This is a genomic window from Paraburkholderia sp. SECH2 (genome assembly GCF_030464795.1).
GTDB lineage: Bacteria > Pseudomonadota > Gammaproteobacteria > Burkholderiales > Burkholderiaceae > Paraburkholderia > Paraburkholderia aspalathi.
In genome coordinates, this window is sequence record NZ_JALPRH010000004.1 from 1 (window position 1) to 56884 (window position 56884).

General features: G+C 62.2%; 56 protein-coding genes (1 of these 56 cut by a window edge). 27 read left to right on the forward strand and 29 right to left on the reverse strand.

The window, feature by feature from the left end; all coding sequences use genetic code 11:
• Window positions 1–136: 136 nt before the first annotated feature.
• Entirely contained in the window at window positions 137–964 is an 828-nt protein-coding gene (locus tag M0D66_RS09300; protein ID WP_093632602.1) for an ABC transporter permease, read from the reverse strand.
• Between the two features lie 65 nt (window positions 965–1029).
• Window positions 1030–1944, reverse strand: coding sequence for a nodulation factor ABC transporter ATP-binding protein NodI (gene nodI / locus M0D66_RS09305; RefSeq protein WP_093632603.1), 915 nt, complete (start codon window positions 1942–1944; stop codon window positions 1030–1032).
• Window positions 1945–2218: 274 nt separating this feature from the next.
• Here nodI and M0D66_RS09310 point away from each other — a divergent pair, with 274 nt between their 5' ends.
• On the forward strand, window positions 2219–2686 hold the full coding sequence (locus M0D66_RS09310) for a universal stress protein (RefSeq protein WP_054034575.1): 468 nt from the start codon (window positions 2219–2221) through the stop codon (window positions 2684–2686).
• A gap of 150 nt (window positions 2687–2836) precedes the next feature.
• On the opposite strand, the gene M0D66_RS09315 is transcribed toward M0D66_RS09310, so the two are convergent.
• The 3 genes from M0D66_RS09315 to lexA all read right to left on the reverse strand — a co-directional run bounded on the left by M0D66_RS09315 (window position 2837) and on the right by lexA (window position 4702).
• Window positions 2837–3478 carry a DUF2939 domain-containing protein gene (locus M0D66_RS09315; protein ID WP_211701659.1) on the reverse strand — a complete coding sequence of 214 codons (642 nt, stop codon included), beginning with the start codon at window positions 3476–3478 and terminating at the stop codon, window positions 2837–2839.
• Window positions 3479–3641: 163 nt separating this feature from the next.
• Window positions 3642–3992 carry a hypothetical protein gene (locus M0D66_RS09320; RefSeq protein WP_093632605.1) on the reverse strand — a complete coding sequence of 117 codons (351 nt, stop codon included), beginning with the start codon at window positions 3990–3992 and terminating at the stop codon, window positions 3642–3644.
• Between the two features lie 59 nt (window positions 3993–4051).
• Window positions 4052–4702, reverse strand: a complete 651-nt coding sequence (gene lexA / locus M0D66_RS09325; protein WP_054034573.1) for a transcriptional repressor LexA — start codon at window positions 4700–4702, stop codon at window positions 4052–4054.
• A gap of 315 nt (window positions 4703–5017) precedes the next feature.
• Here lexA and M0D66_RS09330 point away from each other — a divergent pair, with 315 nt between their 5' ends.
• The 6 genes from M0D66_RS09330 (at window position 5018) to M0D66_RS09355 (ending at window position 11504) form a co-directional block, all read left to right on the forward strand.
• Window positions 5018–6067, forward strand: coding sequence for a sulfate ABC transporter substrate-binding protein (locus M0D66_RS09330; protein WP_093632606.1), 1050 nt, complete (start codon window positions 5018–5020; stop codon window positions 6065–6067).
• A 152-nt stretch (window positions 6068–6219) separates the two neighbouring features.
• Window positions 6220–7122: a sulfate ABC transporter permease subunit CysT gene (gene cysT / locus M0D66_RS09335; protein WP_093632607.1), complete on the forward strand. Its 903-nt coding sequence runs from the start codon at window positions 6220–6222 to the stop codon at window positions 7120–7122.
• Window positions 7119–8144 (forward strand): sulfate ABC transporter permease subunit CysW, encoded by a 1026-nt coding sequence (gene cysW, locus M0D66_RS09340; protein ID WP_211701658.1) that lies wholly within the window; start codon window positions 7119–7121, stop codon window positions 8142–8144. Before cysT ends, cysW begins: the two co-directional genes overlap by 4 nt.
• Complete coding sequence (locus M0D66_RS09345) at window positions 8144–9202, forward strand: sulfate/molybdate ABC transporter ATP-binding protein (RefSeq protein ID WP_054034571.1); 1059 nt, start codon at window positions 8144–8146, stop codon at window positions 9200–9202. The genes cysW and M0D66_RS09345 overlap by 1 nt, the downstream gene beginning before the upstream one ends.
• A gap of 107 nt (window positions 9203–9309) precedes the next feature.
• Entirely contained in the window at window positions 9310–10236 is a 927-nt protein-coding gene (locus M0D66_RS09350) for a CysB family HTH-type transcriptional regulator (RefSeq protein WP_093632609.1), read from the forward strand.
• Between the two features lie 224 nt (window positions 10237–10460).
• Window positions 10461–11504 carry an asparaginase gene (locus tag M0D66_RS09355; protein ID WP_266210639.1) on the forward strand — a complete coding sequence of 348 codons (1044 nt, stop codon included), beginning with the start codon at window positions 10461–10463 and terminating at the stop codon, window positions 11502–11504.
• Between the two features lie 159 nt (window positions 11505–11663).
• Here M0D66_RS09355 and M0D66_RS09360 read toward each other — a convergent pair whose 3' ends face one another.
• The 4 genes from M0D66_RS09360 to gcl all read right to left on the reverse strand — a co-directional run bounded on the left by M0D66_RS09360 (window position 11664) and on the right by gcl (window position 16276).
• Window positions 11664–12065 carry a DUF3597 domain-containing protein gene (locus M0D66_RS09360; RefSeq protein ID WP_054034570.1) on the reverse strand — a complete coding sequence of 134 codons (402 nt, stop codon included), beginning with the start codon at window positions 12063–12065 and terminating at the stop codon, window positions 11664–11666.
• A gap of 550 nt (window positions 12066–12615) precedes the next feature.
• Window positions 12616–13524 (reverse strand): 2-hydroxy-3-oxopropionate reductase, encoded by a 909-nt coding sequence (locus tag M0D66_RS09365; protein WP_054034569.1) that lies wholly within the window; start codon window positions 13522–13524, stop codon window positions 12616–12618.
• Between the two features lie 56 nt (window positions 13525–13580).
• Window positions 13581–14390 carry a hydroxypyruvate isomerase gene (hyi, locus tag M0D66_RS09370; RefSeq protein WP_200651762.1) on the reverse strand — a complete coding sequence of 270 codons (810 nt, stop codon included), beginning with the start codon at window positions 14388–14390 and terminating at the stop codon, window positions 13581–13583.
• A gap of 110 nt (window positions 14391–14500) precedes the next feature.
• Complete coding sequence (gcl, locus tag M0D66_RS09375) at window positions 14501–16276, reverse strand: glyoxylate carboligase (protein WP_093632613.1); 1776 nt, start codon at window positions 16274–16276, stop codon at window positions 14501–14503.
• A gap of 220 nt (window positions 16277–16496) precedes the next feature.
• Here gcl and M0D66_RS09380 point away from each other — a divergent pair, with 220 nt between their 5' ends.
• The 10 genes from M0D66_RS09380 (at window position 16497) to M0D66_RS09425 (ending at window position 24201) form a co-directional block, all read left to right on the forward strand.
• Entirely contained in the window at window positions 16497–17411 is a 915-nt protein-coding gene (locus M0D66_RS09380) for a LysR family transcriptional regulator (RefSeq protein ID WP_093632614.1), read from the forward strand.
• A gap of 118 nt (window positions 17412–17529) precedes the next feature.
• Entirely contained in the window at window positions 17530–18267 is a 738-nt protein-coding gene (locus M0D66_RS09385) for an RNA polymerase sigma factor (protein ID WP_266210640.1), read from the forward strand.
• Window positions 18257–19186 (forward strand): anti-sigma factor, encoded by a 930-nt coding sequence (locus M0D66_RS09390; protein WP_200619906.1) that lies wholly within the window; start codon window positions 18257–18259, stop codon window positions 19184–19186. The genes M0D66_RS09385 and M0D66_RS09390 overlap by 11 nt, the downstream gene beginning before the upstream one ends.
• Before the next feature lie 245 nt (window positions 19187–19431).
• Window positions 19432–19806 (forward strand): 30S ribosomal protein S6, encoded by a 375-nt coding sequence (gene rpsF / locus M0D66_RS09395; protein WP_006048823.1) that lies wholly within the window; start codon window positions 19432–19434, stop codon window positions 19804–19806.
• Between the two features lie 51 nt (window positions 19807–19857).
• Entirely contained in the window at window positions 19858–20157 is a 300-nt protein-coding gene (gene priB, locus M0D66_RS09400; protein ID WP_028196682.1) for a primosomal replication protein N, read from the forward strand.
• A gap of 2 nt (window positions 20158–20159) precedes the next feature.
• Complete coding sequence (gene rpsR / locus M0D66_RS09405) at window positions 20160–20435, forward strand: 30S ribosomal protein S18 (RefSeq protein ID WP_007182109.1); 276 nt, start codon at window positions 20160–20162, stop codon at window positions 20433–20435.
• A 27-nt stretch (window positions 20436–20462) separates the two neighbouring features.
• Window positions 20463–20915, forward strand: coding sequence for a 50S ribosomal protein L9 (rplI, locus tag M0D66_RS09410; protein WP_054034563.1), 453 nt, complete (start codon window positions 20463–20465; stop codon window positions 20913–20915).
• A gap of 135 nt (window positions 20916–21050) precedes the next feature.
• Complete coding sequence (locus tag M0D66_RS09415) at window positions 21051–22436, forward strand: replicative DNA helicase (protein ID WP_063495982.1); 1386 nt, start codon at window positions 21051–21053, stop codon at window positions 22434–22436.
• A gap of 128 nt (window positions 22437–22564) precedes the next feature.
• Window positions 22565–23191 carry a DUF47 domain-containing protein gene (locus M0D66_RS09420; RefSeq protein ID WP_012432805.1) on the forward strand — a complete coding sequence of 209 codons (627 nt, stop codon included), beginning with the start codon at window positions 22565–22567 and terminating at the stop codon, window positions 23189–23191.
• The gene (locus tag M0D66_RS09425; RefSeq protein ID WP_200619907.1) at window positions 23191–24201 is read left to right on the forward strand and encodes an inorganic phosphate transporter; all 1011 of its coding nucleotides are present in this window, start codon (window positions 23191–23193) and stop codon (window positions 24199–24201) included. Before M0D66_RS09420 ends, M0D66_RS09425 begins: the two co-directional genes overlap by 1 nt.
• Window positions 24202–24319: 118 nt before the next feature.
• Here the strand turns inward: M0D66_RS09425 and M0D66_RS09430 are convergent, their stop codons facing one another.
• The 12 genes from M0D66_RS09430 to M0D66_RS09485 all read right to left on the reverse strand — a co-directional run bounded on the left by M0D66_RS09430 (window position 24320) and on the right by M0D66_RS09485 (window position 37683).
• The gene (locus tag M0D66_RS09430) at window positions 24320–25126 is read right to left on the reverse strand and encodes an SDR family oxidoreductase (protein ID WP_200651759.1); all 807 of its coding nucleotides are present in this window, start codon (window positions 25124–25126) and stop codon (window positions 24320–24322) included.
• A 170-nt stretch (window positions 25127–25296) separates the two neighbouring features.
• Window positions 25297–26544, reverse strand: a complete 1248-nt coding sequence (locus tag M0D66_RS09435) for an NlpC/P60 family protein (RefSeq protein ID WP_266210641.1) — start codon at window positions 26542–26544, stop codon at window positions 25297–25299.
• A gap of 205 nt (window positions 26545–26749) precedes the next feature.
• A complete protein-coding gene (locus M0D66_RS09440) occupies window positions 26750–28624 on the reverse strand; it encodes a PhoH family protein (protein WP_093632620.1) in 1875 nt (624 codons plus the stop codon).
• Window positions 28625–28971: 347 nt separating this feature from the next.
• A complete protein-coding gene (locus M0D66_RS09445) occupies window positions 28972–29433 on the reverse strand; it encodes a peroxiredoxin (protein WP_266210642.1) in 462 nt (153 codons plus the stop codon).
• A gap of 153 nt (window positions 29434–29586) precedes the next feature.
• Complete coding sequence (locus tag M0D66_RS09450; protein ID WP_211701651.1) at window positions 29587–30480, reverse strand: polysaccharide deacetylase family protein; 894 nt, start codon at window positions 30478–30480, stop codon at window positions 29587–29589.
• A 10-nt stretch (window positions 30481–30490) separates the two neighbouring features.
• On the reverse strand, window positions 30491–31537 hold the full coding sequence (locus tag M0D66_RS09455; protein WP_093632622.1) for a bifunctional UDP-4-keto-pentose/UDP-xylose synthase: 1047 nt from the start codon (window positions 31535–31537) through the stop codon (window positions 30491–30493).
• Window positions 31534–32481: a formyltransferase gene (locus M0D66_RS09460; protein WP_266210643.1), complete on the reverse strand. Its 948-nt coding sequence runs from the start codon at window positions 32479–32481 to the stop codon at window positions 31534–31536. The genes M0D66_RS09455 and M0D66_RS09460 overlap by 4 nt, the downstream gene beginning before the upstream one ends.
• Window positions 32478–33521 (reverse strand): glycosyltransferase, encoded by a 1044-nt coding sequence (locus M0D66_RS09465; RefSeq protein ID WP_093632624.1) that lies wholly within the window; start codon window positions 33519–33521, stop codon window positions 32478–32480. Before M0D66_RS09465 ends, M0D66_RS09460 begins: the two co-directional genes overlap by 4 nt.
• A gap of 6 nt (window positions 33522–33527) precedes the next feature.
• Window positions 33528–34679: a DegT/DnrJ/EryC1/StrS aminotransferase family protein gene (locus M0D66_RS09470; protein WP_093632625.1), complete on the reverse strand. Its 1152-nt coding sequence runs from the start codon at window positions 34677–34679 to the stop codon at window positions 33528–33530.
• Between the two features lie 257 nt (window positions 34680–34936).
• Window positions 34937–35308, reverse strand: coding sequence for a multidrug efflux SMR transporter (locus M0D66_RS09475; RefSeq protein WP_266210644.1), 372 nt, complete (start codon window positions 35306–35308; stop codon window positions 34937–34939).
• A 25-nt stretch (window positions 35309–35333) separates the two neighbouring features.
• Window positions 35334–37097 (reverse strand): glycosyltransferase family 39 protein, encoded by a 1764-nt coding sequence (locus M0D66_RS09480; protein ID WP_266210645.1) that lies wholly within the window; start codon window positions 37095–37097, stop codon window positions 35334–35336.
• A 211-nt stretch (window positions 37098–37308) separates the two neighbouring features.
• A complete protein-coding gene (locus M0D66_RS09485; protein ID WP_093632627.1) occupies window positions 37309–37683 on the reverse strand; it encodes an Mth938-like domain-containing protein in 375 nt (124 codons plus the stop codon).
• A 422-nt stretch (window positions 37684–38105) separates the two neighbouring features.
• Here M0D66_RS09485 and M0D66_RS09490 point away from each other — a divergent pair, with 422 nt between their 5' ends.
• From M0D66_RS09490 to moaE, 6 genes are all read left to right on the forward strand, one after another.
• The gene (locus M0D66_RS09490) at window positions 38106–39353 is read left to right on the forward strand and encodes a pyridoxal phosphate-dependent aminotransferase (protein ID WP_093632628.1); all 1248 of its coding nucleotides are present in this window, start codon (window positions 38106–38108) and stop codon (window positions 39351–39353) included.
• A gap of 76 nt (window positions 39354–39429) precedes the next feature.
• On the forward strand, window positions 39430–40761 hold the full coding sequence (locus M0D66_RS09495) for a homoserine dehydrogenase (RefSeq protein ID WP_093632629.1): 1332 nt from the start codon (window positions 39430–39432) through the stop codon (window positions 40759–40761).
• Window positions 40762–40768: 7 nt separating this feature from the next.
• Entirely contained in the window at window positions 40769–42220 is a 1452-nt protein-coding gene (thrC, locus tag M0D66_RS09500; protein ID WP_200564503.1) for a threonine synthase, read from the forward strand.
• Window positions 42221–42698: 478 nt separating this feature from the next.
• Window positions 42699–43937 carry a gephyrin-like molybdotransferase Glp gene (glp, locus tag M0D66_RS09505; protein WP_266210767.1) on the forward strand — a complete coding sequence of 413 codons (1239 nt, stop codon included), beginning with the start codon at window positions 42699–42701 and terminating at the stop codon, window positions 43935–43937.
• A gap of 26 nt (window positions 43938–43963) precedes the next feature.
• Entirely contained in the window at window positions 43964–44221 is a 258-nt protein-coding gene (moaD, locus tag M0D66_RS09510) for a molybdopterin converting factor subunit 1 (protein ID WP_266210646.1), read from the forward strand.
• Window positions 44222–44292: 71 nt separating this feature from the next.
• A complete protein-coding gene (gene moaE / locus M0D66_RS09515) occupies window positions 44293–44769 on the forward strand; it encodes a molybdopterin synthase catalytic subunit MoaE (protein ID WP_200619914.1) in 477 nt (158 codons plus the stop codon).
• 12 nt (window positions 44770–44781) lie between these two features.
• Here moaE and M0D66_RS09520 read toward each other — a convergent pair whose 3' ends face one another.
• Window positions 44782–45339, reverse strand: a complete 558-nt coding sequence (locus tag M0D66_RS09520; RefSeq protein ID WP_200651753.1) for a group III truncated hemoglobin — start codon at window positions 45337–45339, stop codon at window positions 44782–44784.
• 304 nt (window positions 45340–45643) lie between these two features.
• On the opposite strand from M0D66_RS09520, the gene M0D66_RS09525 reads away from it, so the two are divergent.
• Both M0D66_RS09525 and clpB read left to right on the forward strand, forming a co-directional pair.
• The gene (locus M0D66_RS09525) at window positions 45644–46141 is read left to right on the forward strand and encodes an Rrf2 family transcriptional regulator (protein WP_093632635.1); all 498 of its coding nucleotides are present in this window, start codon (window positions 45644–45646) and stop codon (window positions 46139–46141) included.
• A 119-nt stretch (window positions 46142–46260) separates the two neighbouring features.
• Window positions 46261–48858 carry an ATP-dependent chaperone ClpB gene (gene clpB, locus M0D66_RS09530; protein WP_093632636.1) on the forward strand — a complete coding sequence of 866 codons (2598 nt, stop codon included), beginning with the start codon at window positions 46261–46263 and terminating at the stop codon, window positions 48856–48858.
• Between the two features lie 144 nt (window positions 48859–49002).
• Here the strand turns inward: clpB and M0D66_RS09535 are convergent, their stop codons facing one another.
• On the reverse strand, window positions 49003–49431 hold the full coding sequence (locus tag M0D66_RS09535) for a YidB family protein (protein WP_054039452.1): 429 nt from the start codon (window positions 49429–49431) through the stop codon (window positions 49003–49005).
• Between the two features lie 176 nt (window positions 49432–49607).
• Window positions 49608–50195: a helix-hairpin-helix domain-containing protein gene (locus tag M0D66_RS09540; protein ID WP_200619915.1), complete on the reverse strand. Its 588-nt coding sequence runs from the start codon at window positions 50193–50195 to the stop codon at window positions 49608–49610.
• Window positions 50196–50498: 303 nt separating this feature from the next.
• Between M0D66_RS09540 and M0D66_RS09545 the strand changes: the two genes are divergently transcribed.
• Window positions 50499–50993: a MerR family transcriptional regulator gene (locus M0D66_RS09545; RefSeq protein WP_093632638.1), complete on the forward strand. Its 495-nt coding sequence runs from the start codon at window positions 50499–50501 to the stop codon at window positions 50991–50993.
• Window positions 50945–51355 carry a carboxymuconolactone decarboxylase family protein gene (locus M0D66_RS09550; protein ID WP_093632639.1) on the forward strand — a complete coding sequence of 137 codons (411 nt, stop codon included), beginning with the start codon at window positions 50945–50947 and terminating at the stop codon, window positions 51353–51355. Before M0D66_RS09545 ends, M0D66_RS09550 begins: the two co-directional genes overlap by 49 nt.
• Window positions 51356–51596: 241 nt before the next feature.
• On the opposite strand, the gene M0D66_RS09555 is transcribed toward M0D66_RS09550, so the two are convergent.
• The 5 genes from M0D66_RS09555 to M0D66_RS09575 form a co-directional block, all read right to left on the reverse strand.
• Entirely contained in the window at window positions 51597–52976 is a 1380-nt protein-coding gene (locus tag M0D66_RS09555; protein WP_256456453.1) for an MATE family efflux transporter, read from the reverse strand.
• Window positions 52977–52978: 2 nt separating this feature from the next.
• On the reverse strand, window positions 52979–54736 hold the full coding sequence (locus tag M0D66_RS09560) for a glycosyltransferase family 39 protein (protein ID WP_200651752.1): 1758 nt from the start codon (window positions 54734–54736) through the stop codon (window positions 52979–52981).
• A 317-nt stretch (window positions 54737–55053) separates the two neighbouring features.
• On the reverse strand, window positions 55054–55320 hold the full coding sequence (locus M0D66_RS09565; RefSeq protein ID WP_054039460.1) for a type B 50S ribosomal protein L31: 267 nt from the start codon (window positions 55318–55320) through the stop codon (window positions 55054–55056).
• 260 nt (window positions 55321–55580) lie between these two features.
• Complete coding sequence (locus M0D66_RS09570) at window positions 55581–56414, reverse strand: M90 family metallopeptidase (RefSeq protein WP_200651751.1); 834 nt, start codon at window positions 56412–56414, stop codon at window positions 55581–55583.
• Window positions 56415–56429: 15 nt separating this feature from the next.
• A protein-coding gene (locus M0D66_RS09575) for an MFS transporter (RefSeq protein WP_211701644.1) crosses the window boundary here: on the reverse strand, window positions 56430–56884 show its 3' portion. The gene runs 1102 nt beyond the window's last position; the window shows 455 of its 1557 coding nt (coding positions 1103–1557); its start codon lies off the right edge, out of view — the gene reads right to left on this strand; the stop codon is at window positions 56430–56432.

The following is a 56884-nucleotide window of genomic DNA, read 5'->3' on the forward strand; positions in this document are numbered from 1 at the left end:
GGCGGCAAAGAAAGTAAGTGCCGCCCCGCACAGGGGCAACGCTAATAGACCACTACCAAATCAAGGAAAGGCACAACAGCCAGAACACAGACAAAAAGCGCCGCGCAGGCAAAAACCCGGCCGCAGGCCCCAAACCTTACTTCATCATCCTCCGCCGAAACAAAACCGCCGAAACAACAAACCCCCCCACCGCATAAACCACCAGCACGGCAACATGCAAAACCACACCATCAAAAGGCCGCTCCAGCATAGCCGGCCGAATCAGATCAACAGCATGCGCCAACGGCAAAAGCCCAGTCACTACCCGCGCCGCAGCAGGCAACTGTGAAACAGGAAAAAACACCCCAGACAACAGCAACATCGGCGTCAACACCAACGTCTGATAAAACATAAAAAAGTCATACGAGGGAGCCAGCGCCGTCACCACCATCGCCACACTCGCGAACGCGAGCCCCGTGAGCACAATCACCGGCAACGCCAGCAACATCGACGGAAAACTCGCGTAGCCGAGACCCCCCGCGACCAGCATGATCGCCGCGCCCGATAGCATCGACTTGCTGCCCGCCCACATCACTTCGCCAAGCACAATGTCGCCGAGCGTGAGCGGCGTATGCATGATCGCCTCCCACGTGCGCTGCACGTGCATGCGCGAAAAGCCCGAATACATCGACTCGAAACTCGCCGACATCATCACGCTCGATGCCACCGTGCCGGCAGCAAGAAACGCGATGTACGAGACGCCGTCGACATGCCCGACCATCAGCCCAAGCCCGAAACCCAGGCCGAACAGATAGATCATCGGATCGGCAAGATTGCCGAACATCGAAGCAATCGCGAGCTTGCGCCAGACCAGATAGTTGCGGCGCCACACCGCAATCCAGTTGACGGCGTTGGCCGGGAAAGCGGCGAAGGTCTCCTGCTTCGGCGGTGTCTCGCCGTGTGGTTCGTAAGTGCGTGCGTCCATTGCGTGTCTCTTGCCGTGTCGTTATAGCTGTAGAGGATTGCGAGCTGAGCCGATGTCGAGTCGCGTCAGTCCTGCATCTCGCGCCCAGTCAGACGCAGGAACACATCTTCCAGATTCGCCGGGCGATGCAGGTAGCGCAGATCGGCGCGTTGCTTGAGGCGGGCATGCACGGGTTGCGCGTCGTTCACATAGCAGAAGAGCGTCTCGCCACTGATCTCGGTGCGCTCGACAAGCGGCGCCAGTTCGTCGCGCAACGCAACCGGATCGGGTCCGAAGATTTCGATCACATCACAGCCGATCTCCGAAGCGATCAATGCACGCGGCGCGCCTTCGGCGATCTTGCGGCCTTCCTCGATCACGCACAGGCGGTGGCACAGTCGTTCGGCTTCTTCCATGAAGTGCGTGGTCAACAGAATGGTCTTGCCGCGTGCGAGCAGCGAGCGCAGCCGTTCCCAGATCAGGTGGCGCGCTTGCGGATCGAGGCCGGTGGTCGGTTCGTCCATGATCAGCACGTCGGGGTCGTTGACGAGCGCGCGAGCCAGCGTCAAGCGCCGCTTCATGCCGCCAGACAGTTCGCTCACACGTGCATCCGCCTTGCTCTCGAGACGCGCGAATTCGAGCAGCGACGGCACCATCGCGCGGCATTGCGCGGCGCTTAGACCGAAGTAGCGGCCGAACACCAGCAGGTTTTCGCGGACCGTGAAATCGGGATCGAGATTGTCGAACTGCGGCACGACGCCGACACGCGCCCGGGCCACGCGCGCGCGGCCGGGAATCGGCTCGCCGCACAGGCGGATCGTGCCGGCATCCGGTGCAGCGATGCCGAGCAGCATGCGCAACGTGGTGGTCTTGCCCGCGCCATTCGGGCCGAGCAGACCGAAACATTCGCCGGCGTTGACATGAAACGACAGTCCGTCGACGACCGTCTTATCGCCGTAGCTTTTTTTAACCTGATGGAATTCAATGGCGGCTGCAGACATGGATCGATCGAGGCTCCGGGAAAAGACGCAAATGGCCGGCAAGGCCGCTCATTCTATGGCATCGGCAGCGAGGAATTGATCGCCACCGGATGCGCCGGTGGCGTTTCTTGCGCTGCGGCAAAAGCTCAGGAGTGACCCAAACCCAGCCCAAACCCGCCACAAATCCAGCACGCACCTATTTAGGGCGCACTTAGCGTTTTCCATCCCTTGCAACCTGAATTGCGGCGCACCATGATTCATTCAGACCGCGTTCCTCGCGGATGGGAGAAAAATCATGGCGAGCTACCAGAAAATCCTGCTGTGCTACGACGGCTCGCGCGAAGGCCGCAAAGCGTTACGTTGCGGCGCCGACCTGGCGTTGGATCTGAAGGCGGAAACGCACTTACTATCAGTGGTCGACATGCGCTCGAGCATTGCGCAAAGCGCGGGCCTGCTGACCGATGTGGCATGCGGCAGCTTCGAAAAAACAGCACGCGACATCCTGCAGGAAGGGGTGGACTGGCTCACCGAGCGCGGTGTGACCGCGCAAGGGCATTTTGCGTTTGGCCATCCGATCGACGAGATCGCCAATCTCGCTAACGAATTGCATGTCGACCTCGTGGTGGTCGGCCACCGTTGCCGCACCGGCCTGTCACGATGGTGGATGGGCGCGGGCAATACTCCGCTGCTCGACCGGGTCTCTTGCAGCATTCTGGTGGCGTGCTCTTCCGCGCAGGAGCAGCAGCAAGCAGCGGCGGCCTGACACAAGGCGGGGCAAAGCACGTGAACCGGGCTGAATGAGTTGAATGATCTTAGTGAGCCACGTGACCGAACAGTCGCCGCGTTCGCGGCGATCGCTTCGGCCAAACCGCGATTCGCTCATACGCTCAAATCGATAGCGACCGCTGGGTGATCACTCGTTCAGATTGACCGCAGCCAGCTTCCATGTGAACAAACCTTCGCGCCGCAAGATCGCCGAGTAACGCGCGTCACCAGCACCATGCTGATAGCTGACGACGAACTCATTAAGGCCGCGGTAGCCCGCCGTGGTTTGCGGCGGTTGGGGTGGCGTGGCGCTGTTTCCGTTATTGCCCGCAGCAGGGGGCGCCGGTTCGGGCGCCGCCGCCGGTGCGGCCGGCGGATTTCCGGCGCCAGCCGGAACAGGAGGGCGCTCACCCGGGTTGCCGCGCGGCGGCATCCCATTCAGCAATGCCGCGACGCCGTCGGGTGTTGCATAAGCGTCGACCAGCGGGCCGATCAAGGCCACGCCGATCATCGCGCCAATCGCCGCGAGCGGATTGCCGTTGCCTTGGCCGTCGAGCCGGCGCGTCAACAGGCCGGTGACCTGCTGCTTCAGGCTCTCGCGCAACGCGGGAAAATCGACGTATTCATTGACGGTTTGTGCATCACGCGCATCCGCCGCGCGTTTGAGTGTATTCAGCGCCATGTAAGGCGACGCGTAACAGAACCCCAACGCGGCAATCACCACAATCACAATCAAGGTGACGATCAGTGGCCGGGCGGCGCTGCGTTTCGTGCGTGTTGAAACTGCCATCGAGTGGGACTCTCCATCAGGTGTGATCTAACGTGGACCGCGGCCACGCAAAAACGATCCCAGGCGATGCGATATCCGAGAGGGCGCGGCTAGATGAACGACCTTACGCCGGGTGTCGCGCGTCGTACAGCCGCAATGGAATGCGGTGCGCGCGCAATGCAGCTTATGACTCGAACACCGCGCCGTGCACGTTGGCTTCATCTGCGATGCAACGATCGATCATGCGGCACACGGCGTCTACCGTGCCGACCATGATCAGCCGCGACGGTCCGTGATACACGCGCACCGGCGCACGACGCGCGGGTTCAGCCGTATTCAGCCCCGAATTCAACGACACGCGAGCAAAAGCCGGCAACGAGGACGGCAAGCCCGGTACGCCGACGGGCGCGTCGAACAGCGATAGCGATGGAGAACTGGCCGGGGACGCCTCGATCAGCGAACACGGCACCAGCTTGCGCAGATGACGCAAACGACCGAACTGGCGAAAAGGCAGCAGGCGGGCAAGGCGTTCCATGAGTCTCTCCAGGCGATTCAACGTTGGGGCAGCTTTGGGTTTGGCGTACAAGTGGGCAGTTAGAACTCGCCCGGGCGGATCAGCCCGACGGCGATGCCCTCGAGCGCAAATTCCGCGCTGCCGGTTTCAACGAAGATGTTGTCGTAATCGGGGTTCTCGGCAATCAGCTCGATACCGTTCGGGCGGCGCTTCAAGCGCTTGACCGTCACGTCGTCGCCAAGCCGCGCGATGATGATCTGGCCGTCTTTGGCTTCGCTTTTCTTCTGCACCGCGAGCAGGTCGCCGTCGAAGATGCCTGCGTCGCGCATGGACAGCCCACGCACCTTCAGCAGGTAGTCCGGCTTGCTCGAGAACAGCGCCGGGTCGCACGCGTAGTGCTGCGAGATATGTTCCTGCGCGAGGATCGGGCTACCCGCTGCAACGCGGCCGATCAGCGGCAACGACAGTTGCATGATGCTGGCGTGCGGCAGCGTGAACTGGTACGGCGAATCTTCGGATCCGCCCAGCAGGCGAATGCCGCGCGATGCGCCGGCTGCCAGTTCGATCACGCCCTTGCGGGCGAGGGCGCGCAGATGCTCTTCTGCCGAATTGGCCGAGCTGAAACCCAGCTCGGCGGCGATCTCCGCGCGGGTGGGCGGAAAGCCGGTGCGTTCGATGGCCCGGCGGATCAGATCGAAAACCTGCTGCTGTCGTGCGGTGAGTTTGGTCATGGCGCCACTGTATGTATGAACAGGTGCCTGTATTTTTATACAGTATTCCGCGCAATTCAAGCTTTACTTTAAGTTCGTGGCTTGGGGTGGCGTTCCAGCGTCGTAAATAGACGCTCCAACACCCGTTTTCGTGCCGCAACGCCTTATCCGGCCGTCATTACCACTTTTGCGTATTAAAGAATGAAGAAACATTATTTTTAATGATGAAAGCTCTTCGATAGACTGCCCTTCGAGTTGGCGCTCATGTGCACGTGACCGCGACGCAAAACAACACCACACGCTGTTTCAGCGGACTACAACGCGGAGAAAGTTGGCATGAACCATCAGGGCACGGGGCTGGCAGGCAAGACCAGAAAACTTATCGCGGCGCTCGCATTCGGCGCAGTCGGTACGATCGCCGCGGTTGGCGTCACGGCGCCGGCACATGCAGCCGACACGACGCTGCTGAACGTGTCGTACGACCCGACACGTGAGTTGTACCAGGACGTCAACCAGGCATTCGGCAAGGAATGGAAGGCGAAAACGGGCGAGACGGTCACCTTCAAGCAGTCGCACGGCGGCTCGGGTGCGCAAGCACGCTCGGTGCTGGACGGTTTGCAGGCGGACGTCGTGACCCTGGCGCTTGCCTATGACATCGACGCGCTGGCCAACAAGGGTCTGCTCGACAAGGGCTGGCAAAAGCGTTTGCCGGACAACGCCTCGCCGTACACGTCGACGATCGTGTTTCTGGTGCGCAAGGGCAACCCGAAGCACATCAAGGATTGGGATGATCTGATCAAACCGGGTGTGTCGATCGTCACGCCGAATCCGAAGACCTCGGGAGGCGCGCGTTGGAACTACCTGGCCGCGTGGGCCTATGCTGAACATCAGCCGGGCGGCAACGACCAGAAGGCGAAGGAATTCGTCGGCAAGCTCTATAAGAATGCCGGCGTGCTGGATTCGGGCGCGCGTGGCGCGACCACCAGCTTCGTGCAACGCGGTATCGGCGACGTGCTGATTGCGTGGGAAAACGAGGCGTTCCTCTCGCTGAAGGAATTCGGTCCGGAGAAGTTTGAAATCGTCGTGCCGTCGGTGAGCATTCTGGCCGAGCCGCCGGTTGCGGTGGTGGACAAGGTGGTCGACAAGCACGGCACACGCAAGGTGGCGGAAGCGTATCTGAACTTCCTGTACAGCGAGGAAGGTCAGGAAATCGCCGCGAAGAACTTCTACCGTCCGCGTTCGAACAAGGTGCCGGCCGAGCTGACGTCGAAGTTTCCGAAGCTGAAGTTGTACACGGTGGACGATTCGTTCGGCGGCTGGGCGAACGCGCAGAAGACGCACTTTGCCGACGGCGGTGTGTTCGATTCGATCTACTCGCCGCAGTAACGGGTAGTCAACCGGACGAGATGCGCAGTTAGACGCCGCAGTTGAACGCGTAGTCACACTTCGCCAGAAAGCGCGCCCGCGAGGCGCGCTTTTTGGCCAGCCAGTCGGCCGAAAAAAGAGCCGCCGGCCTCAACCCTGAAAGAGTACTGAGCATGACGACGTTGACCTTCCGAAAACCGAGCGCGTTGCCCGGTTTTGGCCTGACACTCGGCATCACGGTGGCTTATCTGAGCCTCGTGGTGCTGATTCCGCTTGCGGCGACCTTTCTCAAGACCGCGACGCTCGACTGGCCTCAGTTCGTGCGCGCGGTCAGCTCGCCGCGCGTGCTCGCGTCGTATCGCCTGACGTTTTTCTCGGCCCTTGGCGGCGCGCTGATCAACGCGGTGTTCGGCTTTCTGGTCGCGTGGGTGCTGGTGCGTTATACCTTCCCGTTCAAGCGTATCGTCGACGCGGTGGTCGATCTGCCGTTCGCTTTGCCGACTTCCGTGGCCGGTATTTCGCTTGCGGCGGTGTATGCGGGCAACGGTTGGATCGGACAGTTTCTCGAACCGCTCGGTATCAAGATCGCTTTCACGCCGGCCGGTGTGCTGATCGCGCTGACCTTTATCGGTTTGCCGTTCGTCGTGCGGACCGTGCAGCCGGTGCTCGAAGAGTTCGAGCGCGAACAGGAAGAGGCGGCTGCGTGCCTTGGCGCGTCGCGTTGGCTGACGTTTCGGCGCGTGGTGTTGCCTGCGGTGTTTCCGGCTTTGCTCACGGGTTTCGCGCTGGCGTTCGCGCGGGCGCTCGGCGAATACGGCTCGGTGATTTTCATTGCCGGTAACGTGCCGATGAAATCGGAAATCACCTCGCTGCTGATCATTACCAAACTCGAACAATACGATTACGCTGGCGCCACCGCGATTGCGGTCGTGATGCTGGTGGTGTCGTTCCTGATGCTGTTGTTGATCAATACGCTGCAGTGGTATCTGCAGCGCCGGACAGGGCGTGGTGGCGCAGGCCCGGCGCCTGCCGCCGCGAGTGTGGCGGCGATCGGTGTCGGCGGAGGTGTGCAATGAGCCGCAACTCTCTGAATGGCGCGGATGCCGCGACTGTCGCCGTGGCGCCGCGCGCGCCGCTCAATATCGCGCGCCGGCCCGATCCGGTTACCGAACCACCCGTTGTGCGCTGGATTCTGACCGGCATCGCGTTGCTGTTTCTCGCGCTGTTCCTCGTCGTGCCGCTCGTCGCCGTGTTCTATCAGGCCTTGAGCAAGGGCATTGGCTTCTATCTGGAATCGCTGGTCGATCCGGATGCGTTGTCGGCCATCAAGCTCACCGTGATCACCGCTGCGATCGCCGTGCCGCTGAATCTCGTGTTCGGCCTCGCGGCGTCATGGTGTATCGCCAAGTTCGAGTTCCGTGGCAAGGCCTTGCTGACCACGTTGATCGATCTGCCGTTCTCGGTCTCGCCGGTGATCTCCGGTTTGATCTACGTGCTGATGTTCGGCGCGCAAGGCTGGTTCGGCCCGTGGCTGCAGGACCACAACGTGCAGATCATTTTCGCCGTGCCGGGCATCGTGCTGGCGACGATCTTCGTCACGTTCCCGTTCGTCGCGCGTGAATTGATTCCGCTGATGCAGGCGCAAGGCAACGACGAAGAAGAAGCCGCTCACGTGCTCGGCGCGTCGGGCTGGCAGATCTTCCGGCGCGTTACGCTGCCGAACGTCAAATGGGGCCTGCTGTACGGCGTGATCCTGTGTAACGCGCGGGCGATGGGCGAGTTCGGCGCGGTGTCGGTGGTGTCCGGCCACATTCGCGGCCAGACCGACACGATGCCGCTGCACGTCGAAATTCTCTATAACGAATACAACTTCTCGGCTGCCTTCGCCGTGGCGTCGGTGCTGGCCTTGCTCGCACTCGTCACGCTCGGCCTGAAGCTGCTCGCCGAGCGCCATATGTCGGCGGAACTGTCGGCCGCGCGCGATGTGCCGGCGTATGCAGGGCCGGTCACGCCGCCGTCCGCTTCACAGTCTGCTTCACAGTCCGTCAATGCAACGCATGCATCGCATCAACACGCGCTCAAGCAAGGAGAGCTGTAATGGGTATCACCGTTCGTAACCTGCAAAAGCGCTTCGGCGATTTCGTCGCGCTCGACAACGTTTCGCTCGACTTTCCCCCGGGCGAACTGGTTGCGCTGCTCGGGCCTTCGGGTTGTGGCAAGACCACCTTGCTGCGTGTGATCGCGGGCCTCGAATACGCGGATGCCGGCCAGGTCGTGCTGCAAGGCCAGGACGTGGCGACGGTCGGTGCGCGTGAGCGTGAAGTCGGCTTCGTGTTCCAGCATTACGCGCTGTTCCGTCATATGACGGTGTTCGAGAACGTGGCTTTCGGCTTGCGCGTGAAGCCGCGCAAGGAACGGCCTTCGGAAGCGGTGATTCGCGAGAAGGTGCATGAACTGCTGAAGCTCGTGCAACTCGACTGGCTCGCGCAACGCTACCCGTCGGAACTGTCGGGTGGCCAGCGCCAGCGGATTGCGTTGGCGCGTGCGCTGGCTGTCGAACCGAAAGTGCTGCTGCTTGACGAACCGTTCGGCGCGCTGGACGCGAAGGTGCGCAAGGAGTTGCGCAGCTGGCTGCGTCGTTTGCATGATGATCTGCATATCTCGACGATCTTTGTCACGCACGATCAGGAAGAAGCGCTTGAAGTGGCCGACCGTATTGTCGTGTTGAATCGCGGGCACGTGGAGCAGGTGGGCAGTCCGCAGGACGTGTACGACCATCCGCAAACCTCATTCGTCTACGAGTTTCTCGGCGCGGCGAACCGGCTGCATGGCAACGTGGATGCAAGCGGCTTCGTGGTCGACGGCGCGGCGTTGCCGGTTGCGATCACGGCCGGTTTCAGCGGGCCAGCGTTCGCGTATGTACGCCCGCATGATCTGCAGTTGTATCCGCAAGCGTCCGGCCATCGCGAAGGCATTGTGGTCGACGTGCGGCGCGTGGTCACGCTCGGCGGCTCGGTGCGTGTCGAACTGGCGGGCCGCGAAGGTAACGTGCTCGAGGCTGAACTCGATCGCGAATCGTGGCGCGATCTGCAACTGTCGATCGGCGACGGCGTGACGGCAGTGCCCCGCGCCTTGCGCGTATTTCCGGCGCAATAGGCGGCGCCACGAGCATCAATACAGGCAGCAACACCGGCAGCGCAACAACACTCGGCGTTTCAATCAAACTCTAATAACTCAACTCTGGCTCAACCGGAGACATACAGATGAACTTTCAGCAATTGCGCTTTGTGCGCGAGGCCGTGCGTCAGAACATGAATCTGACTGAGGTGGCGAACGTGTTGTACACGTCGCAGTCGGGTGTGTCGAAACAGATCAAGGATCTGGAAGACGAACTCGGCGTCGATATTTTCATCCGTCGCGGCAAGCGTCTGACGGGCCTCACCGAGCCGGGCAAAGCGGTGCATCAGCTGATCGAGCGGATGTTGCTCGATGCGGAGAATCTGCGCCGCGTCGCGCGTCAATATGCCGATCAGGACAGCGGCCACCTCGTCGTGGCGACGACTCACACGCAGGCGCGTTACGCGCTGCCGAAGGTGATTCGGCAATTCACTGAGGTGTTCCCGAAGGTGCATCTGGCGCTGCGCCAGGGCAGCCCGCAGCAGATTGCGCAGATGATCATCAACGGCGAAGCGGACATCGGTATTTCGACGGAAGCGCTCGACCGCTTCCCCGATATCGTCACGTTCCCGTGCTATTCGTGGCATCACGTCGTGGTCGTGCCGAAGGGGCATCCGCTGGTGGGCCGCGAAAATCTGACGCTCGACGAGATTGCCGAATTCCCGATCGTCACGTACGACCAGGACTTCACGGGCCGCTCGCACATCGACCAGGCGTTCGCGAAAGCGGGTGCGTTGCCTGACGTCGTGTTGACCGCCATCGATGCCGACGTGATCAAGACGTACGTCGAACTCGGCATGGGCATCGGCGTGGTTGCCGCGATGGCCTACGATCCGAAGCGCGACACGGAACTGGTCGCGCTGGATACGCAGCATCTGTTCGAGGCCAGCACGACGCGGGTCGGCCTGCGCAAGGGCGCGTTCCTGCGCGCGTACGCGTACCGGCTGATCGAAATGTTCGCGCCGCAGTTGAATGAAGCGGAAATCGCCGCACAGTTGCGCGAAGCGGTTTGAGGGATGCGCCGGATCGTCACGGTTCGGCGCAGGGCATGCAAGACGCCGCGTGAATTCATTGCGGCGCCAAAAGTGTGATCTTCAAGCGGGCTGCGGCCGGCCTTGATGTAAACGCCGCGAAAACGCGTGGCGCACGGAGCGCCGGCCTCATCCAGCTCCGAAACGAACGGGTATCCGTTTTTTCACGCATGGCGGCGCGCGGCGCATCGCTTACAATCGCCGCCATGAATACTTTGACTTCTTCCTCCGCCACGCCTTCAGACGAAGGCGCTACGCTGCTGCTGCCGCGCATCGCCGTGCTGGCGACCGGCGGCACGATCGCCGGTGCGGCCGCGGACGCCACCAACACATCAGGCTACCAGGCCGGTGTGGTCGGCGTCGAGCAATTGCTGGCCGTGGTGCCGGCCTTGTCCACGGTGGCGCGCATCGCGCCCGAGCAGATTGCCAGCGTCGACAGTAAAGACATGGAAATGTCACTGTGGACCACGCTCGCACAACGTATCAACACGCTGCTCGCCGACGATGACGTCGACGGCGTGGTGGTCACACATGGCACCGATACACTCGAAGAAACCGCCTATCTGCTTCATCTGACGATCAAGTCGGACAAGCCGGTCGTGCTGACCGCCGCCATGCGCCCGGCGTCGGCGCTGTCCGCCGATGGTCCGCTGAATCTGCTGAACGCCGTGACGGTTGCGGCGCACGCGGGTTCGCGCGGGCAGGGCGTGCTGGTGGCGTTCAACAACAAGATTCACAGCGCACGCGACGTGGTCAAGACGAGCACGTATGCAGTCGATGCCTTCCAGTCTCCGGATATCGGCGCGCTCGGCTGGGTGCAGGACGGTCGCGTCGAATTCCAGCGCAGCGTGGTGCGTCCGCATACGCTCGCAACCGAATTCGTGATCGGCGCGAAGTGGCCGCATGTGGAGATCGTCGTGAGCTACGCGGGCGTTTCGCGCATTGCCGTGGATGCGTTGGTCGCCGCTGGTGTGCGCGGTATCGTCGTGGCAGGCACGGGTAACGGCTCGATTCACGCTTCGGTGCAGCAGGCGCTGGCCGATGCCGCTTCGCAAGGCGTCGTGGTGGTGCGAGCGTCGCGCGTGGGTTCGGGGCATGTGATGCGCAACGGCGCGGCCGCCGACGACGCGCTCGGTTTCGTTAGCGCAGGTTCGCTGAATCCGTACAAGGCGCGCGTGCTGCTGATGCTGGCATTGGCCGCGGGCGGCACAGGGCCGGTGGCGTTGCAGAAGACTTTCGATACGTACTGATTGATTTAACGCGGGCGGCCCGGTTCGAAGTCAGAACCGTGTCCCGCACATGAAGCTTGAATGACAACGCGGCGCCCAGGTCATTGACCGGAGCGCCGCGTTGTCGTTTCAGCTTAACGTTGATCGCTATCGCCGGAAACAGGCGACGCGGGCAAGCATTTAGGACGCCAGATCCGGAGGCAACTTCCCGCCGTTCGCCGCCAGCGCTTGCATCACCTGTTTGTGCAGCCAGATGTTCATGCTCGCCGAATCGTTCGTGTCGCCGCTGTACTTCAGTTCCTGGGCGAGTTGCTTACGATGCTCGAGGCTGCTGTCGACGCCGAGCGCTTTCAGCGTGTCGACGATCGACGTGCGCCAGTTCAACGTTTGCCCGCTCTCACTCACGAACTGGTCCATGACGACCGCGACGTCGACGTCAGTCAGCGGCGGCGGTGCCGGCGCAGCGTCTGGTGCGGCAGCTTGTGCCGCTGCCGGATCCGGTGTCGGCTCAACCGCAGGCGCAGGCTGGTCGGGCTTCGCTTTGCCGAAGAGCTTGTTTACGATGTCACCAAAAATGCTCATGCTGAATCCTTTGCAGAGGGGTTACCGGCGCAAGCACATTCCGCTCACGGGTTGAACTCTGGTTGCGAATCGGGCGAATGAAACGGAGCACATGTGCCGCGATGATCGGCAAGCCGCACGTGAACGCTGATACGCGCGCAACCAGACTCAACGAGTGTAGGAGAAAAGCGGGGAGGGATGTGTCAAAAAAGGTCGTGCCGCGGGCGCGGAGTTGCAAGCAAATGCAAGCGGACTTGCGAGCACACGTGCGAGGAGACCTGCATTGAGAGGTACTGGCAGGCGGCATGCATGATGCAGCCGCTGCGAGAGATTGGCGGAAAACGCATAAATTTGAAATCCGACAGCCGGACACCCGACGACGACGTCTGACCGACCAAGGCTTCCCCGGCGCCGCCGGGTGCCGCTGCGGACCCCACTTGCCGCTCTCAGCCCAGAGCGGCACGATTTGCCCGTTCCGCCATGCATGCCGCACGACGAACCGGGCGCCCCACCTGCGGTTGCCACGTCGGTCACGTTGAAATCGCAACCGTCACGGCAACCTTGTTGTTGCTTAAGCTGCCTTGGCTTCGCTACCCGGCGCTTGCGCGACTTCGTAGTTCGCCATGATTTCGAGCGCGCGCACCATGGCCGAGTGATCCCATGCCTTGCCGCCATTCGCCGCGCATACGCTGAACAGTTGCTGCGCGCTCGCCGTATGCGGCAGGGCGATACCCAGCTTGCGTGCGCCGTCGAGTGCGAGGTTCAGATCCTTCTGGTGCAATTCGATGCGGAAGCCCGGGTCGAACTTACGCTTGGTCATACGCTCGCCATGCACTTCGAGAATGCGCGACGAAGCGAAGCCGCCCATCAATGCCTTGCGCACACGTTCCGGATCGGCACCCGAGCGCGACGCGAACAGCAGGGCTTCAGCCACCGCTTCGATGTTCAGTGCGACGATGATCTGGTTCGCGACCTTGCACGTTTGGCCCGCGCCGTTGTCGCCGATCAGCGAGATGTTCTTGCCCATCAGTTCGAACAGCGGCTTGGCGAGAGCAAAGGCTTTTTCCGGACCGCCGACCATGATCGTCAGCGATGCTTCACGCGCGCCGACTTCGCCGCCCGAGACCGGCGCATCCAGGTAGTCGACGCCCAGCGCGTTGATCTTCTTCGCAAAGGCTTGCGTGTCGAGCGGCGAGATCGAGCTCATGTCGATCACCAGCTTGCCCTGCGTGAGGCCCGCGGCGACGCCGTCGTCCGCGAACAGCACGTTAGCGACGTCAGGCGTGTCCGGCACCATGATGATGACGATGTCGGCAGCTTGGGCGACAGCGGTCGAATTGGCGACCACGGTGGTCGTCTTGCTCAGATCTTCCGGCACCGGATAAGCGCCATTCACGAACAGCGAATGACCGCCCTTGATGAGGTTGCGCGCCATGTGCGCGCCCATGATGCCGAGGCCGATGAAACCGATCTTTGCCATGTGTCTAAATCTCCAGTGTTGTTTGGGGTGATGTGCCTAGCCGATCGATGAGTCGATCAGGCAGCGGCGTGGGCTGCGCCGCGGGTTTGCCCGGCCACGCTCTGTACCCAGCCGAGGCCGGCGGCGGTGGTCGTGCGCGGCTTGTATTCGCAACCGACGTAGCCTGCGTAGCCGAGCGAGTCGAGCAGGTCGAACAGGAACGGGTAGTTGATTTCGCCGGTGCCCGGTTCGTTGCGGCCCGGGTTGTCGGCGAGCTGGATGTGCGCGATCTGCGGCAGATTCTTCTTGATCGTTGCCGCGAGTTCGCCTTCCATCCGTTGCATGTGATAGATGTCGTATTGCAGGAACAGATTGTCCGAGCCCACCGCGCGAATCACGTCGAGGCCTTCGCCCGAACGGTTCAACGCGAAGCCAGGGATGTCGTACGAATTGCACGGCTCGACCAGCAGCTTGATGCCGGCTTTTTTCAGTTCGCCCGCGGCGAAGCGCAGATTGTCGACGATCGTCGAGCGCGCCTTGTCTGCATCGACGCCCGCAGTCGGAATACCGACGAGGCAATTCAGTTGCGGCACCTTCAGGGCGCTCGCATATTCGATCGCGCGGCCGACACCTTCCTGAAACTCGCCCACACGATCCGGCAGGCATGCGATGCCGCGTTCACCCGCTTCCCAGTTGCCCGCGGGCAGGTTGTGCAACACGAGTTTCAAACGGTTCTGCTGCAGACGCTCGCTCAATTCGGCGATCTGATACGGATACGGAAACAGGAATTCGACGGCGTTGAAGCCCGCGTCCGACGCTGCCGCAAAGCGGTCGAGGAACGGGACTTCGTTGAACAGCATGGTGAGATTCGCTGCAAATTTCGGCATGGTGCTTTTTGTCTCGCTGGTCGGTCAGTGGAATAACTTCATGAGGCGATTCAGTGGCGTTGAACGGCTACGCCGCTGAATCGCGCTCATCTACTGCAAAGTCGGAAAGCTCAGTCGAGCATGCTGATTGCCGTCGGCGCGTCTTCGCGCTTCTCGGCCAGTTCTTCGAACTCGTTGATCGCGTCGATTTCGGTGCCCATCGAAATGTTGGTCACACGTTCGAGGATCACTTCGACGATCACCGGCACGTTGAACTCGGAGAGCATCGATTGCGCTTTCAGCAGGGCCGGCTTGAGTTCTTCCGGTTTGAACACGCGGATCGCCTTGCAACCCAGGCCTTCGGCAACCGCGACGTGGTCCACGCCGTAGCCGTTCGTTTCCGGCGAGTTGATGTTCTCGAAGCCGAGCTGCACGCAGAAGTCCATATCGAATGCGCGCTGCGCCTGGCGAATCAAGCCGAGGTACGAGTTGTTCACCACCACATGCACATACGGCAGCTTGAATTGCGCGCCGGCTGCCAGCTCTTCGATCATGAACTGGAAGTCGTAGTCGCCCGAGAGTGCGACGATCGGACGTTGCGGGTCTGCTGCACGCACGCCGAGCGCTGCCGGGATCGTCCAGCCGAGCGGGCCTGCCTGGCCGCAGTTGATCCAGTTGCGCGCCTTGTAGACGTGCAGGAATTGCGCGCCGGCGATCTGCGACAAACCGATCGTGCTCACGTAGCAGGTATCGCGGCCGAACACCTGGTTCATTTCTTCGTACACGCGCTGCGGCTTCATCGGCACGTTGTCGAAGTGCGTCTTGCGATGCATCGTCCGCTTGCGTTGCTGGCAATCGGCAACCCATGCGCTGCGGTCCTTCAGCTTGCCGGCAGCCTTCCATTCCTTCGCCACTTCAACGAACAGTTCGAGCGCGAACTTCGCGTCCGACACAATGCCGAGGTCCGGGCCGAACACGCGGCCGATCTGCGTCGGCTCGATGTCCACGTGCACGAACTTACGGCCCTTGGTGTAAACCTCGACGCTGCCCGTGTGACGGTTCGCCCAGCGGTTGCCGATGCCGAGCACGAAGTCGGAGGCGAGCATCGTCGCGTTGCCGTAGCGGTGCGAGGTTTGCAAGCCGACCATGCCGGCCATCAGCGGATGGTCGTCGGGAATCGCGCCCCACGACATCAGCGTCGGGATCACCGGCACGCCGACGGTTTCGGCGAATTCAACCAGCAGGTCTTCAGCGGCTGCGTTCAGCACGCCGCCACCCGAAACGATCAACGGCTTTTCAGCGTCATTCAAAAGCTTCAACGCGGCTTCGATCTGTTTGCGGGTCGCTTTCGGCTTGTAGACCGGCAGCGGCTCGTACGTGTCGATGTCGAATTCGATTTCGGCGAGCTGCACGTCGATCGGCAGGTCGACCAGCACCGGACCCGGACGGCCCGAGCGCATCAGATGGAAAGCCTGCTGGAACACGCGCGGCACCAGCGCCGGTTCGCGCACGGTGACGGCCCACTTGGTGACGGGCTTGGCGATCGATTCGATATCGACGGCCTGGAAGTCTTCCTTGTACAGACGCGCACGCGGCGCCTGGCCCGTGATAGCCAGAATAGGAATCGAGTCGGCCTGAGCGGAGTACAAACCGGTGATCATGTCGGTGCCGGCGGGGCCCGAGGTGCCGATACACACACCGATGTTGCCCGGCTGGGCGCGCGTATAGCCTTCGGCCATGTGCGACGCACCTTCGACGTGACGCGCCAGCACATGGCTGATGCTGCCTGCTTTGCGCATGGCCGAGTAGAACGGGTTGATTGCTGCGCCCGGAACGCCGAATGCGGTGTTGATGCCTTCTTTTTCGAGCACCAGCACGGCTGCGTCGACGGCTCTCATCTTGGCCATGAATGTCTCCTGAATGTCTGGGGTGGGCGAATAGGTTGGCTGACGAATTCGCTGACGGATATGCAAACCAAAGGTGTTGATCGAACTGTAGGCTTCACCTAAAGGTTTGATAAGATCAGTCCGGGTCGCTTATTTCGAAACAAAAAGTATGGAATGGGCCTGGTGGTAGGAGAGGGGCATAAGGCGGTTGCAACCCGCTTGCGTGGGACCGGAGACAAAAATGGACCGCTTCAAACAAATCGAAACTTTCGTGCGCGTCGCCGATGCGGGCAGCCTCGCGGCCGCGGCGCTGGAGGAGGGGGTGTCGCCGGTGATTCTCGGGCGCCGCATCGACGCGCTTGAAAAGCGCCTCGGCGTGAAACTGATGTACCGCTCAACGCGGCGCCTCGTGGTCAGCGAAGAAGGCGCGGCGTTTCTCGAGCGCTGCCGTGGCCTGCTCACCGAGTGGGATCAGGCGGAAAACGAATTGAGCGCCGGACGGCGCGCGGTGAACGGTCATCTGATCGTGTCGGCGCCGGCCGCGTTCGGGCGCAAACATGTTGCGCCGCTTGCGCCGGCTTTTCTCGCGGATAAGCCGGAATTGCAGGTGTCGTTCAACCTGACCGATCGGGTCGTGGACCTGGTACGCGAGGGGTACGACTTGTCGATCCGGATCGGCGGCGCGGTCGATCCTAATTTCGTCGCGGTAAAGCTGGCGTCGAACCGGCGCGTGGTGTGCGGTACGCCGGAATATTTCAAGAAATACGGCAAACCCAAAACACTCGAAGATCTGCCGCAGCACAATTGCCTCGCGTTCAACTTGCAAGGCGGCCAGAACCGCGGCTGGTACTTCCGCCGCAACGGCAAACTAGCGACGGTGCGGGTAGGCGGCACGCTCGACTGCAACGACGGCGAGTTGTTGCACCGCTGGGTGTCAGAAGGGCTCGGGCTCGGCTGGCGCTCCACGTGGGAAATCCAGCAGCAACTGGCGCGCGGCGAACTGGAAACCGTGCTGGATGAATACGCGCTGCCCGACTACGACATTCTGGCGGTCTATCCGCAGCAGCGTTACGTGCCGGCCAAGGTGCGCTACTTCATCGACTACCTGAAAGAGGTGTATGCCAGCGAGGATTACTGGAATCGTCCGACTTACTGAGTGCGGGCTGACGGTAATTTTTCGCGGATTTCACGCGAAGCCGGGAATAAACTTGGTATGCAGCCGGTCATGTTGGATGACGAGTCAATAGCTTAGCCGCAATGCCCGGAGGGCCGAGGTGGGTCAACCCGATTCAAATGCCGCCCGCGCGCACGATGGCGCCGATGCAGCGAGGAACCGCCGTTTTCAGGAATTGGCGCTCCCGCATCTCGACGCCGCGTACAACCTTGCGCGCTGGCTGTGCGGTAACGCCAACGATGCCGACGACGTCGTGCAGGAAGCATTCATGCGCGCGTTTCGTTTCTTCGACACGTTCCGTGGCGACTCCGCGCGGCCGTGGCTGCTGGCGATCGTGCGCCGCACCTGGTACACGGAATGGCGGCGGCGCGCGTCGTCGCACGAGGTGGTCGAGTTCGACGACACCATGGACGAGGCGACGTTCGACGGCTGGAGCGCGGGCGGCGCGGATCCGCAGACGCTCCTGATCCGCGACGAAGACACGAAGCTCGTGCACGAGGCGCTGGCGCAGTTGCCGGTCGAGTATCGGGAGGTGCTGATCCTGCGGGAGCTTGAAGAAATGGGTTACCGGGAGATCGCGATGGTCGCCGATGTGCCGATCGGCACGGTAATGTCGCGACTCGCGCGGGGCAGGCGCAAGCTGGCCACGCTGCTGATGGCGAAGCAGGGTGGTGGCCTTCCGGGAGGTGGAAGTCCGCCGCGAGCAACACCGCCGGGGGCCTCTGCGGCGCCCACGGCTTCCGTCACACCACTCCGGGCGGCCTCCAACGGCCGTCCATCCAACAACCCCGGCGCGAGTGCTGCCGGCTTAACTCAGGAGACGCCAGATGGACTGTAACGAAGCGCGGCCGCTCCTCGATGCGAACGCCGACCACGAATTGCCCGCGCCGGATGCACAGCGCGTCCAGCAGCACATCGAGAGCTGCGACGCCTGCCGGCGCGAAAGCGAAAACCTGCATACGTTGAGCGCCTCGCTGCGCGCACAGCCTTATTACAGGGCGCCGGATGCCCTGCGGGCGCGGATTCTTGCTGCCCTCCCGGAGGGTGACGTGGCCGCTGACGAGCCCGTCGAAGCCCCGCGGGCCACGGCACAGCCGAGGCCGAAGCGAAGCTGGTTGGGGAACTGGCTGAATGGCTGGCTGCGTCCGCAAGGTGCGATGGGGCGGCCGGGCGGCGGCGTAGGCTCAGGCTCAGGGGCAATGATCGGGCAGGGCTGGCTCGTCGCGCTGGTGGTCGCGCTTGGTGCGGTGGCGGTGGGCGTGACCATGAGCCAGCATCGTCCCGCGCAAGGTGGCGGGTTCTCCGATGAACTGGTCGAAAGCCATGTGCGGGCGCAAATGTCCGGCCACGACATCGACGTCATTTCGACTGACCGGCACACGGTCAAGCCGTGGTTCAACGGCCGGATCGACTATTCGCCGCCGGTCGAGGACCTCGCGGCGAGCGGTTTTCCGCTTGAAGGCGGCCGTCTGGATTACATCGCGCATCAGCGGGTGGCGGTGCTGGTGTACCGCTATCAGAAGCACATCATCGACGTCTACGTGTTTCCGGAAGTGCGCTCCGCCGATGCTGGACCAGAAGCCGCGGCCGGGCTTTCGATGGCGCAGACCCGCGAGGGTTACTCGCTTGCGCACTGGAACGCGCAGGGGATGACCTGGTGGGCGGTCACCGACGCCGCGCCGGATGCGCTCAGTGGGCTCGAAAAGGCGCTGAAAGCCCGTCTGGCGGGCGGCAGCGAGCAGACCGAAGGCGGTTGAGCGGGCTTCGTGTGCGCGCTCCGGGAGTGATTTTCCGGGCGTGCACGCGTGGCGGCCTTGTGTTCCCGTTTGTCCCCGTTTATCCGCTTCGTCCTAAACCCTTGAAAACACACCCGATTCACGTTCCAGATTAACGGGATATCTTGCAACCCGGCCCTAATCGGGTTACACTCTTCGGCTTCTCACTTGCCACACCGGTTCAGACGCCCGGGTGGCTCTAATCCACAAGTCCACAAGGAGTGTGTATGCGTCATTATGAAATCGTCTTTATTGTGCACCCCGATCAGAGCGAGCAAGTGCCCGCCATGATCGAGCGTTACAAGAGCACGATCACCTCGCACGGTGGCCAGATCCACCGTATCGAAGACTGGGGCCGTCGCCAACTGGCCTACATGATCGAGAAACTCGCGAAGGCTCACTACGTCTGCATGAACATCGAATGCGACCAAACCACGCTCGACGAGCTGGAACACGCATTCAAGTTCAATGACGCGGTTCTGCGTCACCTGATCGTCAAGATGAAGAAGGCCGAAACCGGCCCGTCGCCGATGATGAAGGAAGTGCAGCGCGAAGAAGCCAAGAAGTCGGCTGCTACGCAACCGTCCGAAGCGCAGGCTTAAGACACACTATTTAAGCTACCAGACGAAAGCGTCGCTCTCGCCAAAGGCTACATGAATCGGCTGCAACTTACGGCCAGCGTCGTTGAACGCGAACCGGTGCGGTATACCCCCGCCGGCGTTCCGATTGCAGGCTGCACGTTGCACCACCGCACGGAAGTCGTCGAAGCCGGCATTGCGCGGCAAGTCGAACTGACCATGCAGGCGGTAGCCGCAGGTGAGGCGAGCGGTAAGCTGGAAGGCTGTCAGATGGGCGTGGAAACGCTCTTCACAGGCTTTCTGGCGAAAAAGCACCGCAACGCAAGAACTCTGGTATTTCACATCACAGAATTGCAGGACATTGGAAAGGACTGAACATGCCCCGCCCGACTGGTAAGAAATTCGACAAGCGTCGTCAGCAACAAAATCCGCTCTTCAAGCGCAAGAAGTTCTGCCGTTTCACGGCCGCTGGCGTCGATCACATCGACTACAAGGACCTCGAAACGCTGAAGGACTTCATCGGCGAAAACGGCAAGATCACGCCGGCGCGTCTCACGGGTACGAAGTCGCACTATCAACGCCAGCTGGACACGGCAATCAAGCGCGCACGTTTCCTCGCGCTGGTGCCGTACACCGACCAGCACAAGGCCTAACCCGACGACGCGATAAGGAGTATCCGAATGCAAATTATTCTTCTGGAAAAAGTCGTCAATCTGGGCAACCTGGGCGATATCGTGAAGGTCAAGGACGGTTACGCACGTAACTTCCTGATCCCGAACAAGCAAGCTCGCCGTGCAACGAAGGAAGCCCTGGCCGAATTCGAAGTTCGCCGTGCAGAACTGGAAAAGATCGCCGCTGAAAAGCTGGCTGCCGCTCAAGCTCAAGGCGAAAAGCTGGCAGGCTCGACAGTTCAGATCAACCAGAAGGCTGGCGTCGACGGCCGTCTGTTCGGTTCGGTGACGAACGCGGACATCGCTGACGCACTGGTCAAGCAAGGCTTCGCAGTGGAAAAGGCGCAAGTGCGTCTGCCGGAAGGCCCGCTGAAGCTGGTTGGCGACCACGCTGTTCAGATCTCGCTGCACACCGACGTTCTCGTCGATGTCAACGTGGCTGTGATCGGCGAACACGTCTAAGCATCAGTTAGCATCTGCCAGGTTGTTGCTGGCAAAAGGCAGGGGCCGGGTGACCGGCCCCTGCCTTTTTTGTTGCCCGTTTTTTTAGTTTTTCCCTTGCCCGCCCGCGCTCGATTTACCCGATAATTCCTCTCCATGAACGCACCGTCCAAAGATCCCCAAATCGAGTCGCTGAAAGTCCCGCCGCATTCGATCGAAGCCGAGCAGTCGGTGCTGGGCGGCCTGCTGCTCGACAACGCGGCATGGGACCGCATCGCCGACTTCCTGTCGCAGAGCGATTTTTACCGATACGACCACCGCATCATTTTCGAGCACATCGGCAAGCTGATCGCGGCGACGCGTCCGGCCGACGTGATTACCGTGTACGAGGCGCTCGGCACCTCGGGCAAGGCGGAAGAGGTCGGCGGTCTGGCGTACCTGAACGCGCTGGCGCAGAACACGCCGAGCGCGGCCAATATCCGCCGCTATGCGGAAATCGTGCGCGATCGCGCGGTGCTGCGCCGTCTCGTATCAGTGGCCGACGAAATTTCTGCCGACGCTTTCAACCCGCAGGGCAAGGAAGTCCGCCAGCTGCTGGACGAGGCCGAATCGAAGGTGTTTTCGATTGCTGAAGACGGCGCGCGTGGCACGCAGGGCTTCCTGGAAATCGGGCCCCTTTTGACCGAGGTGGTCGAGCGGATCGACACGCTGTATCACACCGCCAATCCGAGCGATGTGACGGGCACGCCGACTGGCTTCGTCGATCTGGATCGCATGACTTCGGGCATGCACGGCGGCGAGCTGATCATCGTGGCAGGGCGCCCGTCGATGGGTAAGACGGCGTTTTCGATGAACGTCGGCGAGTATGTGGCGGTCGAGTATGGCCTGCCGGTCGCCGTGTTCTCCATGGAAATGCCGGGCTCGCAGCTCACCATGCGTATGCTGGGCTCGGTCGGCCGGCTCGACCAGCACCGTATGCGGACTGGGCGCCTGACTGACGAGGATTGGCCGAAGCTCACGCACGCGGTGCAGAAAATGAGCGAGGCGCAGATTTTCATCGACGAAACCGGCGGTTTGAACCCGATGGAACTGCGCTCGCGCGCGCGTCGACTGTCGCGCCAGTGCGGCAAGCTGGGCCTGATCATCATCGACTATTTGCAGCTGATGAGCGGTTCGTCGTCGGGTGAAAACCGTGCGACCGAAATCTCGGAAATCTCGCGTTCGCTGAAGAGTCTCGCCAAAGAACTCGACGTACCCGTGATCGCCTTGTCGCAGCTCAATCGGGGTCTCGAACAGCGCCCGAACAAGCGGCCGATCATGTCCGACTTGCGTGAATCCGGCGCTATCGAGCAGGATGCGGACGTCATTCTGTTCATTTACCGCGATGAGGTCTACAACCCGGACAGCCCCGACAAGGGCACCGCGGAGATTATCATCGGCAAACAGCGGAATGGTCCGATCGGCCCTGTTCGGCTCACGTTCCACGGCCAATTCACGAAGTTCGACAATTTTGCCGGCGCGCAGAATTTCTACAGCGAGTAGAGACACAACTGCGGAGATAACTGTTGGGACTGTTGTAACGGTGCTTTCAAAAGTGCGGCATCGATCCCGGAACGGTACAATGTGGCGGTTTTATGTCAGCCATAATGTGACCAATTTTCGGGATCCCAATGTTCGGTCGATTCATGCCCACCGAGGGCAAGTTCTTTGAAATTTTCAATGCGCACGCAACGTGCATCGTCTCAGCAAGCCGCGAACTCGAACTGCTGATCGACAACCTGCAGGACGCCGAGACCCACAAGCAAAACGTGCAGAAGGCCGAAAAGGCCGCTGACAAGCTCACGCACGAAACCATCGACCTGCTGCACAAGACCTTCATCACGCCGCTCGACCGCGACGAGATCCACAAGCTGATCACCACGATGGACGACATCCTCGATCTGATGGAGGACGTCGCCACCGCTATCTCGCTGTACGACGTGCAGGCGGTGACCTCCGAGGCGAGCCAGTTGGCGCATATCTGCACGGCCACCTCCGAGCGTGTGCAGTTCGCCGTCAGCCTGCTGTCGGACATGAAGCAGGCGAGCCAGATCCTGAAGGCGTGCGAAGACATCGACCGTCTGGAATCGGAAGCCGACCGCGTGCTGCGCTCGGCGATGTCGAAGCTTTTCCGCGAAGAAGACAACGTCAAGACGCTGATCAAGCTGAAGGCGATTTACGAACTGCTCGAAACGATCACCGACAAGTGTGAGGACGTGGCGAACATCATCGAAGGCATCGTGCTGGAAAACGCATAATGCAATCGATACAACTCGCTATCTGGGTCGTTGCCGGCCTGGTCGCCGTCGCGCTGATTTTCGACTTCATGAACGGCTTCCACGACGCGGCGAATTCGATCGCCACGGTCGTGTCGACCGGCGTGCTGAAGCCGCAGCAGGCCGTGGCTTTCGCCGCGGCATTCAACGTTATCGCGTATTTCGTGTTCCACCTGAAGGTGGCGCAGACGGTCGGCAAGGGCACGATCGATCCGAATATCGTCGACCACTACGTCATTTTCGGCGCGCTGGTCGGGGCGATCGGCTGGAACATCATCACGTGGCATTACGGTATTCCGTCCAGCTCGTCGCATGCGCTGATCGGCGGGCTGGTGGGCGCGGCGCTCGCCAAGTCGGGCTGGGGTTCGCTCAATATCGACGGGTTGATGAAGACGGTTGCCTTCATTTTCATCTCGCCGCTGCTCGGTTTCGTGCTCGGCTCGTTCTTCATGCTGGCGGTGTCGTGGATCTATTTCCGCACGCCACCGAGCAAGGTCGACCGGCGCTTCCGTCGTCTGCAACTGGTGTCCGCAGGCTTGTACAGCCTTGGCCACGGCGGTAACGATGCACAGAAGACCATCGGCATTATCTGGATGTTGCTGATCGCGACCGGCTACGCCTCGTCGATTGCCGATGCACCGCCGCTGTGGGTAATCGGTGGCTGCTATCTCTCGATGGGCGTTGGTACGTTGTTCGGCGGCTGGCGGATTGTCCGCACGATGGGCCAGAAGATCACCAAGCTGAAGCCGGTCGGCGGTTTTTGCGCCGAGGCGGGTGGGGCGATTACGCTCTTCACCGCGTCGTGGCTCGGCATTCCGGTGTCCACCACGCATACGATTACCGGCGCGATCGTCGGTGTCGGCGCGACGCAGAAGTTGAGTGCGGTGCGTTGGGGGGTGGCGGGCAACATCGTCTGGGCGTGGATTCTGACGATCCCGGCCTCCGCAGCGCTCTCCGCGGCTGCCTGGTGGCTCGGCCACCGCTTCCTGTAAATGCGGTGCGGACGGCGAAGGCCGTCCGCGCGTTTTCAGGCTTCAAAGCTCTGTCTCGGAGCCCGACGCCACAAGCACCGGGCCTCACACCCCTAAAGCTGCAAAAAAAGCGCGCCGCTCAGATCAGCGGCGTGCTGCCTCCATCCATCGGGACGATTGCGCCCGTCACATAGCTCGCGCGGCGGCTCGCCAGAAACAGCGCGACATCAGCGATTTCCTCCGGTTTTGCATAGCGTCCGAGCGGCACCTTGGCCTGCCCGCGCGCCAGCGCGTCCGCGTTTTCGATGCCTTGCTGCGACGCTTCCAGCCTGACCGCTTCCTCGACGCGTTCGGTCAGTGTCGAACCCGGATTGATCGCGTTGATGCGGATGCCGTAGCGCGCGTAGTAGTGGGCGAGGCCGACAGTGGCCAGCATCAGCGCGGCATTGGCGGCGCCACCGGCGATATGGATATCGCTAGCGATTTTGCCGCCCATGCCGATGATGTTGACGATCGTGCCGGGTGCGCCGCCGTCGCCGGCCTTGACGCGCTCGGCCATGCGCCGCAGCACTTCCTGCTGCGGGTAGATGTAGGGGAAATACTTGGCTTCCATGGTCGCGCGGAACGCGTCGGCGTCCAGCGTTTCCGGGTCATAGCGACGGGCAGCGCCGGCGCTGTTGATCAACACGTCGATGGGCCCGACGGCGGTGCTGACTTCCTCGACGATGTCCGCGGCACTGTGCGGTTCGTGCAGGTCGGCGCGGGTGCGATGCACGTGCAGACCTTCCTGCTTCAACTGTTCGTACGCGCGCGCGAGATTGGCGGGGTCGCGCGAAACGATCGCGACTTTTGCGCCCTCGAGGGCGAACGCCCGGGCGCAGGCGAACCCGATCCCTTTGCTGCCGCCCGTGATTAACACCACCTTGTCATTCAGCCCGAGATCCATCGTTATCACCCGCTGTCGGAAGAATATCGATGACGATAGCAGATCGGCAGCGCAGCGGGGATGGACAGGGTCGAGGTGAGGAGTGTGGGTGCTACCGGGAGACTGAATTCGGGCGGTACGGCCATCGCTATGAGTAACGAGCCATACGTCACGCGCCACTGACTGAATCGTTAGTAACTGCCGTTGGCGAAGCGTGCGATCGGGTCGTCGGTGGTTTGCGTGGGGGCAGGGATGCCACGCGATGCGGTCGAGGCGCGCATGATCTGCACGCCTGCGTTTCCATCGGCTTGACGAGCTTGCTGGGCCTGGCGCACAGCAACTGAAGCGGGTGGAGGAGGCTCGAATGCATCGGCAGCGGCGTCGATCGGATCAGGCGTACGAGCTGTAACCGTTGGCGGTTCAGTACGCGCAACCGCCGTCTGTTGATTCACTGTGCCGGCAGCAGCGTCATACGTATTCGCCTGAGCGGCCGACACAGACCCGGGAGACACCGCGCCTGCCGCACGCGCTTGCATCTGCGCGGCGCTCATACCAGGCGGCGGGGGTTCGAACGGATCAGCTAGCGGTGCCGCAGCCGCGGCCACCGTAGGTTGACCGCTTGCAGTCAGCGGCGGACGAGTGGTCGCCGCGACACGCGCCGTTTGCTGTGGCGCCACAGGGTCCGCGGTATAACTCGAAGCTTCCGCCGCAACAGGGGCTCCCGCATACCCCGAAGGCCGCGTCGCCGCAGAATTCGCCGAGTAGCTCGACGCTTGCGCCGCCACCGCGACACCCGCATAAGCCGGTGCCTGAGCCTGAGTCTGAGCCACCGGCGCAACACGCTCGGGTTGAGGCGCCGCAGCCTGATAGCTCGGCGTATCGAACGGCGCCGGTGTCGCAGCCGGCGCTGCGACCCGACGAATACCGTCGAAGCGCTTGGCCCAATAGGGATTGGTCAGGTAGTCGAGCCGCACGGTGCCACCTGTCGACGGCGCGTTGACGAAGCGCAGCTTGCCCACATAAATGCCGACGTGCGAATGCGCGCGTCCGGTGGTGTTGAAGAAAATCAGATCGCCCGGCGCAATTTCATCCGGTTCGATGGATTCGCCGCGGCCGCTCATATCCGCGGTAGTCCGAGGCAGATTCACGGAAGCGGCGCGCGACACGACATAGCGAACCAATCCGCTGCAATCAAAGCCGCTATCAGGCGTATTACCACCCCAGCGGTATGGAATGCCGACCAGACTCATCGCCTGGATCGAGATTTCCTCGCGCCCGATGCTGTGGTCGACGAAATTCGGGAAGCCCGGCGGCGGCGCATGATAAGCGCCGTTCGTAACCACGACAGATGAACCCGGCCCGCGCGACGTCTTTTGCGGCGCGCCGGCGCAAGCGGCGAGCAGCAAAACGGTCAGCAGCGAAAAGGCGAGTCGGCGCATGAAGACGAAGGGAGCGGTAAACGCTCGTTTAATGGCGGACGATGTCGGGATGGTAGCCCGCCGAACCTGGCTCAGGCAAGAATTCTTGATAACTTACTTGAAGTTTGCGCGCTAAGTGTTGCCCAGCGGGAACGCGTGCCCAATAAAAAAGCCGCGTCCGGGCTGACCCGGACGCGGCTTCTAGCCGAAGCTAAAGCATTGAAACTTAAAGGATCTCCGACGCGTAATCCGCCAGGCGCGAACGCTCGCCGCGCGCCAGCGTCACATGCCCGCTGTGCGCCCAGCCCTTGAAGCGGTCGACCACGTACGTCAGGCCCGAACTGCCTTCCGTCAGGTACGGCGTATCGATCTGCGCGATATTGCCGAGACAGATGATCTTCGTGCCCGGACCCGCTCGCGTGACCAGCGTCTTCATCTGCTTCGGCGTCAGGTTTTGCGCCTCGTCGATGATCAGGTACTTGTCCACGAACGTACGGCCGCGCATGAAGTTCATGCTCTTGACCTTCAGGCGCGAGCGGATCAGTTCCTGAGTCGCGGCGCGGCCCCATTCGCCGGCGGCGTCGTCGGTTTTCTGCAGGACTTCGAGGTTGTCGTCGAATGCACCCATCCACGGCTGCATTTTTTCCTCTTCCGTACCCGGCAGGAAGCCGATGTCTTCACCGACCGGCACCGTGGCGCGCGTCACGATGATCTCGTTGTAGCGCTTGTCGTCGAGCACCTGGGCAAGACCAGCCGCGAGCGCGACCAGCGTCTTGCCGGTACCGGCCTGACCCAGCAGCGTAACGAAGTCGATCTCCGGATTCATCAACAGGTTCAGCGCGAAGTTCTGCTCGCGATTGCGCGCCGTGATGCCCCACACGTTGTTCTTGTGGTGGCCGTAGTCGCGCAAGGTTTGCAGCAGCGCCGTCTTGCCGTTCAGCTCGCGCACCAGCGCATGAAATGTCGGCTCGCCGTTCTGCGGCTCCAGATAGACGAACTCGTTGACCAGCATCGAGGCGCAGAGCGGTCCCGTCACGCGGTAATACGTCGTGCCGGTTTTCGTGTCCTGCCAGCTCTCCATGCCCTTCGCGTGCTTGGTCCAGAAATCCTGGGGCAGCGCACGGATGCCCGAGTACAGCAGATCACTGTCTTCGAGCACCTGGTCGTTGAAGTAGTCTTCCGCGGGCAGACCGAGCGCATGTGCCTTGATGCGCATGTTGATGTCTTTCGACACCAGCACGACCTGGCGATCCATCCGGTCGCGCTGCAACGCCCGCACCACGCCGAGAATCTGGTTGTCGGCCTTGCCATCCGGCAGACCTTCGACCGGCTCGATGGCGTTGAGCTTGGTCTGGAAGTACAGGCGCCCGGACGCCTCACGGCTGCCGAGACGCGCCAGCGAAATGCCGTCCGAGATGTTGCCGGCGTTCGCCACCAACGCGTCCAGCGTACGGCTCACCTGGCGAGCGTTACGCGCGACTTCGGACATGCCCTTCTTGTGGTTGTCGAGTTCTTCCAACGTCATCATCGGCAGATAGACGTCGTGTTCCTCGAAACGGAACAGGCAGCTTGGATCGTGCATCAGCACGTTCGTGTCGAGCACGAAAAGCTTCTGCATTTCGAGCGGGTCGGTGGACGCGCCGCGCTTCTTGCTGGTGCCGCGCGTGCTGGGTGCCACGGCTGCGGGCGTGCTGGCGGCCGGGTCTTTCGCGCTTGGCGCGCGCGCGACGACCGGCTGCGATTTGGCCGCAGGCGTAGGAACGACTGCCGGCTCGGCTTGCGGACGGGCAGCGGGAACCGGTTGCAGCAATGCGGCGGTCTGCTTCGATTTGCGTCCACGCGCCGGTGCAGCTTGCTCGGCGGATGCGGACGCAGCAGGGGAGGCCGACGATGCCGGCACGGGCCGCAACGTGGTTGCGGCATTGGCGGCGTGCGCCATCGGTGTGGCGACGTTTGCGCGGCCGTAATCGGCCGACTCTGCTGATTCCCCTCCGACTGCCTGTTTCTTCGCGGCGGAGCGCGCCGGCGTGGCGGCTTTGGCCTTGTATTCGTCAGGCGGCAGGAGATTGCCGAGCTTGCTGGGGGGGGTAGGCAAAGGCATGGTTTCCCTCGAATTAATCGGGTCACATTTCGTGCGCCGCCTGTCGCATTCTGCCGGTGCCAGTGAGTGCGCACGCAGTTTGCGCCCGGAGGCGCGCATTCGGTCTAGAGATGCCGGTTCGCCTGGTTTTCGATCGGCTCCTTAACGGAAGCGCGTGGCCGAGTGAACGCACGGCCCTGCGCAATTAAAAAAGCCGCCGCCCCGGCGTACGGGACAAGCGGCTCGCCTTCGGTTATCGCGTTGCGCCTCATGACTTCGACGGAGCCGATAAAACGGCCGTCAAGTCCGGCGCAGCGACGAAAAGTGTGGGGTGGACAGGCACTCATTGGAACCCAATATAACGCGCCTCAAAGCGCTTGTACAGCATCCAGAATGTCATCGACATGCCCTGGCACTTTCACGCCACGCCACTCCTGGCGCAGCACGCCTTCGGCGTCGATCAGGAACGTGGAGCGTTCGATCCCACGCACTTCTTTGCCATACATTTTCTTCAATTTCATGACGCCGAAGAGCGCACACAAGGTTTCTTCGGGGTCCGAGATCAACGGAAACGGCAGTTCGAGCTTTGCCTTGAAATTGTCATGCGAGCGCAGGCTGTCGCGTGACACGCCGAGAATTTCCGCGCCAGCCTTCTTGAACTTCGGATAGAGATCGCGGAATTGCAGACCTTCGGTCGTGCAGCCCGGCGTGTTGTCCTTCGGGTAGAAATACAGCACCACCTTCTTGCCCCGCAGCTTGGACAGCGTGATCTCGCCACCGGTAGCGGGGGCGGTAAAGTCGGGGATGGGTTGGTCGACTGCGATGGGCACGAGGTTCTCCGGTTGTTATGGCCGACGCCGCAGCATTTGCACTTGCAACTGCTGCGGCGTCGGCCTGGCATCGAGGCTTTCGGGGAGGGCGACTGGCGCGTGTGGTGGTCGCTCGCGCGGCCTGGTCGTCAGTGCCGGCGAGAGATTGGCCAGTCAGGGCTGGACAATCAACTCGCCGGAGCGACCTGGAATTTCGCCCCACGTAACAGGGTACGATGGCAGCGTGCTGCGGTCTAGCGTGGCGTAGTAATCACCCATGGTCGCGAAGGTATGACCTTGCGCCCGCCAGCCTTCCAGCAGCTGTTCGAAAATCGGCGCGAGCTTTTGTCCTTCGAGCTCCGCGTGCAGCGTAAACACCTGATCGTGCGGATTGTTTTCGGTGTGCTTCAACATCCATGCGGCGACGGTGTGCTCGTCGACCCCATCCACACCCAGTACTTCGTCGAGCGTCGGCAGCGTGGTGGGCATCTGCACGTGCGATAGTTGCCGGCCGTCGACTACCGGCAGATACGGCGAGTGGCCGCGCCCGTCGGACGCGTAGTGCATGCCCCACGCGTCGATCTGCTCGAACGCATGTCCGTTCATCTGCCAGCCCGCCGCACCGTGAGTGACGGGCGGCGCGCCGAAGATCGCGACGAAGCGGTTGAAGCTCTTCTGCATCTGCTTCTCGGTCCACTCCTGATCTTGCGAACGCACGTTGTCCTGCCAGTACACGTGGTCCCAGGTGTGGATGCCGCATTCGAAACCGGCCTCGTGAATCGCGCGCATTTCCGCGGCAGTTTTCACGCCGATATCCGGACCCGGCAGCAGCACGCCGTACATCAATTGCCTGATGCCGTAATGTTCGACCACCGAGGTACGCGACACCTTCTTCAGAAAGCCCGGCCGCAACACGCGGCGCATCGCCCAACCGGTGTGGTCGGGCCCGAGGCTGAAGAGGAAAGTGGCGCGCGCCTTGAAGCGGTCGAAGATGCGCGCGAGATTCGGCACGCCTTCGCGGGTGCCGCGCAGCGTGTCGACGTCGATCTTCAGGACGATACGAGCCAAGGATCAGGCCTTATTGTTGTTCGACGAGGGCGCGCGCTTCGGCGACATGGCCACGATACGCTTCGAAAATCTTGCGCAGCGCTTCGTCGAAGGTCGACTTCGGCGCCCAGCCGAGTTCCTGCATCGTGTTGTCGATCTTCGGCACGCGGTTCTGCACGTCCTGGTAGCCCGCACCGTAGTAGGCGCCCGAGGACGTTTCGACCAGCTGCACCTTCTTGGCCAGTTCGGCGTATTCCGGGAATTCGGCGGCCAGCGTCAGCATCTTGTGCGCGAGCTCGCGCACCGAGAAGTTGTTGGTCGGGTTGCCAATGTTGTAGATCTTGCCCGTGGCGACGCCGTCCTTGTTTTCGATGATCTTCATCAGTGCGCCGATGCCGTCGTCGATGTCCGTGAACGCACGCTTTTGTGCGCCGCCGTCCACGAGGCTGATGTTCTCGCCGCGCACAATGTGGCCGAGGAACTGCGTGACCACGCGCGAGCTGCCTTCCTTCGGCGTGTAGATCGAATCGAGGCCCGGGCCGATCCAGTTGAACGGACGGAACAGCGTGAAGTTCAGGCCTTCCATGCCGTAACCCCAGATCACGCGGTCCATCAACTGCTTCGAGCACGCGTAGATCCAGCGCGGCTTGTTGATCGGGCCGTACGACAGTTGCGACTCTTCCGGATCGAACTGCTCGTCCGTGCACATGCCGTAGACCTCGGAGGTCGACGGGAACACGAGGTGCTTGCCGTACTTGACGGCCGAACGCACGATCGGCAGGTTCGCTTCGAAGTCGAGTTCGAACACGCGCAGCGGTTGCTTCACGTACGTGGCGGGCGTGGCGATCGCGACCAGCGGCAGGATCACATCGCACTTCTTGATGTGATATTCCACCCACTCCTTGTTGATCGTGATGTCGCCTTCGAAGAAGTGCATCCGCTCATGGTTGATCAGGTCACCCAGACGTTCGGTCTGCATGTCCATCCCGAAGACTTCCCAATCGGTCGTTTCGAGAATGCGTTTGGACAGGTGATGGCCAATGAAGCCGTTCACACCCAGAATCAGGACTTTTTTCATGAGTAACGGGGAGTTTCGAGGGGAGTTTGGATGAGCCGGGCGAATTCGGACGGGGTAACGACGGTTTCGCTGCCGTCGTGCAGGTGCCGCAATTCGTGGATGGCGATCGAGCGACCGTCGCCGCATATCGCAAAAACGGCATTATCGCTTACGTGCAGGCCCGGGGGCAAATCCGAGCGAAGCGCGCCGGGCTGAGCCAGACGCGCACGGGCGATGATGAAACGGTGACCTTCGAGATCCGTAAACGCGCCGGGATAGGGCGGCGCGACCGCGCGGATCAGGTTGTAGACCTGCTGCGCGGCTTGCGTCCAGTCGATCCGGCCGTCCTCAGGCTTGCGCCCGCCATAGTAGCTGCCGTGCGCCAGATCGTTCGGCAGATGCGGCGCTTCGCCCGCAAGCAGCGCCGGGAGCACGCGCCACAACGTTTGTTCCGCGGCCACCGTGACCTTGTCGAACACTTGCGCGGCGGTGTCGTCGGGCAGGATCGGCACCGGCGTTTGCGCGATGATCGCGCCCGCGTCGGGCTTGGCGGCCATTTCGTGCAGCGTCGCGCCGGTTTCGGTTTCGCCGTGGATCACCGCCCAGTTGGTCGGCACGCGGCCGCGGTACTTCGGCAGAAGCGAGCCGTGCATGTTGTAAGCGCCCCGAGCGGCGAGCGCCAGCAGGTCGACCGGCAACATGTGGCGGTAGTAGAACGAGAAGATGAAGTCCGGGCGCGCGGCGCTCACCGCGCCGCGCAGTTCCGGGCTCTTCGGATCGGCCGGCGTGACGACGGGAATGCCGTGCTCGGCCGCAACCGAGGCGACACTGCCGAACCAGATGTTTTCGGTCGGGCTGTCCTCATGCGTGACGACCAGCGCCACGTCGACGCCACGCGCGAGCAGCACCTGCAGGCAGCGCACGCCGACGTTGTGATACGCGAAAACGACGGCGCGCGGCTTCATGGATTTGGGTCCTGATCGATCAGCGGCGCGGCCTGCACGGCCTGCACAACCGCCTGACGCGGCGCTTCGGTCACGGTGGTGCCGTCGCGCTGCTCGAGAATCGTCTGCACCAGATAACGCGGACGCGCGCGCACCTGCTGATAAATCCGGCCGATGTATTCACCCAGCAGGCCCAACGCGAAGATGATCACGCCAAGCAGGAAGAAGATGACAGCGAACAGCGTGAACACACCTTGCACTTCCGCGCCGATGATAAAGCGCCGAATCAGCAGCAGCACGAACAGCGCCGCGGACCCGAGCGACAGGATCACGCCAATGAACGATAGCCATTGCAGCGGCACTACCGAGAAACCGGTGACGAGGTCGAAATTCAAACGGATCAGCGAATACAGTGAGTACTTCGACTCGCCGGCAAAACGCTCTTCGTGCGCGACTTCGATCTCGACCGGATTCTGCGAGAACGTGTACGCGAGTGCCGGAATGAAGGTGTTGATTTCACCGCAGCGATTGATCGTGTCGATGATGTGCCGGCTGTACGCGCGCAGCATGCAGCCCTGGTCGGTCATCTTGATGCGGGTGATGCGCTCGCGCAGACGGTTCATTGCGCGCGACGCCTTGCGGCGCCACAAGCTGTCCTGGCGTTGCAGTCGGATCGTGCCGACGTAGTCGTAGCCTTCGCGCATCTTGTTGACCAGCTTGCCGATTTCTTCCGGCGGATTCTGCAGGTCGGCGTCGAGCGTGATCACGATCTCGCCGCGCGATTGCTCGAAGCCCGCCAGAATCGCCATGTGCTGGCCGTAGTTGCCGTTCAGCAGAATCACACGGGTCGTGTCGGGCCGGGCGCGGAACTGATCGGCGAGCAGCGCGGGGGATTTGTCGCGGCTGCCGTCGTTGATGAAGATCACTTCATAACCGGTGCCGAGCGCGTCAAGCGCCGGGTAGAGTCGCGCGAACAGCGCGGCCAGCCCGGCCTCTTCGTTGTACACCGGGATGATGATCGACACTTCCGGTGCGACGGCGCGATGTTCCGAATAAATCATTTCCGCTTATTTTCCGTATTGTTCGCAAATTTCATTGACCGCGCGGCAGACCCGCTCCACGTCGCCCTCATTCATCAGCGTGAACAGCGGCAGCGTGACCGTGCTGGCGCCATAGCGCTCCGCGTGCGGGAACATGCCTTCCTTGAAGCCCTTCGCGCGGTACAGCGAGAACAGGTGAATCGCCGGGTAGTGCACGCCCGAACCGATGCCACGCTCCTTCAACTGGCCCATGAAGCCGGCGCGGTCGATCGAGAGTTTTTCAAGCGGCAGCGTGATCAGGAACATGTGCCAGTTGCTGTTTTCAAAATCCGCCAGCGGCAGGCCGACGCCCAGTTTGGCCGCCGCGCCGCCTTCGAAACCCGCGAAGTACGCGCGCGCCAGTTTCTTGCGCTGCGCAATGAAGCGTTCGAGATGCGGCATCTGGCCAAGGCCGACGCGCGCGGCAACGTCCGTCAGGTTGTACTTGCCGCCGAGCAAGTCGCAGTCCATGCCGTCAAAGCCGGTGCGGGTGATGCCTTGCAGGCGGTACTTCTGCGCGAGGATGGCTTCTTCCTCATTGTTCAGCACCAGTGCGCCGCCTTCGATCGAGGTCAGATTCTTGTTCGCGTGAAAGCTGAACGAGACGATATCGCCGAGCTTGCCGATGCGCTCGCCTTTCCACGTCGAGCCGAACGCCTGCGCGGCGTCTTCGATCACGCGCAGCTTGTGGGCGCGGGCAATCTCGTACAGCCGGTCCATGTCGACCGGCAGGCCCGACAGGTACACCGGAATGATCGCCTTGGTGCGCGGCGTGATGGCCTTTTCCAGCAGATCCAGGTCGATGTTGCGAGTCACCGGATCGATGTCGACGAACACTGGCGTCGCGCCGACTTCGTAGACCACATTGCTGGTCGCAACCCACGAGGCGGGGGTGGTGATGACTTCGTCGCCTTCGCCCACACCGGCGATGCGCAATCCGATTTCGAGCGTCGCAGTGCCGGAGTTGAAGGTGCGCACCGGACGGCCGCCGCAGAACTCGGACAACGCCGCTTCGAACTTCTGGTTCTGCGGGCCGGTGGTGATCCAACCGGAGCGGAGCACGTCGGCGACGCCCTGAATCGTTTCTTCATCGATCTCAGGTTTGACAAACGGCAAAAACGGGACTGTTGACTGGCTCATGAATGCTTCGCTCGATTGAAAGGGGCGCAACCCGAAGGGCGCGAAGTAGATCACAAACTACGCGCAAACCCAAGGCCACGACTAAAAAGGGCGCAACCGCCAAGCTTACCGCGGCCAAGCTTACGTTTTACTTAGCCGGCGGCGGTGCCCGGCTTACCGCATCTTTTTCCGCCGGCATTTTCGCGGCGCGTGCATCGGTGCAGCGCAATAAACGGTAATAAATCGTGCCCGGCACCGTGCTGCCGGGGCTGTGCCGCCTAGCTGCGCGCCAGGACGACCACGCCGATCAGGATGACGCCGATCCCCACCAGCTTCTGTACCGACATCATTTCGCCGAATAGATACCACGCCGCGAACGCGTTGACGACGTATCCGAGCGACAGCATCGGATAGGCGATCGACACGTCCACCCGCGAGAGTCCGATCACCCATACGCCCACGCTGATCACATAACAGGCCAGCCCGCCGATGATCGGCGGTTGGGTCGCGAGGCGAAAGGCGATGGGCAGGATGTTCGCACGGGTGAATTCGAAGTGTCCAACGGCATTCGTTCCGGCTTTGAGCAGCAACTGCGCACCGGCGTTCAACGTGACGCCTGCGAGGATACAAAAGAGCGAAATCGGGTTCATCGAACGGTCAGTTCCTGAGATGGGGTCATTGTTGTGGTTTTTCCACTGGCGCGGGGGTGTCGGGCGCCGGTGTGGTCTGCGTGGCTGCGCCGGATGCGGGCGTGGGCGCCGCCGCAGGCTTCGTCACCACCACCCGGCGGGAGTCGCGCGCGATCACCTGCATCGGCAGGCCTTCTTTGAGCAGCTTGTCGTAAGTTGACGGCGGGATCAGCGCGAGCGCATAGCGATCGGCCTTCCAGCGCTCGACCCACGCGTCGACCGTCGGCACCCATTTCTGCGGTTCGACGGATATGCCGAACGCCAGTTCGTCTGGATGTTCGACCATGATCATCGTGTGGTCGACGTAGAACGGCATCGTATGGTCGAGCACGCCGACCGAGTAGAACGGCGTATCGGCCGGCAACTTCGCGATCTCGGCCTTGATCGCGGGCGCGAGCGGCGCGCCGGAACTCAGGCGGCCGAACACGTCGTGACCTGTGCCTGCGATCGTGCCGAGCAGCAGCCACGCCGCGCCAAAGCTCGCGACGGCGCCAAGTGTGCCGGCGCGGCTGCGGCGGTTCAGCCACAGCGCGAACAGCGTGACCACGAAGGCAGCGCCGAGCGCCGCCAGCACCCAGCTGCGGTATTCGACGTACAGCTCGGTCGGGTTGCGCGCGTTGCCGAAGCGCGCCATGAACAGCGCGGCAAACGCGGCGACGACGAGAAACAGCGCATAGCCGGCCAGATGGCGGCGCAACTGGTCACGGGTGACGAGCGGCAGGTACATGCCGATTACTAGGGCGATCGACGGCGCGATCGGCAGCGTGTACGAGAGCAGCTTGGAGTGCGATGCGCTGAAGAACAGAAAGATGAACGCGGTCCACACCAGCATCAGCGTGACCGGCGCGAAGCCGTTCGGCTGGCGCGGCAGGCGCCAGGCATGGCGCACGCTCTGGAAGGTCACCGACAACCACGGCAGGAAGCCGACCAGCAGCACCGGCACGAAATAGTAGAACGGCCCCGGGCGGTTCTGTTCAGGCGTCAGATAGCGCTTGAATTGTTGAACGATGAAGAAGAAGTTCAGGAATTCCGGGTTGCGCTGCTGCACCAGCACGAACCATGGCGTGACGATCGCGAAGAACACGATCAGGCCGCCGATCAGATGCAGGCGCTTCCATACGGCCCAGTCGCGTGCGACGAGGGTGTACAGCACCAGCACCGCACCTGGCAGGATCACGCCGACGAGGCCCTTGGACAGTACCGCCAGCGCCATCGCCCCCCAGCACACCCACATCCATGCCCGCACGTTGGCCGTCGGCAGGTTGGCGCGCTGCGCGAGCAGCAGCGCGCAGAGCGTCAGTTCCATCCAGAACGACAGGCCCATGTCGAGCGTGTTGAAGTGGCCCATCAGGTTCCAGTACGGCGACGTGGCCAGCACGATCGCCGCGAACACGCCGGTCGCCGCATTGAACACGCGCGCACCGGTGAAACCGATCAACAGCACGCCGGCAAAGCCCGTCAGCGCGGTGTAGAGGCGCGCCTGCCATTCGCCGATGCCGAACCACGCGAACGTGAGCGCGTTGAGCCAGGTTTGCAGCGGTGGCTTCTCAAAATACTTGTAGCCGTTGTAGCGCGGCGTGATCCAGTCGCCGGTGACGAACATTTCGCGCGCCATTTCGGCGTAGCGGCCTTCGTCGCTCGGCAGCAGATGCCGCCAGCCGAGCGGCACGAACCAGATTACGGCGAGGGCCAGCACCAGCAGCAGGATCGTGGTGCGGTTGAGCGGTAGCCTCGTCGGCGTATCGTTCATGAATTTCAACCTTTTTGGCGACGCCGCGTGGGCAGCGAGGCAGTGTTATCTGAAAATGGCGATCGCCAGCATGGCGCCAATGGCGCGCAGTGTACGTTATCGGCCGTGGCGCGGCGAGGGCGCGCGGCCGGTCCGGCGATGCGCACGCGGCGGCTGCCATGCCTTGCGGCCGCTGTCGGCACGTCAGGCAAACGCTCGCTGCCCGCCGCCTCTAGCCTTCGATCAGCAACGCGGCCGCGACCTTGCGGCCCTCGGCCATCAGAATGTTGTAGGTGCGGCAGGCGGCCTTGAAGTCCATCGTTTCGACGCCGATGCGTTTGGCGGTGAGCGCGGCGGTCAGGCGCGGATGGGGAAAGCGCAGGCGCTCACCGCTGCCGAATATGACCACTTCGGGCGCGGCGTCCACCAGCATGGCGAAGTGCTCGGCGCTCAGGTCTTCGAACGAGGAGACGGGCCAAGGGATAACCGGGGCTTCCGGCAGCAGGAGAATGCTGCCGGCGTGGCGCACCAGATTGATTTCGACATAGCCGGCGCCGTAACCGGTGACGGTATTAAGGGCGCCGCTGGAATCCTGATGTAATTTCAAATTCGTTTTCCGAAGTCGTCGTGAGACATCATGCGTGTTGGCGGCCTGACCTGGCAGAACGGAAGCAGGGCGGTTTGACGCGAGTGGGACACGCGAGTGGCACAGCGAGTGACACAGAAGCGGCCGAAAAGCCTTGCCGTTGCGGTTGGTGCATTGCGGAAGTCGGCCAAAATCCGCTAAATTATAACTTTTTAGCCGCCTTGCGGCGCCCCTCGCTCGAGTGCCCCCTCATGTGCTGTCATAAGCCGCCCTGAGAGGACGGGCGCGGCCCATCGGCTACCTGCCCTGGTTTTGCCCGCATTTCGTCTGCTTTTCTCGTCTCTGACGGGCGCGCCGCGTCATAATTCCCCGTATCGGCGGACTTGGCCGGGTCCCGGTTTTTTCGCCCCCGCTTGTTCGCCCAAGCCCATCAACAGGATGAAGTGCCCGCCGTGAAACCGATTCTCAAATCCAACAAGTTGTTGAATGTCTGCTACGACATTCGCGGGCCCGTCCTCGAACATGCGAAGCGCCTCGAAGAAGAGGGCCACCGCATCATCAAGCTGAACATCGGCAATCTCGCGCCGTTCGGCTTTGACGCGCCGGATGAAATCATCCAGGACATGATCCTGAATCTGCCGGGCTCATCCGGCTACTCGGATTCCAAGGGTGTGTTCGCCGCGCGCAAGGCGATCATGCATTACACGCAGCAAAAGGGCGTGCACGGCGTCGAACTGGACGACATCTACATAGGCAATGGCGCCTCCGAGCTGATCGTGATGGCGCTGCAGGGTCTCTTGAACGACGGCGACGAAGTGTTGCTGCCCGCGCCGGACTACCCGTTGTGGACCGCGGGCGTCAGCCTGTCGGGCGGCACGCCCGTGCATTACATCTGCGACGAATCGAACAGCTGGATGCCGGATCTGGACGATATTCGCGCGAAAATCACGCCGAATACGCGTGCGCTCGTCGTTATCAACCCGAACAACCCCACCGGCGCGCTGTATTCGGACGAACTGCTGCTCGGCCTGATCGAGATCGCCCGCCAGCACGGCCTCGTGATCTTCGCCGACGAGGTCTACGACAAGATCGTCTACGACGGCAAGAAGCACACGTCAGTGGCCGCGCTCTCAGAAGACGTGCTCACTGTCACATTTAACAGCCTCTCGAAGAGTTACCGTTCGTGCGGCTACCGCGCAGGCTGGATGTTCATTTCGGGCCTGACCGGCGAGAATCGCCGCAATGGCAAAGACTACTTCGAAGGGCTCGGCATTCTGGCCTCGATGCGCCTGTGCCCGAACGTGCCCGGCCAGTACGCGATCCAGACCGCGCTCGGCGGCTATCAGAGCATCAACGACCTGATCGTGCCGAGTGGGCGCCTGTACAAACAGCGCGAACTCGCGTATGACATGCTGACGGCCATCCCCGGCGTGAGTTGCGTGAAGCCCGAGGCTGCGCTGTATATGTTCCCGCGCCTCGATCCGAAGATTTATCCGATCCAGGACGACCAGCAGTTCATCCTCGACCTCCTGCTGGAAGAGCGCGTGCTGCTGGTTCAAGGCACCGGTTTCAACTGGAAGACGCCGGATCACTTCCGCGTCGTGTTCCTGCCGAACGTGGACGACCTCGCGGATTCGATCAACCGGATCGCGCGCTTCCTCGACGGCTACCGCAAACGCCACACGGCTTGAGATGGACGGCGCGCCCGGCGCGCGCCGCTGTCAGCCCCAGTTTCCTTTTAATCCCTTACTCGAAAACATACGCTGCATGGAACCGATCAAAGTTGGACTGCTGGGCTTCGGCACGGTAGGCAGCGGCACCTTCACGGTACTGCGCCGCAATCAGGAAGAAATCAAACGCCGCGCGGGCCGCGGCATCGAGATTGCGCGCATTGCCGTGCGCAATCCCGCCAAGGCGACTGCGGCACTCGGCAGCGAAGCCGGCACCGTGGCGCTGACCGATGACTTCAACGCGGTGGTGGACGATCCGTCGATCGATATCGTGGCGGAAATGATCGGCGGCACGGGCGTTGCGCGCGACCTCGTCCTACGCGCGATCAAGAACCGCAAGCATGTGGTCACCGCCAACAAGGCGCTGCTCGCCGTGCACGGTACGGAGATTTTCGAAGCGGCGCGCGCCAACGGCGTGATGGTGGCGTTCGAGGCGGCGGTGGCGGGTGGCATTCCGATCATCAAGGCGCTGCGCGAAGGGCTCACGGCCAATCGCATCCAGTACATCGCCGGCATCATCAACGGCACGACGAACTACATCCTCTCGGAGATGCGCGACCGCGGGCTCGACTTCGCGACCGCCTTGAAGGCCGCCCAGGAGCTGGGTTACGCGGAAGCCGATCCGACCTTCGACATCGAAGGCGTGGACGCCGCCCACAAGGCGACGATCATGAGCGCGATCGCGTTCGGCGTGCCGGTGCAGTTCGACAAGGCGTACGTCGAAGGCATCAGCAAACTGGCGGCAATCGACATCAAATACGCTGAAGAACTTGGCTACCGCATCAAGCTGCTTGGCATCTCGCGCCGTACGGACAAGGGCATCGAATTGCGCGTGCATCCCACGCTGATTCCGGAAAAACGCCTGCTGGCGAACGTGGAAGGGGCGATGAACGCGGTCGTCGTGCACGGCGACGCGGTGGGCTCCACGCTTTACTACGGCAAGGGCGCGGGCGCGGAGCCGACGGCTTCCGCCGTGGTGGCCGATCTGGTCGACGTGACGCGTCTGCATACGGCGGACCCGGAGCATCGCGTGCCGCATCTGGCGTTCCAGCCGGACAGCCTGTCGAGCACGCCGATCCTGCCGATCGACGAAGTGACGAGCGGCTACTACCTGCGCCTGCGCGTGGCTGACGTGACGGGCGTGCTGGCCGACATCACGCGCATCCTCGCGGATCGGGGCATTTCGATCGACGCGCTGCTGCAGAAGGAATCGGAGCAGGTCGACGCGAACGGCAAGGGCGAAACCGACATCATCCTGATTACGCACGAAACGGTTGAAAAGAACGTCAACGCGGCGATCAAGACGATCGAAGCGCTGAAGACCGTTGTCTCGCAAGTCACGAAGCTGCGCATGGAAGCGCTGAACTAGGCCGAATATGAACTACCTCTCTACGCGCGGCGCCGGAGCCGGCGAGCGCCATACGTTTTCCGACATTCTGCTGGGCGGTCTTGCGAAAGACGGCGGCCTGTATCTGCCGGCGGAATATCCGCGCGTCACGGCTGACGAACTGGCGCGCTGGCGCACGCTGCCGTACGCGGATCTCGCGTTCGAAATCCTGTCGAAATTCAGCGACGACATCCCCGCCGAAGACCTGCGCGCGCTGACGCGCAAGACCTACACGGCCGAGACGTATTGCCACGTGCGCGACGACGAAAGCGCCGCGCAAATCACGCCGTTGAAGACGCTGGGCGTCGAGAACGGCGCGCCGCTGTCGCTACTGGAACTGTCGAACGGTCCGACGCTCGCGTTCAAGGACATGGCGATGCAACTGATCGGCAACCTGTTTGAGTACGCGCTGGCCAGACACGGCGAGACGCTGAACATCTTGGGCGCAACCTCGGGCGACACCGGCAGCGCAGCGGAATACGCGATGCGCGGCAAGAAAGGCATCAGCGTCTTCATGCTCTCGCCGCACAAGAAGATGAGCGCGTTCCAGACTGCACAGATGTACAGCCTGCAGGACCCGAACATTTTCAACATCGCGGTCGAGGGTGTGTTCGACGACGCCCAGGACATCGTGAAGGCGGTTTCGAACGACCACGCGTTCAAGGCGAAGTACAAGATCGGCACGGTCAACTCGATCAACTGGGCGCGCGTGGTGGCGCAAGTCGTGTACTACTTCAAGGGCTACTTTGCCGCGACGAAGTCGAACGACGAGCGCGTCTCGTTCACGGTGCCGTCGGGCAATTTCGGCAATGTGTGCGCCGGTCACATCGCGCGCATGATGGGTTTGCCGATCGAGAAGCTGGTAGTCGCGACGAACGAAAACGACGTACTGGACGAGTTCTTCCGCACCGGCATCTACCGCGTGCGCAAGGCCGCTGAGACGTACCACACGAGCAGCCCGAGCATGGACATCTCGAAGGCATCGAACTTCGAGCGTTTCGTGTTCGACCTGCTGGGCCGCGACCCGGCGCGCGTGCTGCAACTGTTCCGCGACGTCGAAGAGAAGGGCGGTTTCGACCTGGCGGCAAGCGGTGATTTTGCGCGTGTGAAGGAGTTTGGTTTCGTATCGGGCCGCAGCAGCCACGAGGACCGCGTGGACGCGATCCGCGACGTCTTCGAGCGTTACGACACGATGATCGACACGCACACGGCAGACGGCCTGAAGGTGGCACGCGAGCATTTGCAGGCCGGCATCCCGATGATCGTGCTGGAGACGGCGCAACCGATCAAGTTCGGCGAAACGATCCGCGAAGCGCTACTACGCGAACCGGAGCGCCCCGCCGCATTCTCAGGCTTGGAATCGCTACCGCAGCGATTCGAAGTACTCCCGGCGGACGCGCAGCGCGTGAAGGACTACATCGTCGCAAACACGAGCGAATAACACCGCGAGCATCGAGCGCGACTGCGTCGCGCTCGATGCAAGGGGCGAGATTGGTTTAAAGAAATACTCGTCGGCGCGCGCAGCGCCGCCGGAAGAATGATGCCCTTGTCACAAGCGCATGCAGGTGCACGAACACAGATTCCAGATGCACCACTACCCGTGGCAGACCACGGTGCCCACTTAGCATTAGCGGTTTGAGCCGCTTTCTTTGCTTATCTTTCTTTGCGGCGGCAAAGAAAGTAAGTGCCGCCCCGCACAGGGGCAACACTAATAGACCACTAACAAATCAAGGAAAGGCACCAAAGCCAGAACAAGGAAAGCCCAAAGCCCCAGGAACACGGACAAACAACCGCCGAGCAGGCAAAAAAAACCACCATAACACCCACCCGCCACCGGCCCCCAACTTCGACCGCTACAATATTCCTTTAACCAGCGGCTTCGAGACCAGAAGATGTCCACCCCAACGCCCCGCGCCCCGATGCTCTCCACTGCCGAAGCGTTGGCGACCTTGCTCAGCGCAGCGAGCCCAATCCCCGGCACAGAATCGATCCCCACGCTAGACGCCCTCAACCGCGTGCTATCGGCAGACGTTATTTCGCCGCTCGACGTCCCCCCCATGAACACCAGTTCAATGGACGGCTACGCGATCCGCACAGAGGATCTGGCAACCGATGGCGACCGCCGCCTGCCAGTCTCGCAACGCATTCCAGCCGGCCACGCGCCCGAACCGTTAAAACCCGGCACGGCAGCCCGCATCTTCACCGGCGCCACGGTGCCGCCAGGCGCCGACGCCATCGTGATGCAGGAGCAAACCGAGGCCGCCGGCAACGAAGTCACGATCCTCCACAACCCGGCACCCGGCGAATGGATCACGGCCCAAGGCGCGGACATCCGCAGCGGTTCGATCATCCTTCCAGCCGGCACTCGCCTGACACCGCAAGCATTAGGACTCGCAGCCTCAGTCGGCTGCGCCGAACTCCAGGTGCGCCGCCGCGTAAAAGTCGCCGTGTTCTTCACCGGCGACGAACTGACCATGCCCGGAGAACCGCTGAAACCCGGCGCGATCTACAACTCGAACCGTTTCACGCTGCGCGGCCTGCTGGAAAAGCTCGGCTGTGAGGTAACCGACTACGGCATCGTCCCCGATAAACTCGACGCGACTCGCGCGACGTTACGTGAAGCCGCGCAAGCGCACGATCTGATCCTTACCTGCGGCGGCGTGTCGGTCGGCGAGGAAGATCACGTCAAGCCGGCGGTCGAGGCGGAGGGACGCCTGTCGATGTGGCAGATCGCGATGAAACCGGGCAAGCCGCTCGCCTTCGGCGCGGTGCGCCGTGCCGCGCAGCAGGCAGATGCGGCTGCGACAGCTTCAGCCGAAACCTTCTTCATTGGCCTGCCGGGCAATCCGGTTTCCAGCTTCGCGACCTTTTTGCTGTTCGTTCGCCCGTTCGTCCTGCTTCTGGCCGGCATGCAGACAGTTGAGCCGCGCGCGCTGTCTTTGCGCGCGGATTTCACGCAGAAGAAGGCCGACCGCCGCAACGAATTCCTGCGTGCGCGCATCAATCCGGCCGGCGGCCTCGATCTGTTTCCGAATCAGAGCTCAGCCGTACTGACGTCGACCGTGTGGGGCGACGGCCTGATCGACAATCCGCCGAACCACGCGATCAGCGCCGGCGAGACCGTGCGTTTCATCCCTTTTTCCGAATTGCTGAACTGAGGCCCGCCACAGCCGGCGGTTTCCCGATGAAGATTCAACTCCGATATTTTGCAAGCGTGCGCGAAGCGCTCGAAACCGCCGACGAAACGGTCGATCTGCCAGACGGCATCGCGACCGTCGGCGACGTGCGTGCCTGGTTGCGCGTGCGCGGCGGCATCTGGGCCGATACCCTTGCCGAAGGCCGCGCGCTGCGCATGGCCTGCAATCACGTGATGATCGATGCCGGCACACGCGTCACCGAAGGCTGCGAGGTCGCGTTCTTTCCGCCCGTCACCGGCGGTTGAAACGCGCTGGATCGCCGCTAAAAAACCTGCCGTGTCACGCTAAACCTCGCCAAGCCGCCCAGGAGCCAGAGATGCCCGTTCGTGTCCAGACGGAAGACTTCGACCTCACCGCCGAGGTTGCCGCGTTGCGCGCGCGCAATCCGAAAATCGGCGCGGTGGCCTGTTTTGTCGGCACCGTGCGCGACCTGAACGACGGCAGCACGGTCGAAACGATGGAGCTCGAACACTATCCGGGCATGACGGAGAAATCGCTGGAAACGATCGTCGTGAGCGCGCGCGAGCGTTGGCCGGGGATCGAGGTGCTGATCGTGCATCGGGTCGGCAAGCTTTATCCGCTCGACCAGATCGTGCTGGTGGCGACCACCGCCGCGCATCGGGGCGACGCCTTCGCGTCGTGTGAGTTCGTGATGGACTATCTGAAGACCCAGGCGCCGTTCTGGAAGAAAGAGAAAACCGAAGAGGGCGAGCGCTGGGTGGATGCCCGCGTCGCCGACGATGCGGCGCTGGCCCGTTGGGGCATCGAACCGGGTAACGAGGAAGAGGATTAGGCGGGCGCCCGGTCAGTCAGTCTTCCCCTTGCCGATGATCCTGGTCGGAAACGGCTCACCCGGTCGCCGCGCCGAGGTGCCCGGCGCATGCGCTTCGTCCGAGTCATCGTCCCGCCGCCGCTTTGGCGCGACCCGCTCCAGCAACGCCTGCTGCTCCGCCGGAATCTTGTAATCCCAGCCGAAGCGGCTCAGCTGCAAACTCTGCGCGATACGCAGCGCCGGCTCCATGAGGCGGACCGCGGCAGCCGGCTGATAACGCGACTCCACCGTATCCAGGAACAGATACAGCCAGCGGCTGAAATGCTGCGGCTCGACGCCCTCGAGCGGCTGATGCGCCTGCTGCACATTGCCGCGGTATTGCTTTGCGCCCAGCACCAGACTGCCCCAGAAGGTGCACATCTTGGGCAGGTGGTCGTCCCAGCGGCCCGCCAGCGTCGCCTCGAACACGGGGCCCAGCAGCGGATCGGCGCGCACCCGGTCGTAAAAACCGTAGACGAGCTCGCGAATATTCGCCTCAGTAGGCTCGGCGGCGCGCTCGACAACCGGTGCGGCGGGAAAAGACGGATTCATGCAAATTCCAGATAAAGTCGTTATTCATTATGAATCGCCACATGGCGCCACAGACCGTCAGGAATGACCTCAAACTGTGTCCAAACAAAAGGAAGTAGGCCACGAATGCCCCGCTTTTCGTATGAATGGCCCGTGCGGGAAACGTTACCATTACTGCCGAAAGACAAACACCGACTGTCAGCGCAAAATAAGAAAACATGCGTAGCGCCAGCATCTTATGGCGAAGCGACGGCCCCCGGCAACCCTTGCATCGACGCGGTTATCCCCCGGATCGCGGCTTGCGCTCATCGTGGCACCTGCACTTATGAGACTGACCGACTATACGGATTACTCACTACGCGTCCTGCTGTACCTCACCGTCCGCGGTGAAGGCTTATCGACCATTCAGGACATCTCGGACGCGTACGGGATCTCCAAGAACCATTTGATGAAGGTGGTGCAGCAACTCGGCGAACTCGGCTGGGTCGAGACGGTGCGCGGGCGTAACGGCGGCCTGCGGCTGGCCGAACAAACCAGCGCGTTGACGGTGGGCGAAATCGTGCGGGCCACGGAAAGCGACTTTGCGCTGGTCGGCTGCTTCCCGGAGCAGCAAAGCGAGCGCCGGGCCTGTGTCATTACATCGCACTGCCGTCTGCGCGGCGCGCTCGAGGCGGCGCGCAACGCGTTCCTGGCCGAACTCGATCGTCACACCATCGGCGAGGTTGCAGAGCCGCACGGCCCGCTGGCTGCGCTGCTGGGTTTGAGCACCGTCATTCCGATCGTGCCGGTTGCTTCCACTGGCGGCGCCACGCCGGCTTCCTGAAACCTGCGGGCAAGTTCTCGCGCGTCAAATGTTAAATAGTTGTTGCTGATTGCAAAAAAACGCTTGAAACCTGCGTAAAACGCCTCAATTTGGTGGTAATTGAAATTGGAGGTCTCTTGATGAGAATCGACAAACTTACTACTAAATTCCAGGAAGCACTGGCCGACGCGCAGAGTCTGGCCGTCGGTCACGACAATCAATACATCGAACCGGTTCATGTCCTCTCGGCGCTCGTCGCCCAGCAGGATGGGTCGGCGCGTTCGCTGCTCTCGCGTGCCGGCGTGCATGTTCAGGCGCTGCAAACTGCGCTGAACGATGCCATTACGCGCCTGCCGCAAGTGCAGGGCACCGATGGCAACGTGCAGATCGGCCGCGAACTGACCGGCTTGCTGAACCAGGCGGACAAGGAAGCACAAAAACTCAACGACACATTCATCGCGAGCGAGATGTTCCTGCTCGCGGTTGCGGACGACAAAGGCGAGGCCGGGCGTCTGGCGCGTCAGCACGGCCTGTCGCGCAAGTCGCTGGAAAGCGCGATCGCGGCGGTGCGCGGCGGTTCGCAAGTGCATAGCCAGGACGCCGAAAGCCAGCGTGAAGCGCTGAAAAAGTACACCGTCGACCTGACCGAGCGTGCGCGGGCCGGCAAGCTCGACCCCGTGATCGGCCGTGACGACGAAATTCGCCGCTCGATCCAGATCCTGCAACGCCGCACCAAAAACAATCCGGTGCTGATCGGCGAGCCGGGCGTGGGTAAAACCGCGATCGTCGAAGGTCTCGCGCAGCGTATCGTCAACGGTGAAGTGCCGGAAACGCTCAAGGGCAAGCGCGTGCTGTCGTTGGACATGGCAGCGTTGCTGGCCGGCGCGAAATACCGCGGCGAGTTCGAAGAACGCCTGAAGGCCGTGCTGAGCGACATCGCGAAAGACGAAGGCCAGACCATCGTCTTCATCGACGAAATTCACACGATGGTCGGTGCGGGCAAGGCCGAAGGCGCAATGGACGCGGGCAACATGCTCAAGCCGGCGCTCTCGCGCGGCGAACTGCATTGCGTCGGCGCCACCACGCTCGATGAATATCGCAAGTACATCGAAAAAGATGCCGCGCTCGAGCGCCGCTTCCAGAAGGTGCTGGTCGACGAACCGTCGGTTGAAGCCACCATCGCGATCCTGCGCGGTTTGCAGGAAAAGTACGAGCTGCATCATGGCGTCGACATTACCGACCCGGCGATCGTCGCGGCAGCCGAACTGTCACATCGCTACATCACGGATCGCTTTTTGCCGGACAAGGCCATCGACCTGATCGACGAAGCCGCTTCGAAGATCAAGATGGAAATCGACTCGAAGCCGGAAGAAATGGATCGGCTCGACCGTCGTTTGATCCAATTGAAGATCGAGCGCGAAGCCGTCAAGAAGGAAAAGGACGAAGCGTCGCAAAAGCGTCTGCAACTGATCGAAGAAGAAATCGAGCGGCTGGATCGCGAATATTCGGACCTCGAAGAAATCTGGACCGCGGAAAAAGCGGCGGTGCAGGGCAGCGCGCAGCTGAAGGAAGACATCGAAAAAACGCGTGCGGAAATCGTTCGCTTGCAGCGTGAAGGCAAGCTGGAGAAGGTCGCCGAGTTGCAGTACGGCAAGCTGCCGGGTCTTGAAGCGCAGTTGAAGGAAGTGACCCAGGCCGAAGCGAAGGAGCAGAACAATCCGACGCGGCCGCGTCTGTTGCGCACGCAAGTCGGCGCGGAAGAAATCGCTGAAGTCGTCTCGCGTTCCACCGGCATTCCGGTGTCGCGCATGATGCAGGGCGAGCGCGAAAAACTGCTGCAGATCGAAGAGAAACTGCACGACCGCGTGGTCGGTCAGGACGAAGCGATCACCGCGGTGGCCGACGCGATTCGTCGTTCACGCGCGGGTCTTGCGGATCCGAACCGGCCGTATGGCTCGTTCCTGTTCCTCGGGCCGACCGGCGTGGGCAAGACCGAGCTGTGCAAGGCGCTGGCGTCGTTCCTGTTCGATTCGGAAGATCATCTGATCCGTATCGACATGAGCGAATTCATGGAGAAGCATAGCGTCGCGCGTTTGATTGGCGCGCCGCCGGGCTACGTCGGCTACGAGGAAGGCGGTTACCTGACCGAAGCCGTGCGCCGCAAGCCGTACAGCGTGATCCTGCTCGACGAAATCGAGAAGGCGCATCCGGACGTGTTCAACGTCCTGCTGCAAGTGCTCGACGACGGCCGCATGACCGATGGCCAGGGCCGTACCGTGGACTTCAAGAACACGGTGATCGTGATGACGTCGAACCTCGGTTCGCAGGTGATCCAGGCGATGGTCGGCGAGCCGCAGGAAGCGGTGAAGGACGCGGTCTGGGAAGAAGTGAAGCTGCACTTCCGGCCCGAGTTCCTGAACCGGATCGACGACGTCGTGGTGTTCCATGCGCTCGACCGTTCGAACATCCAGTCGATCGCGCGGATTCAGCTGCAACGTCTGCACGAACGGCTTGCCAAGCTCGACATGCAATTGGTGGTGTCGGACGCGGCGCTCGAGCACGTCGGCAAGGTCGGCTACGATCCGCTGTTCGGGGCGCGGCCGCTGAAGCGCGCAATCCAGCAGGAGATCGAGAACCCGGTCGCCAAGCTGATACTCGCCGGCAAGTTCGGTCCGAAGGATGTGATTCCGGTCGAAGTGGAAGACGGCAAGCTGGTGTTCGACCGCGTCGTGCACTAAGCGAAACGCGTTGGGCTAAGGATGGAACGGCAGAGATTGGGCCGTTCCATCCAAAGTTAAAAAGCGGCAACGAAGGTGACTTCGTTGCCGCTTTTTTTCGCCTGCTTGCGTCTGCTACAGGGCGGTGACGGGTGACGAGCTTACTTACGCGTTGCCCTTGCCGAACAGCGCCGACAGGCCGCCGAGCGCGCCCAGCACGGTCGTCGAATTCAGTTTGCCTTCGGCGGGGACTTCGCCGTCGGGCGTGGCCGCGTTGACAACGTGCGGCAGAATCTGCGAGAGCAGACCGGTGACCTGATCCGGTTGTACGCCGGCCTTCGCTGCGAGGTTGGTGACGACGTCCGACCCAAGCACGCTGTGCAGGGCGTCGGGCGAGATCGCCTGGTTCTCGCCGTTGCTGACCCACGACGACACGACGTCGCCGAGCCCCTTTTCCTTGAAGCTGCTGATCAGGCCGTTCAGGCCGCCCGGCTGGTTGTTGACGAATTCCAGCGCGGCTGAAATGAGGGCTTGCTGGCCACCGCCTTCAGGCGATTTGCCAACCAGGGAACCGATAGTGTCGAGTAGGCTCATGACGGTCTCTCTTGAATGCCGACCCGTGTTTGACGAGTCAGCGGGTGAAAACGCCGCACGGTCGCGCGGCGCCGGTGGAAGGAAGGTAGCCGGGAGCGGGGCCGCGCTTATGTGTGCATCACGCGCGTATCGCACGTGACCGGCGCAGCCGCCATACGGCCGGTACTCAACCCGATTTACGCCCCGCCAGAGGCTGCCGCAGCCGATGCAGCCTTGCTCTTCTTCGCCTTCTTCTTCGAAGCCTTGGTGCCGGATGCGTCGGCCGGCGCGCTCGCGGCGGCCGCTGTGGCCGGCGCGGAAGCTGCCGCTGCGTCGGATGCCGCGGCCTTGCTCTTCTTCTTCGACTTCGATGCTTTGGTGCCGGATGCTTCGGCAGGCGCCGCTGGTGCTGTTGTCGTCGCCGCGGTGGTCGCCGCAGGAGCGGCTGCCGGCGCCGCCTTGGTGCTGGCGGTGCTGCTGGACTTCGAGGCAGCTTTGGCGCCCGTAGGCGGCGTGGACGAGCCGTTGATGGTCAGACCGGCTGCTTCGAGATTGGTCACCGATTTGGTGCCGATGCCTTTGACGCGGGTGGCGAGATCATCGGCATCCTTGAACGGGCCGTTTTTGGTGCGTTCGTCGATGATCGCTTTCGCATGCACCGGCCCGATACCCTTGACCGATTCGAGCGCCGCCTGATCGGCGGAATTTACTTCGACGGCTGCCGCAAATCCGGCCGACAGCGACAAAGCCAAAGCAACGCAAAGCATCAAAAGCTTCTTTAGCATGGCAAGCACTCCATTGAGGGCAAAAAAAGTTAGCCGCAAAGGGAAAACTCGGGACGACGCACCTTGTCAGCAGGCGCTGCGCTTAAGCATAGAACAAATTGCGCGCCCTTATTTGCAAACGCCGACGATTTATACCGATCGATTCATGACAAGTAAATCAGGCTGGACAATATTTGAAGCTTTTGCCTAGCGATTAAGCAGTTATGAGTTTATCGATCCTCCGTAAATAACGACAAGGCAGATAAATGACAGCGCCTTCTACTTGACTTAGAGTGCACTCGAAGTCCTAACCTGAGTTCCGTCATGTCGAAAATGTCAAAAGCACTCACCATCGGCGAGGTCGCCGCAACGATCGGCGTCTCCACTCACACGCTGCGCTATTACGAGCAGGCCGGCCTGATTCGAGCGGTCGGGCGTACGCAGGCGGGGCATCGCCTGTATTCGCCGGCCGATCTCGACTGGCTGCAGTTCGTGATGCGTCTGAAGGCGACCGGCATGCCGATCGCCGGGATGCAGGCGTTCGCGGCGCTGCGGGCAGAAGGTCAGTCTACGGTGGGTGAGCGCCGCGACTTGCTGGTGGCGCATCGGGATGCCGTTTTGGCGCGGATCGCCGAGTTGCAGAGCAATCTCGGCGCGATCATCGACAAAATCGCCTATTACGAGACCGCTGGGCGGACGCCCGCCGCGAGCACGCCGACACGACAGATCGACGAAACCCAATCACTTTCGCATTCGGACGAGGACTCACCATGGAACACGCACAAAACGATCGCTACACCCGAGGCTGGGACAAACTGAAGGAAATCGACGGCTCGACCGGCGAGCAGGTGATCGCCGCGCTTGCGCCGATCGCGCCGGATTTTGGACGGCTGCTGATCGAATTCGGCTTCGGCGATATTTACAGCCGGCCGCAACTCGATCTGCGGGCGCGAGAAATCGCGACGATTGCCTCGCTGGCGACGCTCGGCTGCGCGCAACCGCAGTTGAAGGTGCATATCGAGGCGGCGTTGAACGTCGGCTGCACGCGCGAGGAGATCGTCGAAGTGTTCATGCAGATGGCGCTCTATGCGGGCTTCCCGGCGGCGCTGAACGCGCTGTTCGCAGCAAGGGAGATTTTCGAGCGGCGGGATCAGGCGTCGGAGGAAGCACAAGCGGCTTGAGACAGGAGAGAAGGGCGGCTGCCGGGGGTGGCCGCTTTTTATAGGGCTCAAGATGCAACTAACGGTCAGCTATTGTGTGCCACTCCGACGTGGCGGTGGCGGTATAACCTGAAAACCTGGCTAGCATGGCTGGGGCCTTTTCCTTCGGTATTGCGCCGCAGCTGCCACAATCCGGTCAACCATTCCCGACAACCTGGTGGGCCCGGCAACCCCAGCAAGCCGATTGAGCCCAACAAGCCCCTCAAGCCGCCGAATCCACCCTGACCACCGCCTCAGCGCGCAAATACCGCTTGCTTACGCCACGCCAGTACAACAGCAAACCGATCCCGGCAATCGCCAGGCTCACCGTATTGGCGACCCAGAAACCGCGCGCGCCGGTCAGCCACTCCGGCGTGAAACCCGTGACATTGAAGCCAAGCAGATACCCGCCGCCGAGCCCCACGCCCCACAGCGCAACCGCATAGATGACGGTCGGCACGACCGCCACCTTGTACGCGCGCAGCACGAATGCGGTGGTGATCTGCAACGCATCGAACACGTGATAGCACACGACGATCAACACCAGCGGCATCGCCGCCGCCGCGACCTGCGCGTTCGGCGTATAGCCTTCGATCACGTACGGCCGCAGCACCAGCACGATCGCGCCGTAACAGAAGGCGATCGCCACCGCCATCATGATGCCGTGCCGCGACAGCGTGCGCGCCGCTTCCGGGCGATGCGCGCCGAGCGCCTGGGCGACCAGCGTCGACGAGGCAATCCCGATCGCCAGCGGCGTCATATAGAGCACCGCACCGATGTTGCCGGCGATCTGGTGGCCGGCGAGCGTCGTCGTGCCGAAGCGCGCAATAAAGAGCGCCATGAACGTGTAGGAGGTGACCTCGATCAGGTACGACAGACCCATCGGAATGCCGAGGCGCAACTGTGCCGCCTGCCGGCGCCAGACGGGCCAGCAGAAGTGCGCAAAGATCGCGAACGGCTTGAACACGTCGACGCGCGTCAACAGCAGCATCCCCACTACGGCCAGCCCCCAGTTGATCGTGGTGCTGGCAAGCGCGCAACCCGGTCCGCCGAGCGCCGGCACACCGAGTCCGCCGAAGATGAACCATGTGTTGAGCGGCACCTTGAGCAGTAGTGCGCCGATCTGCAGGATCATCACCAGCCGCGGTTTGCCGACGGCATTGGTGATCGAGCTATAGACGCGAAAGGCAAGGCCGGCCGGCAAGCCAAACGCCAGAATCTGCAGGTAGGCGACCGTGCGCTCGTGCAGCGCTGCGGGCACGCGCGCGAGCTGCAGCACGCGTCCCGGAAAATAGAGAATCAGAAAGCCGATCACGGTCAACGCGAGCGCGAGCCACAAGGCCTGGCGCGCTTCCTCGCCGATCTCCGTATAGCGGCGCGCGCCATAGAGTTGCGCGGTGATCGGTTGCAGCGCGGTGAGGATGCCGGTCAGACCGATGTAGACGGAAATGTAGATCGATGAACCGAGGCCGAGCGCGGCGAGATCGACGGCCGAATAGCGCCCGACCATCGCCGTGTCGATCACGCCGAACGCGATGATCGCCAGTTGGCCAATCAGCACGGGCCATGCGAGCCCGGCGATTTTCCGTACGTCGGCGAACATGCTCAGTCCGGCTTCTTATGCCAGTTGCGGCGTTTGACGACCGGCGGCTTCGGACGGTCGATCCGCACGTACAGGCGGAAGCGTTCGTCGCGGTCGGCCACGCGGCGGCCTTCCCACACCAGCTTCCACACGAAGTCCGACATCGCGCTCGGGTCGCCGAAGTCCTGGGTGTCCTGACGCAGGATCACATCGCAATCCTGGTTGAATGAGAAATGCATATCGCCGAAATAGGCGAAGGTTGCGATCTGCGCATTACCGAGGCGCACCGGCGAGATGCAGGTGTAGTCCTCCGGCAGATGGCTCGCGATCTGCTCGGCGACGTCCTTATAGGTCCGGCTGTAGTTGACAACCGGCAGCCACAGCGTCATCAGCAGCACCCACATCAGCGTCGTGCCGGCGCTCGAGAGCACCACGCTGCGCCACAGCACTTTCGGATGACGGGCCAGACGCCATTGCACCAGGACGAACCAGCAGATCGTCACGGCGACCGCGCACACGAACGACAGAACCTTGAACTGCGGCGCGAAACCCGGCGCGAGACGCGCGAGATTGCGTGCGAGCGGATGCGGGAATCCGGTTAGCCCGGCCGCATAGACCAGCCAGACGAAGCTGCCGAGGATCGTGAAGCTCAGTAGCGCGAACCAGTCGATCGCGTTGATCGCGCCGCGTTTGAGCGTGGGCAGTGCGAAGGTGGCCAGCACCGCGAGCGGCGGCAACAGCAGCATGTAAAGCCGGTTCGACTGATGGCTCTGCAACACGACCAGCACGAGCAGCGGCCCGATCACCGACAGCGGCATCGCCACGTGCGGCGCGCGCCGCAGGCCCGACCAGCTGAACCACGCCCACAGCGCCAGCGGCCAGGCGGGCCAGGTGAAGAGCGGCAGGTTCTTGAGCGCGTAGGCGGCTACCGAGCCGGGTGGCCCGGCGAACGACGACAGGCTGACGTGCACCCATTGATTCAGGTACCAGACGGCGTCGTCGGGAAAGGCGGCGAGTGCGGCGATCGGCCACGAGACTGACAGCGCGAGCGCCACCGGCAAACCGGCCAGCAGCAGCCAGCGCGTACGCGCTTCGCGCACGATCAGCGCCATTGCCAGGGTCCCGAGCAACAGCGCGCCGACCAGCACCGGGCTGCTTGCCAGGGTGACGAGGCCGAGCGCCAGGCCCCAGATCAGCGCGCCCTGAATGGGCTTGTCGATCATCCGCACGAGCCCGTACACGAGCATGGCGATGCCGAAGAACTGCGCGAGCTGCGGCGTGGTTTCGTGACCACGTTCGGCTAGACCGAAGCAGGCGAGCAGGATCAGCAACGCGCCGTCGGCGAGGGTGCGCCCGTAATCGCGCGGCTCCGGCTCGCCGCCGAATGCATATTTGAACGGCTGCACTTCGGCACGCCGGCCGAGCAGGTAGGCCGCATACCAGACGAACCCACAGCCGGCGCAAAACAGCAGGCCCGTGAAGACGCGTGACGCGTTGCTCGCATCGACCCACGGCGCGAGCGCGCGGATCGCGCTGGCGCCGAGCCAGTAGCCGAGCGGGCCGTCTTCCGTCATGTATTTGCCGACCAGATTCGGCAGCAGCCAGTCGTGCGCGCTGCCGTTGGCCATCGTCCACATGACGCCGAAGCCGGCTGCGTCCTCGTTCTTCCACGGATCCCGGCCGAACAGGCCGAAAAATGCGTAGACGATACAGATGGTCAGCAGCAGCCAGCGCGGCAAAGCACTGGTCGCGGAGGCAGTGAGGCGAACGGCAGGTCTCATGCGGTGTGTGGATATCGGATAAGCGGTGCAGCCGGGACCGGATGGATTGTCCGGCGGGAATGGCCAATTTGGAGCATCCGGCATTGTAGTCGTGCCGTGCGATGCGCGTCACGGCTGGTAATGGCTCGCAACGTCATTGGGGTGCCTGTAACACGGCGCCGCGGTGGGCGACGAGGTGCGACGAGACGTCCGGGGTAAAAGGACAAAGAAGCGAGACAAACAGGCGCTACGAACAAGCGGAGACAAAAAAGGGCAGCTCGCGCTGCCCTTTTTTGCTGCTGCTTCGTTGCGGGCCAAGGCCGGCGACGAGGCGGGTATTACTTCGCTGCTGCCTTGCCGGTAGCGCGCGAGCCGAACTTCTTGTTGAACTTCTCGACGCGGCCTGCCGTGTCCATGATCTTTTGTTGGCCGGTGTAGAACGGATGCGATTCCGACGATATTTCGATCTTGGCGAGCGGGTAAGTCTTGCCGTTGAATTCGGCGGTTTCACGCGTCTGGATGGTCGAGCGCGTCACAAACTTGAAGTCGATCGACATGTCGATGAACAGGACTTCGCGGTAATCCGGGTGAATGCCTTCTTTCATGGTCTTTCCTTTAATCTGGCGGTAGCCAACCCGCGAGCAGCCGCTACGAATGCGGACAGCATCTAGGCGCGAGCCACTTGCCTATGGTCGAAAAACGGCGATTATGCCAGAAAATCAGTCGCTTGACGACCTTTCTGCCAGCTTTTTGGCAGCCGCTTGCCTCGTTTCCGCCATGTTTCTGGTGCCGCCGTGCGGGTTCGTACTGAGTGGGTAGGTGGCGCGGCAACCCTTATCCGGCGGGCGCTTGGGCGGCGGCGGCTTCAGGTCGGAGCGAATTCCAGCCCGATCCGCGCCGGATCCTGCCTGTAATACCGCGCCAGCAAGCGGTATAGCTCGGGATACTCCGCCTCGAAGGCCTGCGGCTGGACGAACAGCGCCTCGCTGCAAACGGCAAAAAATTCCGATGGATGGTCTGCCGCATACGGATCGATCAGCGAATCGCGCTCGAAACGTGCCCAGCGGCGCTCCGGCACGGCGTCGACTTTGGCGCAGAAGTGGTCGTAGGCATGATCGAAAACGTCCGCCCACGCTTGCGTGTCGAGCGGCGCGTGCCAGCGGCGCATAAGTGGTGGGTGGCCGTCCGCCTCGCCGGTCAGCATGTCAATCTTGTGCGCGAATTCGTGAATCACGACGTTGTAGGCGTCCGAGCCGTCCGTCATCTGCGCGTCTTCCCACGAGAGAATGACGGGGCCGCCTTCCCACGCTTCGCCGCTCGCGTCCTGTTCGACCTCGTGAACCACGCCGTCTTCGTCCTCGACCGTCTTGCGGATCACGAACTCGCCCGGATAGACGATCACGCCGACCCATCCACGATACAGATCGAGGCTCAGATTCAGCACTGGCAAACACGCTTGTGCGGCGATCGCCACGGTCATGGCGTCGGTTAGTTCGAGTTCGTGCGCGGTCGAAAATTCTTTTTGCGCGATGAACAGACTGGTCAGCTCGCGCAGACGCACGCGATCCGGCGCCTCGAGGTGGGCGAGGAACGGCAGGCCGTCGAGCGTGGCCTGCCAAAGCGCGTCGTCGATCGCGTAGTCGCGCAGCGCGCGGTCGCGGCGGCGCGTGCCGAACCATTGGGTGAGTTTCGAGAGCATGGCCTGATGAAACCCTTAGTCGATCTGTTTTTGCCACGCGGCGAACAGGCCGCCGCATATCGCGATGCCAACCAGAAAGTAGAAGCCGTCCAGCGACGCCAGAAAACTGGCCTGCTGCGCAACCGTCCGGCTGATTTCCACTATCGCAAGCGAATGCGCCTCGGACGCCGAGCGGCCGGCTGCGCTCAAGCCGCGGGTCAGCGCCGCGAGCGAATTCTGGAACAACGGATTGTACGGATTCACGAACTCCGCAAGGCGCGCTTGATGCAGCGCCTGCCGATGTTGTTCGACGATGATCACCGAGGCCGTCGCGAATGAGATCGTCAGTTGCCGCACGATGTTTTTCAGCCGGTAGCCGTGCGTGAATTCTTCAATGGCGAAGATTCTAAACGTCAGATTGGCGACCGGCAGCACAATGAACAGTAACAGCAAGCCGCGCAGCAGCATCGGCACGATCAGCGCGGCTTCGC

Bases quoted from the DNA above. Each gene is read 5' to 3' on its own strand.
- M0D66_RS09300 (WP_093632602.1), bottom strand. From the start codon at position 964: ATGGACGCACGCACTTACGAACCACACGGCGAGACACCGCCGAAGCAG.
- nodI (WP_093632603.1), bottom strand. From the start codon at position 1,944: ATGTCTGCAGCCGCCATTGAATTCCATCAGGTTAAAAAAAGCTACGGC.
- M0D66_RS09310 (WP_054034575.1), top strand. From the start codon at position 2,219: ATGGCGAGCTACCAGAAAATCCTGCTGTGCTACGACGGCTCGCGCGAA.
- M0D66_RS09315 (WP_211701659.1), bottom strand. From the start codon at position 3,478: ATGGCAGTTTCAACACGCACGAAACGCAGCGCCGCCCGGCCACTGATC.
- M0D66_RS09320 (WP_093632605.1), bottom strand. From the start codon at position 3,992: ATGGAACGCCTTGCCCGCCTGCTGCCTTTTCGCCAGTTCGGTCGTTTG.
- lexA (WP_054034573.1), bottom strand. From the start codon at position 4,702: ATGACCAAACTCACCGCACGACAGCAGCAGGTTTTCGATCTGATCCGC.
- M0D66_RS09330 (WP_093632606.1), top strand. From the start codon at position 5,018: ATGAACCATCAGGGCACGGGGCTGGCAGGCAAGACCAGAAAACTTATC.
- cysT (WP_093632607.1), top strand. From the start codon at position 6,220: ATGACGACGTTGACCTTCCGAAAACCGAGCGCGTTGCCCGGTTTTGGC.
- cysW (WP_211701658.1), top strand. From the start codon at position 7,119: ATGAGCCGCAACTCTCTGAATGGCGCGGATGCCGCGACTGTCGCCGTG.
- M0D66_RS09345 (WP_054034571.1), top strand. From the start codon at position 8,144: ATGGGTATCACCGTTCGTAACCTGCAAAAGCGCTTCGGCGATTTCGTC.
- M0D66_RS09350 (WP_093632609.1), top strand. From the start codon at position 9,310: ATGAACTTTCAGCAATTGCGCTTTGTGCGCGAGGCCGTGCGTCAGAAC.
- M0D66_RS09355 (WP_266210639.1), top strand. From the start codon at position 10,461: ATGAATACTTTGACTTCTTCCTCCGCCACGCCTTCAGACGAAGGCGCT.
- M0D66_RS09360 (WP_054034570.1), bottom strand. From the start codon at position 12,065: ATGAGCATTTTTGGTGACATCGTAAACAAGCTCTTCGGCAAAGCGAAG.
- M0D66_RS09365 (WP_054034569.1), bottom strand. From the start codon at position 13,524: ATGGCAAAGATCGGTTTCATCGGCCTCGGCATCATGGGCGCGCACATG.
- hyi (WP_200651762.1), bottom strand. From the start codon at position 14,390: ATGCCGAAATTTGCAGCGAATCTCACCATGCTGTTCAACGAAGTCCCG.
- gcl (WP_093632613.1), bottom strand. From the start codon at position 16,276: ATGGCCAAGATGAGAGCCGTCGACGCAGCCGTGCTGGTGCTCGAAAAA.
- M0D66_RS09380 (WP_093632614.1), top strand. From the start codon at position 16,497: ATGGACCGCTTCAAACAAATCGAAACTTTCGTGCGCGTCGCCGATGCG.
- M0D66_RS09390 (WP_200619906.1), top strand. From the start codon at position 18,257: ATGGACTGTAACGAAGCGCGGCCGCTCCTCGATGCGAACGCCGACCAC.
- rpsF (WP_006048823.1), top strand. From the start codon at position 19,432: ATGCGTCATTATGAAATCGTCTTTATTGTGCACCCCGATCAGAGCGAG.
- priB (WP_028196682.1), top strand. From the start codon at position 19,858: ATGAATCGGCTGCAACTTACGGCCAGCGTCGTTGAACGCGAACCGGTG.
- rpsR (WP_007182109.1), top strand. From the start codon at position 20,160: ATGCCCCGCCCGACTGGTAAGAAATTCGACAAGCGTCGTCAGCAACAA.
- rplI (WP_054034563.1), top strand. From the start codon at position 20,463: ATGCAAATTATTCTTCTGGAAAAAGTCGTCAATCTGGGCAACCTGGGC.
- M0D66_RS09415 (WP_063495982.1), top strand. From the start codon at position 21,051: ATGAACGCACCGTCCAAAGATCCCCAAATCGAGTCGCTGAAAGTCCCG.
- M0D66_RS09420 (WP_012432805.1), top strand. From the start codon at position 22,565: ATGTTCGGTCGATTCATGCCCACCGAGGGCAAGTTCTTTGAAATTTTC.
- M0D66_RS09425 (WP_200619907.1), top strand. From the start codon at position 23,191: ATGCAATCGATACAACTCGCTATCTGGGTCGTTGCCGGCCTGGTCGCC.
- M0D66_RS09430 (WP_200651759.1), bottom strand. From the start codon at position 25,126: ATGGATCTCGGGCTGAATGACAAGGTGGTGTTAATCACGGGCGGCAGC.
- M0D66_RS09435 (WP_266210641.1), bottom strand. From the start codon at position 26,544: ATGCGCCGACTCGCCTTTTCGCTGCTGACCGTTTTGCTGCTCGCCGCT.
- M0D66_RS09440 (WP_093632620.1), bottom strand. From the start codon at position 28,624: ATGCCTTTGCCTACCCCCCCCAGCAAGCTCGGCAATCTCCTGCCGCCT.
- M0D66_RS09455 (WP_093632622.1), bottom strand. From the start codon at position 31,537: ATGAAAAAAGTCCTGATTCTGGGTGTGAACGGCTTCATTGGCCATCAC.
- M0D66_RS09460 (WP_266210643.1), bottom strand. From the start codon at position 32,481: ATGAAGCCGCGCGCCGTCGTTTTCGCGTATCACAACGTCGGCGTGCGC.
- M0D66_RS09465 (WP_093632624.1), bottom strand. From the start codon at position 33,521: ATGATTTATTCGGAACATCGCGCCGTCGCACCGGAAGTGTCGATCATC.
- M0D66_RS09470 (WP_093632625.1), bottom strand. From the start codon at position 34,679: ATGAGCCAGTCAACAGTCCCGTTTTTGCCGTTTGTCAAACCTGAGATC.
- M0D66_RS09475 (WP_266210644.1), bottom strand. From the start codon at position 35,308: ATGAACCCGATTTCGCTCTTTTGTATCCTCGCAGGCGTCACGTTGAAC.
- M0D66_RS09480 (WP_266210645.1), bottom strand. From the start codon at position 37,097: ATGAACGATACGCCGACGAGGCTACCGCTCAACCGCACCACGATCCTG.
- M0D66_RS09495 (WP_093632629.1), top strand. From the start codon at position 39,430: ATGGAACCGATCAAAGTTGGACTGCTGGGCTTCGGCACGGTAGGCAGC.
- thrC (WP_200564503.1), top strand. From the start codon at position 40,769: ATGAACTACCTCTCTACGCGCGGCGCCGGAGCCGGCGAGCGCCATACG.
- glp (WP_266210767.1), top strand. From the start codon at position 42,699: ATGCTCTCCACTGCCGAAGCGTTGGCGACCTTGCTCAGCGCAGCGAGC.
- moaD (WP_266210646.1), top strand. From the start codon at position 43,964: ATGAAGATTCAACTCCGATATTTTGCAAGCGTGCGCGAAGCGCTCGAA.
- moaE (WP_200619914.1), top strand. From the start codon at position 44,293: ATGCCCGTTCGTGTCCAGACGGAAGACTTCGACCTCACCGCCGAGGTT.
- M0D66_RS09520 (WP_200651753.1), bottom strand. From the start codon at position 45,339: ATGAATCCGTCTTTTCCCGCCGCACCGGTTGTCGAGCGCGCCGCCGAG.
- M0D66_RS09525 (WP_093632635.1), top strand. From the start codon at position 45,644: ATGAGACTGACCGACTATACGGATTACTCACTACGCGTCCTGCTGTAC.
- clpB (WP_093632636.1), top strand. From the start codon at position 46,261: ATGAGAATCGACAAACTTACTACTAAATTCCAGGAAGCACTGGCCGAC.
- M0D66_RS09535 (WP_054039452.1), bottom strand. From the start codon at position 49,431: ATGAGCCTACTCGACACTATCGGTTCCCTGGTTGGCAAATCGCCTGAA.
- M0D66_RS09540 (WP_200619915.1), bottom strand. From the start codon at position 50,195: ATGCTAAAGAAGCTTTTGATGCTTTGCGTTGCTTTGGCTTTGTCGCTG.
- M0D66_RS09545 (WP_093632638.1), top strand. From the start codon at position 50,499: ATGTCGAAAATGTCAAAAGCACTCACCATCGGCGAGGTCGCCGCAACG.
- M0D66_RS09550 (WP_093632639.1), top strand. From the start codon at position 50,945: ATGGAACACGCACAAAACGATCGCTACACCCGAGGCTGGGACAAACTG.
- M0D66_RS09555 (WP_256456453.1), bottom strand. From the start codon at position 52,976: ATGTTCGCCGACGTACGGAAAATCGCCGGGCTCGCATGGCCCGTGCTG.
- M0D66_RS09560 (WP_200651752.1), bottom strand. From the start codon at position 54,736: ATGAGACCTGCCGTTCGCCTCACTGCCTCCGCGACCAGTGCTTTGCCG.
- M0D66_RS09565 (WP_054039460.1), bottom strand. From the start codon at position 55,320: ATGAAAGAAGGCATTCACCCGGATTACCGCGAAGTCCTGTTCATCGAC.
- M0D66_RS09570 (WP_200651751.1), bottom strand. From the start codon at position 56,414: ATGCTCTCGAAACTCACCCAATGGTTCGGCACGCGCCGCCGCGACCGC.